The sequence below is a fragment of the Thalassotalea fonticola genome, assembly GCF_032911225.1.
GTDB classification, from domain to species: domain Bacteria; phylum Pseudomonadota; class Gammaproteobacteria; order Enterobacterales; family Alteromonadaceae; genus Thalassotalea_A; species Thalassotalea_A fonticola.
In genome coordinates, this window is sequence record NZ_CP136600.1 from 115343 (window position 1) to 173013 (window position 57671).

The 57671-nt window shown below is 39.8% G+C and carries 38 protein-coding genes and 1 tRNA gene (1 of these 39 cut by a window edge); 23 read left to right on the top strand and 16 right to left on the bottom strand.

The window, feature by feature from the left end; translation table 11 throughout:
* The first annotated feature begins 40 nt into the window (after positions 1-40).
* Positions 41-1348 carry an N-acetylglucosamine MFS transporter NagP gene (nagP, locus tag RI844_RS00575; protein WP_348396543.1) on the top strand — a complete coding sequence of 436 codons (1308 nt, stop codon included), beginning with the start codon at positions 41-43 and terminating at the stop codon, positions 1346-1348.
* Positions 1349-1595: 247 nt separating this feature from the next.
* Here nagP and RI844_RS00580 read toward each other — a convergent pair whose 3' ends face one another.
* The gene (locus tag RI844_RS00580; protein ID WP_348396544.1) at positions 1596-2660 is read right to left on the bottom strand and encodes an efflux RND transporter periplasmic adaptor subunit; all 1065 of its coding nucleotides are present in this window, start codon (positions 2658-2660) and stop codon (positions 1596-1598) included.
* 5 nt (positions 2661-2665) lie between these two features.
* A complete protein-coding gene (locus RI844_RS00585) occupies positions 2666-5797 on the bottom strand; it encodes an efflux RND transporter permease subunit (protein ID WP_348396545.1) in 3132 nt (1043 codons plus the stop codon).
* 311 nt (positions 5798-6108) lie between these two features.
* On the opposite strand from RI844_RS00585, the gene RI844_RS00590 reads away from it, so the two are divergent.
* Positions 6109-7263, top strand: a complete 1155-nt coding sequence (locus tag RI844_RS00590) for an efflux RND transporter periplasmic adaptor subunit (RefSeq protein ID WP_348396546.1) — start codon at positions 6109-6111, stop codon at positions 7261-7263.
* A 12-nt stretch (positions 7264-7275) separates the two neighbouring features.
* The gene (locus RI844_RS00595) at positions 7276-10386 is read left to right on the top strand and encodes an efflux RND transporter permease subunit (RefSeq protein WP_348396547.1); all 3111 of its coding nucleotides are present in this window, start codon (positions 7276-7278) and stop codon (positions 10384-10386) included.
* Positions 10387-10669: 283 nt separating this feature from the next.
* On the opposite strand, the gene RI844_RS00600 is transcribed toward RI844_RS00595, so the two are convergent.
* The gene (locus tag RI844_RS00600) at positions 10670-11110 is read right to left on the bottom strand and encodes a hypothetical protein (RefSeq protein ID WP_348396548.1); all 441 of its coding nucleotides are present in this window, start codon (positions 11108-11110) and stop codon (positions 10670-10672) included.
* Between the two features lie 464 nt (positions 11111-11574).
* On the opposite strand from RI844_RS00600, the gene RI844_RS00605 reads away from it, so the two are divergent.
* The 3 genes from RI844_RS00605 to RI844_RS00615 all read left to right on the top strand — a co-directional run bounded on the left by RI844_RS00605 (position 11575) and on the right by RI844_RS00615 (position 15160).
* Positions 11575-13104, top strand: a complete 1530-nt coding sequence (locus RI844_RS00605) for a Re/Si-specific NAD(P)(+) transhydrogenase subunit alpha (protein ID WP_348396549.1) — start codon at positions 11575-11577, stop codon at positions 13102-13104.
* Positions 13105-13115: 11 nt separating this feature from the next.
* Positions 13116-14492, top strand: coding sequence for a Re/Si-specific NAD(P)(+) transhydrogenase subunit beta (gene pntB / locus RI844_RS00610; protein ID WP_348396550.1), 1377 nt, complete (start codon positions 13116-13118; stop codon positions 14490-14492).
* A gap of 185 nt (positions 14493-14677) precedes the next feature.
* Positions 14678-15160: an FKBP-type peptidyl-prolyl cis-trans isomerase gene (locus tag RI844_RS00615; protein WP_348396551.1), complete on the top strand. Its 483-nt coding sequence runs from the start codon at positions 14678-14680 to the stop codon at positions 15158-15160.
* Positions 15161-15236: 76 nt separating this feature from the next.
* Here the strand turns inward: RI844_RS00615 and RI844_RS00620 are convergent, their stop codons facing one another.
* Positions 15237-15911: a porin family protein gene (locus RI844_RS00620; protein ID WP_348396552.1), complete on the bottom strand. Its 675-nt coding sequence runs from the start codon at positions 15909-15911 to the stop codon at positions 15237-15239.
* A gap of 145 nt (positions 15912-16056) precedes the next feature.
* Here RI844_RS00620 and RI844_RS00625 point away from each other — a divergent pair, with 145 nt between their 5' ends.
* On the top strand, positions 16057-17319 hold the full coding sequence (locus RI844_RS00625) for a metal-dependent hydrolase family protein (protein ID WP_348398293.1): 1263 nt from the start codon (positions 16057-16059) through the stop codon (positions 17317-17319).
* A gap of 30 nt (positions 17320-17349) precedes the next feature.
* The gene (locus tag RI844_RS00630; protein ID WP_348396553.1) at positions 17350-18507 is read left to right on the top strand and encodes a GNAT family N-acetyltransferase; all 1158 of its coding nucleotides are present in this window, start codon (positions 17350-17352) and stop codon (positions 18505-18507) included.
* Between the two features lie 9 nt (positions 18508-18516).
* On the opposite strand, the gene RI844_RS00635 is transcribed toward RI844_RS00630, so the two are convergent.
* Positions 18517-19401, bottom strand: coding sequence for a DMT family transporter (locus RI844_RS00635; RefSeq protein ID WP_348396554.1), 885 nt, complete (start codon positions 19399-19401; stop codon positions 18517-18519).
* Positions 19402-19546: 145 nt separating this feature from the next.
* On the opposite strand from RI844_RS00635, the gene RI844_RS00640 reads away from it, so the two are divergent.
* The 4 genes from RI844_RS00640 to RI844_RS00655 all read left to right on the top strand — a co-directional run bounded on the left by RI844_RS00640 (position 19547) and on the right by RI844_RS00655 (position 24167).
* On the top strand, positions 19547-20377 hold the full coding sequence (locus RI844_RS00640; protein ID WP_348396555.1) for an ion transporter: 831 nt from the start codon (positions 19547-19549) through the stop codon (positions 20375-20377).
* A gap of 123 nt (positions 20378-20500) precedes the next feature.
* Positions 20501-21922, top strand: coding sequence for an alanine/glycine:cation symporter family protein (locus tag RI844_RS00645; RefSeq protein WP_348396556.1), 1422 nt, complete (start codon positions 20501-20503; stop codon positions 21920-21922).
* A gap of 151 nt (positions 21923-22073) precedes the next feature.
* Complete coding sequence (locus tag RI844_RS00650; protein ID WP_348396557.1) at positions 22074-23375, top strand: DEAD/DEAH box helicase; 1302 nt, start codon at positions 22074-22076, stop codon at positions 23373-23375.
* 27 nt (positions 23376-23402) lie between these two features.
* Complete coding sequence (locus tag RI844_RS00655) at positions 23403-24167, top strand: hypothetical protein (protein WP_348396558.1); 765 nt, start codon at positions 23403-23405, stop codon at positions 24165-24167.
* Here the strand turns inward: RI844_RS00655 and RI844_RS00660 are convergent.
* A complete protein-coding gene (locus RI844_RS00660) occupies positions 24164-26404 on the bottom strand; it encodes a winged helix-turn-helix domain-containing protein (RefSeq protein ID WP_348396559.1) in 2241 nt (746 codons plus the stop codon). The two genes, RI844_RS00655 and RI844_RS00660, sit on opposite strands and share 4 nt — an antisense overlap.
* Before the next feature lie 208 nt (positions 26405-26612).
* Between RI844_RS00660 and RI844_RS00665 the strand changes: the two genes are divergently transcribed.
* Positions 26613-28580: a cation:proton antiporter domain-containing protein gene (locus RI844_RS00665; RefSeq protein WP_348396560.1), complete on the top strand. Its 1968-nt coding sequence runs from the start codon at positions 26613-26615 to the stop codon at positions 28578-28580.
* Between the two features lie 31 nt (positions 28581-28611).
* Here RI844_RS00665 and RI844_RS00670 read toward each other — a convergent pair whose 3' ends face one another.
* From RI844_RS00670 to RI844_RS00680, 3 genes are all read right to left on the bottom strand, one after another.
* Positions 28612-29763, bottom strand: coding sequence for a patatin-like phospholipase family protein (locus RI844_RS00670; protein WP_348396561.1), 1152 nt, complete (start codon positions 29761-29763; stop codon positions 28612-28614).
* Between the two features lie 462 nt (positions 29764-30225).
* On the bottom strand, positions 30226-31818 hold the full coding sequence (locus RI844_RS00675; RefSeq protein WP_348396562.1) for an ABC-F family ATPase: 1593 nt from the start codon (positions 31816-31818) through the stop codon (positions 30226-30228).
* Between the two features lie 158 nt (positions 31819-31976).
* The gene (locus tag RI844_RS00680; RefSeq protein WP_348396563.1) at positions 31977-34235 is read right to left on the bottom strand and encodes a YgiQ family radical SAM protein; all 2259 of its coding nucleotides are present in this window, start codon (positions 34233-34235) and stop codon (positions 31977-31979) included.
* A gap of 222 nt (positions 34236-34457) precedes the next feature.
* Between RI844_RS00680 and RI844_RS00685 the strand changes: the two genes are divergently transcribed.
* Complete coding sequence (locus RI844_RS00685) at positions 34458-36932, top strand: S9 family peptidase (protein ID WP_348396564.1); 2475 nt, start codon at positions 34458-34460, stop codon at positions 36930-36932.
* Between the two features lie 86 nt (positions 36933-37018).
* Here the strand turns inward: RI844_RS00685 and RI844_RS00690 are convergent, their stop codons facing one another.
* Positions 37019-40000: a TonB-dependent receptor domain-containing protein gene (locus RI844_RS00690; RefSeq protein WP_348396565.1), complete on the bottom strand. Its 2982-nt coding sequence runs from the start codon at positions 39998-40000 to the stop codon at positions 37019-37021.
* Positions 40001-40249: 249 nt separating this feature from the next.
* Here RI844_RS00690 and nadA point away from each other — a divergent pair, with 249 nt between their 5' ends.
* Positions 40250-41308, top strand: a complete 1059-nt coding sequence (gene nadA / locus RI844_RS00695) for a quinolinate synthase NadA (RefSeq protein WP_348396566.1) — start codon at positions 40250-40252, stop codon at positions 41306-41308.
* A gap of 178 nt (positions 41309-41486) precedes the next feature.
* A tRNA-Ser gene (locus tag RI844_RS00700) sits at positions 41487-41576 on the top strand.
* 489 nt (positions 41577-42065) lie between these two features.
* Here RI844_RS00700 and RI844_RS00705 read toward each other — a convergent pair.
* Positions 42066-42827, bottom strand: coding sequence for a class I SAM-dependent methyltransferase (locus RI844_RS00705; protein ID WP_348396567.1), 762 nt, complete (start codon positions 42825-42827; stop codon positions 42066-42068).
* 26 nt (positions 42828-42853) lie between these two features.
* The gene (locus RI844_RS00710; RefSeq protein ID WP_348396568.1) at positions 42854-44272 is read right to left on the bottom strand and encodes an MATE family efflux transporter; all 1419 of its coding nucleotides are present in this window, start codon (positions 44270-44272) and stop codon (positions 42854-42856) included.
* 779 nt (positions 44273-45051) lie between these two features.
* Between RI844_RS00710 and RI844_RS00715 the strand changes: the two genes are divergently transcribed.
* The 5 genes from RI844_RS00715 to RI844_RS00735 all read left to right on the top strand — a co-directional run bounded on the left by RI844_RS00715 (position 45052) and on the right by RI844_RS00735 (position 50713).
* Positions 45052-45441, top strand: a complete 390-nt coding sequence (locus RI844_RS00715) for a Spy/CpxP family protein refolding chaperone (RefSeq protein WP_348396569.1) — start codon at positions 45052-45054, stop codon at positions 45439-45441.
* 139 nt (positions 45442-45580) lie between these two features.
* Entirely contained in the window at positions 45581-46213 is a 633-nt protein-coding gene (locus RI844_RS00720; RefSeq protein WP_348396570.1) for a protocatechuate 3,4-dioxygenase, read from the top strand.
* A gap of 284 nt (positions 46214-46497) precedes the next feature.
* Positions 46498-47178, top strand: a complete 681-nt coding sequence (locus tag RI844_RS00725) for an ABC transporter ATP-binding protein (RefSeq protein WP_348396571.1) — start codon at positions 46498-46500, stop codon at positions 47176-47178.
* The gene (locus RI844_RS00730; RefSeq protein WP_348396572.1) at positions 47178-49640 is read left to right on the top strand and encodes an ABC transporter permease; all 2463 of its coding nucleotides are present in this window, start codon (positions 47178-47180) and stop codon (positions 49638-49640) included. Before RI844_RS00725 ends, RI844_RS00730 begins: the two co-directional genes overlap by 1 nt.
* Positions 49637-50713 (top strand): lipocalin-like domain-containing protein, encoded by a 1077-nt coding sequence (locus RI844_RS00735; RefSeq protein WP_348396573.1) that lies wholly within the window; start codon positions 49637-49639, stop codon positions 50711-50713. The genes RI844_RS00730 and RI844_RS00735 overlap by 4 nt, the downstream gene beginning before the upstream one ends.
* Here RI844_RS00735 and RI844_RS00740 read toward each other — a convergent pair.
* Both RI844_RS00740 and RI844_RS00745 read right to left on the bottom strand, forming a co-directional pair.
* Positions 50710-53175, bottom strand: coding sequence for a hypothetical protein (locus RI844_RS00740; protein ID WP_348396574.1), 2466 nt, complete (start codon positions 53173-53175; stop codon positions 50710-50712). The genes RI844_RS00735 and RI844_RS00740 overlap by 4 nt on opposite strands.
* Before the next feature lie 40 nt (positions 53176-53215).
* Positions 53216-53953 (bottom strand): protein-L-isoaspartate(D-aspartate) O-methyltransferase, encoded by a 738-nt coding sequence (locus RI844_RS00745; protein ID WP_348396575.1) that lies wholly within the window; start codon positions 53951-53953, stop codon positions 53216-53218.
* Between the two features lie 450 nt (positions 53954-54403).
* Here RI844_RS00745 and RI844_RS00750 point away from each other — a divergent pair, with 450 nt between their 5' ends.
* Entirely contained in the window at positions 54404-55411 is a 1008-nt protein-coding gene (locus tag RI844_RS00750) for an adenosine deaminase (RefSeq protein WP_348396576.1), read from the top strand.
* Between the two features lie 92 nt (positions 55412-55503).
* Here the strand turns inward: RI844_RS00750 and RI844_RS00755 are convergent, their stop codons facing one another.
* Both RI844_RS00755 and RI844_RS00760 read right to left on the bottom strand, forming a co-directional pair.
* Positions 55504-56181, bottom strand: a complete 678-nt coding sequence (locus tag RI844_RS00755) for a rhomboid family intramembrane serine protease (protein ID WP_348396577.1) — start codon at positions 56179-56181, stop codon at positions 55504-55506.
* Positions 56182-56247: 66 nt separating this feature from the next.
* On the bottom strand, positions 56248-57150 hold the full coding sequence (locus tag RI844_RS00760; RefSeq protein WP_348396578.1) for a LysR substrate-binding domain-containing protein: 903 nt from the start codon (positions 57148-57150) through the stop codon (positions 56248-56250).
* Positions 57151-57351: 201 nt separating this feature from the next.
* Between RI844_RS00760 and RI844_RS00765 the strand changes: the two genes are divergently transcribed.
* Positions 57352-57671, top strand: partial view of an isocitrate lyase/PEP mutase family protein gene (locus RI844_RS00765; RefSeq protein ID WP_348396579.1) — the beginning only. Its footprint extends 436 nt past the window's final position; the window shows 320 of its 756 coding nt (coding positions 1-320); it begins with the start codon at positions 57352-57354; the stop codon falls past the right edge of the window.

Below are 57671 nucleotides of genomic sequence, written 5' to 3' on the forward strand. Positions count from 1 at the left end.
TAATAAAAACTTTAATAAGCTGAAAACAAAAGGCAAAATTATGACAATATCGATTGAAACTCAATCTAATAAACAAAGCAGTATTATCCCAATGGCGATAGTCGCAGGGTTATTTTTCATTTTGGGCTTTGCGACCTGGCTTAATGGTTCTTTAATGCCTTATTTAAAACAAATATTGCAACTTTCACCATTCCAAGCCTCTCTCATTCTTTTCTCTTTTTACATTGCAGTAACGTTTACAGCGCTGCCTTCAGCATGGGTTATTCGCAGGGTTGGTTATAAAACCGGAATGGCGTTGGGTATGGGCGTTATGATGCTTGCCGGTCTTTTGTTTATACCAGCAGCAAAAAGCCAAATATTCGCTTTGTTCTTGCTTGCCCAATTGGTAATGGGAACGGGTCAAACATTGCTGCAAACGGCAGTTAATCCGTATGTTGTTCGAATTGGACCTGAAGAGTCTGCTGCCGCGCGCGTCAGTGTGATGGGGATTTTAAACAAGGGTGCAGGAGTTGTTGCACCAATTGTGTTTAGCGCATTAATTTTGGATAGCTTTAAAGATCGAGTTGGTACTGAACTCAGTCAAATACAAATAGATGAGATGGCTAATGGTCTGGTACTTCCTTATTTGGGAATGGCAATTTTCATCGGTATATTAGCTATTCTTGTTAAAAAATCACCTTTGCCGGAACTAGAAAGTGAAGGCGATACTAGCGAAAGTGGCAAAGGGCATTTAAAAGAGGCATTATCGCACCCAAATCTTGCTCTTGGTGTTGCCGCATTATTTTTCTATGTTGCCGTTGAAGTGATAGCCGGTGATACGATTGGTACATTTGCATTATCGCTTGGTGTTGAGAGCTACGGTGTAATGACATCATATACGATGGTTTGTATGGTTGTGGGCTATAGTATCGGGATTTTAACAATCCCAAGATTCATTTCTCAACCTACAGCGTTAACAATTTCGGCGGTATTAGGCTTAGTATTAACAGTATTAATTGTTACCGGTGATAATACCTCATACACAATCGCCAACACCCTGTTAGTACCATTTGGCGGTACCGCATTGCCAGATACCTTATTAATGATTGCTTTATTAGGCCTAGCAAACGCTATCGTTTGGCCAGCAGTATGGCCGTTAGCCTTATCGGGCATGGGTAAACTTACCAGCGTAGGCTCAGCATTACTGGTAATGGGAATATCTGGAGGTGCATTTGGGCCTCTATTTTGGGGCTTAACAAGTTCTGCTACTGACTTAGGTCAGCAAGGTGGTTATATGGTTATGTTTCCTTGTTACCTATTCATCTTATTTTATGCCGTGAAAGGCCATAAAATGCGTAGCTGGTCTTAATCTTATAAGCTAACTTAAAACCTTCTCTCTCCCTAGAGAATAAAAGCCCTGACTCTGCGGAGTCAGGGCTTTTATCTATTTAAGAAATGAGAAGCTAGAAACGAAAAGCGCAGTAAAGTGACCACTATTTAGCTTTAGTTATTCTACGGATAGCCCATAGCTAATACAAATAAGTTATCTCGTTATAAATACAAATTATATCTATCAAAGGCTTTTCGTTTCTCGTACCTCGCATCTCGTTTCTGTTTTAAGCTTTGTTTTGAACACTTACTTTCTGTCCATCTTGTAAACGCTCTGCACCGCGAACAGCAACATTATCACCAGCCTCTAAATCGCCTTTAATTGCCACCCAGTCACCTTGCCCATCGCCAACGGTAACCGTCATTTTATGAGCAGTATTGTCTTGGTCTATTTTCATTACATACGTTTCATTTCGTCGTAAAATAAGCGCATCTCGATGAATTGCCAAAGTTTGAATTTCGGCTTGCACCGGTATTTCTACTTTAACCAGTTCACCTGCAGTCCAATATTGTACGCTGTCATTATCTAAGGTAATACGCAATTCAAAGGTTTGTGAACGAGGATCTGCTGAAGGAATTATTGCATTTATTCGCGCTTTAGTTTGATAAGTATCACTAAACACAGTTAATGTTTTGTCTCTTTTAATAAAAGCCATATAACGAATTGGTACAAATAAACGAACCTGCAAGTTTTCAGTATCAATAAATCTTAATAGCACTTGCGAGCGATTTACATCGCTACCTTCGCGTTCTAGGCGTTCAGTTATAACGCCGGTAAAAGGGGCAACAATATGAGCACGTTCTAATTGATCATTAATTTGTTTTAATTTTAACTGGGCAATTTCCAAATCGGCGGCAGCTAATTCATACTTAGACCGAGTTTGATCGAGTTGGAATTCAGCGGTATTATTTTGCGCTTTTAATGTTTGTAAACGAGCTAATTCACGCTTTAAATAGGCTAAATTGATATTTTCTCGCTTGATTTGAGCCTGTTTTTCAAGTTGCAGTAATTCAAGTGGTAAGGTGTCCATTTTTACTAAAGTGTCACCCTCGTTGACATAACTTCCAGGTTCAATAATCCATTGCAACTGACCATTTACACCAGCGGTAATAGCGACATTAGAACTGCTATAAACAGTGCCTAATAAGTTAGCACTTGGCGATAAGTTGGTGTTTTTAACGACTTCAATTTTTACCGGACTCGACGGGTGTTCACCTTGAGCATAGGCAAAGTTACCTACACATAACAAGCTGCTAAGAAGTACGACTGATTTTATTGTAAACATATTCATAATTATTACCCATTCACCGCTTTGGATTGTAATTTCTCTAGATTTTCTATTTGTAAATCTTTAGCATTCATATTGTCAAAACTCCCCGAGTCTGTTTCTTCACCTAAGCGTAATAAACTGGGCAGTAGTATTAACGTAAATATGGCACTTATTGCCATTCCGCCAACAATGACTGTTGCTAAACCTCGATATATTTCAGCGCCAACTCCTGGCATTACCATTAACGGTAGCATGCCAAAAATACTGGTTAACGTACTCATATAAACAGGCCTAGCCCTTATCCTTACAGCTTGTGCTACTGCAACTCTACGATTCGCGCCTTCTCGTTCAGCTACCCTTGTTTGATCAACCAACAAAATTGCGTTATTTACCACTAAGCCTAATAAAATGATAAAACCAATCATGGTTAACAAATCCAATGACTGAAATGTCACAAGATTTAATATTGCCAGTGAAGCCACACCTCCGGCTACAGCCATTGGCATTACTAATAACACTAAAAGACTGTCTTTTGCTGATTTAAATAATGCTGTCATTAGTAAAAATAAAATAATTAATGCAAGTATAAAATTAGTGATCATGTCAGTGATCGCTCGCTTCATTTTATTCGCATTACCGCTTAATTTTATTGTTGCATTATTTGGTAATACTTGGTTCATTAATGGAATGACATTTTCGTTTAATGTGCTTATAGCTTCCTCAAGAGACATGTCTTCTGGTGGAGATACTCTTAAGCTTATGGTTCGTTTACCATCAACTCTACGTAATTGGGTTGGACCAACCGTACGCTTGATTTTAGTAAGTTCACCTAATGTTTGTACTCCAGCTAATGGGGTATAAATTGGTAAAGTCGCCAGCTCATCTGGATTAGACCAATCAGAGCCTCGTAGAATAATATTCATGCGGTTATTACCATCAAAATATTCACTGACAAATAAACCATCTGTAAATGCTCTAACGGCATTAGCCACATCATTTCTATTCAGACCTGCTTGCGCTATACGGCGATCATTAGGGATAAGTTGCAGTTCAGGCTCGGCCATAGATAAGCCAGGAATAGGTTGCGCACTTACGCCGGGCATGTGCTGATTAATGGCACTGATCCCCGTTTGAGCGGTTAGCATTAGTTCTTCAAGGTTAGGTCCTTGAATATCTAAATTAATAGAACGACCATTACCGCCGCCACTTACGTTTATCATTGAACCTCTAAACAAATAGACTTGTGTATCGGGTAAGTCCGCGAGAATATCGCTGCGCACAATAGTCATTAACTCTTCTACTTTGCTCGGATCGTCAGCATAAATAAAACCACCGCTAAAACTTGCGCCATAAGAATAGAAGTTATAGCTTTTAATTTTTGGTAACTGTTCGCCGGTTAAGTGGGGTTGAATTCGTGCTTTTACTAATTGTGCCATCTCTTTATCAATAAAGTTTAAGTTACCCCCTGGCGGTAAACTGATGTTAAAAAAGAAACCATCTATGGGAGTTCTTGGCATAAAGTCGGTTTTAGGAACAAGTAAAGCGCTTATTGCTAATGAACCACCGAGTAAAATACTTATCCAAGTATATCTTTTTGTTGAAGAGTTAGTTAAACGCATCACCAAAGAGGTAATTTTTTGCCAATAATGTTCGAAAGGATCTGCTTTAGGTAAATCTTTTAACCAGTACTTACTGGCAATGGGTAATACCGTAATTGCTGCAATTAAAGAAGCGACAACAGCAATTGAAAGCGTTAAAGCTAAGTCTGAAAACAGCTGTCCTTCAATGCCTTGCATGAATAGAATAGGCAGAAAAATAGCAACACTGGTTGCCGTTGAGGCAAATAATGCTCCTGTAACTTGAAATGCTCCTAGCAAAACCGCTTTATGATTTTTAAGACCATTAGCTCTGAGGCGGACAATATTTTCTTGTACAATAATTGCTGCATCAAGCACCAAACCAACCGCAAACGCTAAGCCTGCAAGTGATATAACATTCAAGCTTCGATCAAACAAACTCAACCCTAAAAATGCCACCATTAATGATATAGGAATAGTACTGGCAATAATTAATGTTGGTTTTAATCCGCGTAAAAATAACCACAAAACCCCTAAGGCTAGTAACACACCTAACCCTAAGTTGCTTTTAACTAGAGTAAGAGCATTTCTGATATGTACTGATGAGTCAAAACTTAAATCAATAGTAACGCCATGCTCTGCTAACACGCCAGTGTTGAGTTCGTTAATGGCAAGGTTTATATCATCTAATAACTTAACCGTATTGGCGTCATTATTACGGGTAACTGTGATGTAATACGCTGGGCTGCCATTTCGTAACGTTAAGCCAAAACGATCAACCAAAGTTTCTTCTATTGTAGCTATGTCTTTTAAAAATATAGGACGTTGACTTTGATAGCCTATGATCATGTCATTTAGGCTACTAACATCATACTGGCCAATAAAGCGAACAGTGTATTGGCGTCTTCCAACATCGGCAAAACCACCAGATATATCAGCAGAGCGAGCAATAGTAGAACTGATTTTACCTAATTCAATACCCATAGCTGCTGCTTGGTATGGGTCAAAACTAATGCGCAGTTCTTTCGGTCTTTTAGAGTTTAAATTTACTTGTCCAATACCGGGGATACGAGCGAGCCTTGGCTCGACAACATCTTCAATGAGTTTTTGATAACTTCCCATGTTTTTATTTGGATTAGTATCTAATATCTTTACCAATAGGGATGCCGCATTTGGTCCACCACGGCCTCCGCCAGCTGCAACAACTGGTTCAATAGCATCCAGCGGCAATGGAGGGGCTTGATTTAATTTATTAATAACATCAAGCATGGCTTGTTGCATATCACTGCCAACGGCAAAAGTAAGGGTGATATTACCGAAGCCACTATTAATACTGGTGGTTACATCAGTTACCCCTCTAGTATTTTTAACCACGTTCTCTTGCGGTTCTATAATCACTGACTCCATTTCTTGCGGAGAGGCACTGCGCCAGCCTGTTGAAATTGTAATTTGCGGCTGTTCAATATCTGGCGTTAACTGGATTGGCAATTTAGCAATACTGATCGCACCAAATACAAAAATAAGTGCGACTATTACTAAAATAGCAGCAGGATTGTTTAAGGAGCTACGGGTTAAATTCATCAAAAAATTCCAATCGAATAATACTTAATGTTATTGCCGAATATTATAATTAGTTAACATGGCATTAACATAAACAAAGTGTTTCTAATTATTTCACTCAGTGTAATCGTTTAATATAATTATGTGGTTATTTTAAGACCAACACCTGCTTGGTTACGATAAGTAACAATCCCTCCAATAATTGTTACAAAATATTTGAAACTTTATGATGAATATCAATGTCTTTAGGTCATAATGTAAATGATGACTATACTCAGTGTAAGTACTTGTAATTAAATTTATATCTCTATACCTATACCTTCGGAATTTCTATGAAACCAATGAATGTGATTAAAACCCCTTTAATAGCACTAACTTTGCTAAGTTTATTTGCTTGTGAACAGCAAAAGCGAGAAAAACCACAAGTTGAAGTGGTAGTAAAAACAGTTGAGCAATATCCTTATCAAAGTAGCAATACTTTTGTTGGCCATTTAACCGCTACTAGCGATGTTGCCATACAAGCTCGAGTGAAAGCGAAAATCACCGCCGTAAATTTTAAAGAAGGCTCCAAGGTGGTTGCCGGCGATGTGTTGTTTGAACTCAATGATGATGAATTGCAAGCACAATACAAGCAGGTGAAAGCTGAAGTCTCACGCTCCGTTTCGGCATTAAATGTTGCGCAAAAGAACTATAACCGCGGTCAAGAATTAGCACCCGATGGTTACATTTCTACATCAGAATTAGATAACTTAGAAGGCAAGCTGGCAGAAGCTAATTCGCAATTGGAAGCAGCAAAAGCGCAACTAGAAACCGCCAAAGTTAATCTCGCCTACAGTAAAATTGCTGCACCATTATCGGGAACAATAGATCGAAGTAAATTTAGTGTTGGCGATATTGTCAGTCCCGAGGTTGGTTCATTAACGACTATCGTTGCGGTGAATATGATGGAAGTACCATTTCAGTTGAGTGAAAAGGTATATTGGAAACTTGTTCGTCGTTTTCAAAAAGAAAAGATCAAAATGGGGGCGCGTAAGCCTATAGTGGAAATTGCTTTTGCTGCCGATGACATTTATGAGCATCAAGGTTCGATCGAGTTTATATCAAACCGGGTAAACCCTGAAACAGGCTCTATGGAAGTCAGAGCAACAGTACCAAATCCCGATGGTATTTTAAAGCCAGGGCAATACGTTCAGGTTATCCTCAAATCACCAACAGCAGTTGATACTATTATGATCCCGCAAAGTGCAGTGCAATCTGATCAACAAGGCGACTTTGTGATGACCATTGTTGATGATCATAAAGTCAAACGCAGCAACGTTACCTTAGGAAAACGGGTCGATACTTTAGTTATCGTTGAAGACGGGTTAGTGGTTGATCAAACCCTGGTGATTAGCGGCGTACAACAAATTCGTGTTGGTCAGCAAGTTAAAACCAAATTCGCTGTAGCACCAACGTCTGCCGCTGATAGCTCTGCAAATAATCATTAATAGGCGATAACAATGATCAGTAAAACCTTTATTACACGCCCAAAACTTGCGTTAGTTATTGCCATTATATTAACCCTGATTGGCATAATTTCGGGCATAAACCTGCCAATATCTGAATATCCAAGTGTGGCACCGCCGCAAGTAGTAGTGTCAGCCAACTATTCTGGTGCATCTTCTGATGTGGTTAAAGAAAGCGTCGGCTTGCCCATTGAAGAAGCGGTTAATGGTGTTGAAGGGATGATTTATATGTCTTCAAAAAGCGCGAACGATGGCAGCTATAAGCTTACAGTAACCTTTGCGGTAGGCACCGACCCTGATATGGCACTGGTACGGGTGCAAAACCTGGTGTCGATGGCTGAGCCGAAATTGCCCCAAGAAATTAAGCAAGCAGGATTAACCATCAAAAAGCAATCACCTGATATGTTGTTTTTAGTTAACCTGTTCGCCACCGATGCTGGTTTTGATCGGGCATTTATTTCCAATTATGTGAAAATTAACCTGCTTAATGCCTTGAAAAGGGTCGATGGTATTTCTGAAGCTAGCATTATGGGAGAAGCCGCTTATTCAATGCGAATTTGGTTAGACCCACAAGAAATGGCAGCATTGAGTGTCACCCCAAGCGATGTTCAATCGGTTTTACAAGAACAAAATATTCAAGTTGCTGCGGGTAAAGTTGGTGCCCCACCTTTTGATAATAACGTGCAAACGCAATATACCCTGCAAGCGCAAGGTAAACTTGCTACCGTTGAAGAGTTTGAAGATATAGTGATCCGTGCCGGCGCGGGCGGTGCTTTGGTGTTGCTAAAAGATGTTGCTGAAGTTGAACTTGGGCAAGCAGATTATTCGATAATCACGAAAGTGGATGGCAAAGATTCGAGTACGGTTGCGCTGTATTTATTACCCGGCGCGAACGCTTTGGATACGGGGGATAGAGTTAAGCAGTTATTGGCGGAGGTTGCCCCAAGTTTTCCCGAGGGTATTGATTACTCCATTGGTTATGATACCACGCGTTATGTCAGTACTTCGATTGCCAAAGTAGTGGTGTCTTTACTCCAGGCAATCGCCTTGGTTATTATTATCACCTTCGTCTTTCTTGGTAGTTGGCGCGCAGCATTAGTGCCATCTATTGCCATTCCCGTTTCACTTATTGCTTCCTTTTCTGTACTGTTGTTGGCCGGAATGTCGATCAATACCATAACCTTGTTTGGCTTAATTTTAGCCATAGGTATTGTCGTAGATGATGCTATTTTGGTAGTGGAGAATACGGAACGACATTTAGATGAAGACCCGAATATCAATCCAGAGCAAGCGGTAACCAAAACCATGGAAGAGGTGAGTGGCCCTATTATTGCCACTACTTTAGTCTTGTTGGCAGTATTTATTCCCGTTGCCATGCTGCCCGGCTTAACCGGTATTATGTATCGTCAGTTTGCGGTGACTATCTGTGTGGCAGTATTATTCAGTTCGTTAAATGCATTAACTTTGTCACCAGCATTATGTAAATTACTATTAAAACGCCAGGAAACTGAAGCTGGCTGGTTTAAAAAGTTCAATAGTGGCTTTAATTTTATTAAAGGTAAATATGGCGCCGTTGTCGCTACATTGATCCGAAAAACGCTGGTCATTGCCATCGCTTTAGCTGTGGTCTTTGCAATGCTTGGATATGGATTTATAAAAACGCCAACCGGTTTTGTCCCACCTGAAGATAAAGGTATATTCATCGTCAGTGTGCAGTTGCCTGATGCCAGTTCGCTAGTTCGTACCGAAGAGGTATTGACTAAACTCACTGAGCAATTGAATCAAGATAGTCGTATTGAAAGTATTACTGCCGTTTCGGGGTATAGTATTTTAAATAGCGCCGCGCAAAGTAATGCAGGGTCAATGTTTATTGTATTAAAGCATTGGGACGAGAGGGAAAGTCGCCAGGATATCGTATTTGCAATAACTCAGAAAGTGAATTATTTAGCGTTTATGCACGTACCTGAAGCGCAGGTATTTGCGATGTCGCCACCGGCCGTTCCCGGCATGGGGGCGGTAGGCGGATTAGAGTTTATTTTACAGGATAAAATGGCTCGTTCACCAACAGAAATGGCCAGTATTCTCAATGAGTTTGTGATTGAGGCGAATCAACACCCGGCATTAACCGGCGTTTACAGTACCTATCGAGCTAATGTGCCACAATACCTTGTGGATGTAGATCGTAAGAAAGCGAAAACACTAGGCTTAAACATTGCAGACGTTTATAGCACTTTACAGGCACAACTGGGCTCTGTTTATATCAATGATTTTAATAAATTTGGCCAAACCTATAAGGTGATCATGCAAGCCAAATCTGAATATCGACAAAATATCTCGGATTTACAGGCCTTATATGTACGTAATAGCAATGGGGATATGATCCCATTAACTACCATTGCTGAAATCGAAGCGATTCATGGCCCGGATATAAGTGACCGTTATAATTTATTTAACTCGATAAGTATTAGAGCATCCGCCAGCCCAGGGTTTAGTTCTGGTGAAGGTATAGCTGCAATGGAACAAATTGCCGCACAAGTGTTACCACAAAGTTTTCAATACGAATGGACTGGCATGACTTATCAAGAAATTGAAGCGGGTAACATGGCGATTTATGCTTATGCGCTGGCATTGGTTTTTGTGTATCTGTTTTTAGTCGGGCAATACGAGAGTTGGTCAATTCCTGCCGCCATTATTTTGGTTGTACCTATTGCCATGGGCGGGGCGATACTTTCTTTGAACTTGGTCGGTTTTTCGTTAAATCTTTTTGCCCAAGTAGGCCTTATTTTGTTAATTGGCATGGCGGCAAAAAATGCCATTTTGATTGTTGAGTTTGCTAAAAATCTACGTGAAGATGAAAATAAATCGATAATAGAAGCGGCTAGCATGGCGGCCGATTTACGTTTTCGTGCGGTTTGCATGACCGGGGTATCTTTTATTGTGGGCATAATCCCTTTGGTTTTGGCAACGGGGGCAGGGATGTTTAGCCAGAAATCGTTAGGTATCACAGTATTTGGTGGTATGTCAGTAGCTTTAGTGGTTGGTACGCTTATTATTCCTGTGTGTTATGTAATGGTCCAAAGCACAAGAGAAAAACTTAAAGGGTAATTGAGAGACTTTAATGATACAGGCTGGGAGGTTGAATTCCCGGCCTTTTTTATAACTTTAGTAACTAGTAACGAAGAGCGTTGAGGTTAATCTTGAAGCTAGGTTGATTCTGATTCATTAGACATTACTTTCCCTGCTCCATGATATCCAGAATAAAGGAACCACTTCCTGAACTTGTTTCAGGATCTGCTTTTATTCTTTGAAGTTGAGTTGTATTGCGGAATGTATAGACGTGGTATTTTGCTTTTCGTTTCTCGTATCTAAATTCTAGCTTTTTGTCGTTTTACGTATACTCTTCAAGTTGTGTAACCATAGCATCACCATCAACCAAACTAATAATGCCCTCCACCCAGACGTATTTATTCAGTTTTTTAGAGCGGTAACGCAAGATGATTTTTGCTTCTCGATTACCTAATAATTCAGCAGATATAAAAGATACGTCGGTGCCAATCCTTGAACGACTTTTATGGCTCTGCGTTAAATAAGCGATATATTCAGGTTTAGAGTAATTCAGCACAAAACCGTAGCCATTTGAACCTTGAGTGATCGTGACTGATAATTGTGGAGATAGCACAGTTTGCAGAAGGCTTTTCGCTTCTGTCTTATGAAAATCGATAAATTGTTGTGCAATATGATTTATTGACTCTTCAGACAGCACGTCTTCAGCCACAGCTGTAGCGCTAAAGTTAAGCCAAACCATAAGCAACAAAATTAATTTATTCATACCCTGCTTATCGCATCCGTTAGCACGAAGTGATTTTTAAAAAATAATATTTAACGGTTATTTAAATGTTATTTTGATCACTTCCCAAGTCACAATATGGCGTGTGCTGTTTTTATACCAAACCACTTAATCAATACCGTAGTTGGCAATAGGGATGTTTATTTTTGTTAACGGTTTACTTAAAGATACCTTATTTTAGCGACTTTTGTGCAATTTTTTTTAATTTCAATTCATTTAAATGATATTTACGACAATACATATAAAATTTACGCCAAAACATAGAGTAAAGGTTCTAAATTAACTTTAAAGATGATATTAATAATAGTAAGTTAAATACAGAATAGGTCATTTGAGTTTTATAAACGCTACTTATGAAATTATAAGACTGTACTAATATTTATACTCAACATGTTGAAATAACTTAGTAATTCAGCAATTTTAAAAATACTATGAAGGTAGATTCTATGCAAATCGGTATACCTAGAGAAAGTCTTTCCGGTGAAAATCGCGTATCGGCATCTCCAGCATCAATTCAAGCATTAATTAAGCTTGGGTTTGACGTGATTGTAGAGCAAGGCGCTGGCGATAAAGCCAGTTTTAACGACTCAGTTTATCAAGATGCTGGTGCAACTATTGTAACCAAAGAGCAAGCTTGGCAAGCTGATATTGTGATGAAGGTTAACCAACCTGAATCGACTGAAGTTGAGCTTTTAAAAGATGGCTCTAAATTAGTGAGCTTTATTGCTCCAGCCCAAGCTCCTGAGTTATTAGAGCAGTTGAGTGCTAAAAACGTAGACACTTTAGCGATGGAAATGGTACCTAGAATGACGCGTTCGCAATCGATGGATGCGCTTAGTTCAATGGCAAATATTGCTGGTTACCGTGCTGTTATTGAAGCAACTAATCACTTTGGTCGTTTTTTGACCGGGCAAATAACTGCAGCAGGTAAAATACCACCCGCGAAGGTAATGATTATCGGTGCAGGTGTTGCTGGTCTTGCCGCAATTGGTACTGCGGGTAGTTTAGGTGCGATTGTTCGTGCATTTGATACTCGCCCTGAAGTAAAAGAGCAAATCGAGAGTATGGGCGCCGAGTTCTTAGAACTTGATTATGAAGAAGAAGATACCGGTAGTGGTGATGGTTACGCGAAAGAAATGAGCCAGGCATTTATTGATGCTGAAATGGCCTTGTTTTTAGAGCAAGCGAAAGATGTTGATATTATTATTACCACTGCGATGATCCCTGGTCGTCCTGCACCGAAACTTATCACTGAAGAAATGGTCAATGCGATGAAGCCCGGTTCAATCGTTGTCGATTTAGCCGCACCAGGTGGCGGTAACTGTGAGTTAACGGTTCCTGGCGAAATTAACGAAGTTAATCAGGTTAAAATTATTGGTTATACTGATTTTGTTTCTCGCTTACCAAACCAATCAAGTCAATTATATGCAAATAACTTAGTTAACTTGATGAAGTTATTGTGTAAAGAAAAAGACGGCAACATCAATATCGACTTTGATGATGTGGTGCTGCGTAACATGACTGTTGTTAAAGATGGGGTAGTTACCTTCCCACCACCACCTATTCAAGTTTCAGCGGCCCCGGCTGCCCCTAAAGTTGAAGCGCCAGTTGAAGTGGCAGAAGAAGAGCCAAAATCAAACACCGGTAAATACATCGGCATGGCAGCTGCTGCCGTTGGTTTTACTTGGGTAGCAAGCGTTGCTCCGGCTGATTTCTTATCACACTTTACCGTATTTATTCTAGCTTGTGTTGTTGGTTATCACTTAGTTTGGAACGTGACTCATGCATTACATACCCCGCTTATGAGTGTAACAAATGCTATTTCTGGCATTATTGTTGTCGGTGCCTTACTGCAGGTCGGCAGTGATTCACTTGCCGTACAGGTTCTCGCGGGGATTGCTATCCTCATAGCCTCAATTAATATTGCTGGTGGCTTCTTTGTCACTAAACGTATGCTTAAAATGTTTCGGAAATAGGAGTCGTTAGTATGTCTGAAGGAATTATTACAGCTGCGTATATTATTGCGGCACTATTATTTATTATGAGTCTTGCTGGTTTGAGTAAGCAAGAAACTGCCGAAGCAGGTAACTGGTACGGTATTATTGGTATGTCAATTGCGTTAATTGCTACGGTTGTAAACCCGGCGGTTACCGGAGTACCATTAATTGTTGTTTGTATGGTTGTTGGTGGCCTAATTGGTTTACGTCTAGCCAAAAAAGTTGAAATGACTGAAATGCCGGAGCTAGTTGCTGTGTTGCATAGTTTTGTCGGTTTAGCTGCGGTTTTTGTTGGTTATAACAGCTTTTTAGATCACAGTGTACTAATGGTTGGCTCGGCGCTAACCATACATAATGTAGAAGTATTTTTGGGTGTGTTCATTGGCGCGGTAACTTTTACCGGTTCAATTGTCGCTTTCGCTAAATTGAAAGGTATTATTAATACCTCGGCGCTAATGTTGCCACAACGTCATAAACTGAATTTAATTGCCGGTATAGTTTGTATATACCTGATGGTTGAATTTGTACAAGCTGGCGGTGCGTTAACGCCATTAATTATAATGACGGCTATTGCTTTCTTATTTGGTTGGCACTTAGTTGCATCAATTGGCGGTGCAGATATGCCAGTCGTTGTTTCGATGCTTAACTCATACTCTGGTTGGGCAGCCGCTGCCGCTGGTTTTATGTTAGGTAATGACTTGCTTATCATCACTGGCGCTTTAGTTGGTTCATCAGGTGCAATCCTTTCTTATATTATGTGTAAAGCGATGAATCGTTCATTCATCAGCGTTATTGCTGGTGGCTTTGGCACAGACGTGCAGGTAGCGAAAGATGTCGATTACGGAGAGCATCAAGAAATAACCGCAGAAGCAACTGCCGATTTACTTACCGAAGCAAAGTCTGTGATCATTACTCCAGGTTACGGCATGGCTGTTGCACAAGCACAATACCCGGTGTATGAAATTACCCGTGCATTACAAGAACGTGGTATTGACGTACGTTTTGCTATTCATCCTGTAGCGGGGCGCTTACCAGGGCATATGAACGTATTATTAGCTGAAGCTAAAGTTCCTTATGACATTGTACTAGGCATGGATGAAATTAATGATGATTTCCCTGAAACTGATGTTGTACTTGTTATCGGAGCGAATGATACAGTTAACCCAGCAGCCGCTGAAGATCCAACAAGTCCTATTGCCGGTATGCCGGTTTGTGAAGTTTGGAATGCCAAACAAGTCATTGTCTTTAAGCGTTCAATGAACACCGGTTACGCAGGTGTACAAAACCCATTATTCTTTAAAGACAATACCGCTATGCTATTTGGTGATGCGAAAGACTCGGTAGAGAAAATATTTAAAGCATTATAAAGATAAATCTGCTGCGCATTTTTATATAGACCACTTCGTGGCATTAGTTTAATTAATCAGCCCGCAATTGCGGGCTGTTTTTTTTTACATGGAATTGTACATCAAGGATAATGCCTTTTTTGGAATTTGTAAGATATAATGGTTTTCATATCAATTTAAAAACTACCCCATTTTCAGGAACCAATATGAAAGTAAGCAAAAATACTATCGTTCAATTTCACTATGTACTTAAAACCGAACAAGGCGATGTGATTGAAGATTCAACTGGTGGCGATCCAGTAGCCATTTTATGCGGCCATAAAAATATGATCATCGGCGTAGAAAATGCTTTGGAAGGCAAAGAGAAAGGCGATAAGTTCGATGTTACAGTAAGTCCTGAAGATGGTTACGGCGAATACATCGAAGAAGCAATACAACGCGTACCGGCTAAGCACTTACAAGGCGCTGAAAAATGGGCACCTGGTATGGTGGCCGTTGTTCACACTGAGCAAGGCGAGCGCCAAGTAACTGTTCTTAAAGTTGGTAAGTTTATGGTCACGGTTGATACTAACCATCCATTAGCAGGTCAAACATTAAACTTTAATATTGAAATTATTGATGTACGTGAAGCACAAGAGAGTGAAATTTCGCATGGCCATGCCCACGGTGTTGGCGGACATCACCATTAAGGTTCGTTAAGTTTTAATCGCATTCTGCATAAGTATAAAGTCAACTCAGTACTTATGCAGGACGGTATAATGTTCTTTAAAAAGAATACAGTAAGGCAAGCTGCAAGGTGAATGGACTGTATTGCAAATTATCTAGACGCTGATCTGCAGAGTTTTGTTCTAGATCAGTTAGCTCTATATTAGTGTATTTTAACTCGGTTAACAGGGCCATTTGCCGAGTTAGCTCGAAATCAAAGCCAAACATTAGTTGAAAAACTAAATCACCATCACTTTCTAATGATGCATCTTCAATGTTCGCTTCTACATTAACCTCTGCATTTGTTGTTATCCCAGCCCCTATACCTAAATAAGGACGTAAATTACCTTTTCGCTGTACATGCCAATAACTATTAATGGCTAAATAGCTAACTGTTAAGTCTGCTTTAGCGTCTTCATTTGTGTCAATGCCAACACTGCTAAAAGTCATATCTGCATCATTTTCATGTTGATTGAGACTTAATTCTAACGAGATATTATCGGTAAAAAAATATCCTAATCCGAGAGCAAACGTTAAGCCAGGATCGAGCTCTAGTTCGATTTTTTCACTGCTGCCGGTTATTGAATTCAATTCTGCATCGGTATCATCAAAGGCTGAAACACCAATACTGGGTTTTAAGTACCAAGCACCTTGATTGGCTAAGACATTGAAACTAACTACTATTAGCAACACCAAAATCAATATTTTAATTGATATGCTATTTAATAATTTCATCAATTACACCTCAATAATAAATAGAATTTTTAAACGTATATGTTAATAATAGGTTAAATAGCTTGATTTCGTACAATTCAAACACAAAAAGTAATAATAAAAATTAGGGTACATAATGAATAAGAAAACTAAACTTGCATTGGTAATGATGTCTGTATTGCCGTTATCCATACAAGCTGCTGATATTAAAGTTATTCATGCGGGAGAGTTATTGACTGTTCCTGGTAAAACGGTACTTAAAAATCAAACCATTACCATCACTGATAATAAAATTAGCAATATTCAGCAAGGTTTTATTCGTGCCAAAGAAATTGATGAAAACGCTACTTTTATTGATTTAAAAGATAGTTTTGTGATGCCGGGCTTAATGGATATGCATGTGCACTTGCAATTCGAATATGGTGCTAACAATGCCAGTAGCAAGTTAAAAATGTCGGACGAAGAAATGGCGATGCAAAGTGTAAGCTTTGCAAAGAAAACATTAATGGCAGGTTTTACTACCGTCCGCGATTTAGGCGGCAACCCACAACCTTTATACGCATTGCGTGAAGGCATTAATAAAGAGTGGATAGATGGACCAAGGATCATAGCCGCAGGTCGTGTTTCAGTAACAGGTGGACATTTAGATGTTGATGGTATGCGCCATGATTTAATTGAAAAGTATTCACCTGATACTCTATGTGATGGTGCTAGTGATTGTAGAAAAGCAACAAGAAAAGCGGTGAAGTATGGCGCCGATGTGATAAAAATAGCTTCTACAGGTGGTGTTTTATCCGATACTAATACCGGTACAGGGCAACAAATGGCTGACGATGAAATTAAGGAAATTGTCGATACAGCTCATGCGCTAGGGCGTAAAGTTGCTAGCCATGCCCATGCGGCAAGTGGTATTAATGCTGCACTAAGAGCTGGCGTAGACAGTATTGAACACGGTAGTTACGCAGATGAAGACTCTATCACTTTGTTTAAATATTCAGGTGCGTATCTTGTACCAACGTTATTAGCCGGAGATACAGTGGTTAAAATGGCAAACACCAGTGAATTTATGTCTGAGGCAGTAAAGAGTAAGGCAATAAGAGTAGGCAGCGATATGTTAAAAAACTTTGCTCGAGCCTATCAGGCAGGAGTTAAAATAGCTTTTGGTACTGACTCTGGTGTTTCACGTCACGGTACGAACGCTCATGAGGCAGTTTTAATGTTCAATGCTGGGATGGCGCCGATGGATATTTTAAAATCCGCCACTGTTAATGCCGCCGATCTAATCGATAAAACAGCTACCTTGGGTACCTTAGAAAAAGGTAAATTTGCCGATATTATTGCCATGGATGAAAATCCACTACAAGATATTAGCCAACTTGAAAAGGTTGAATTTGTGATGAAAAATGGCACTGTTTTTAAAAATTTGTAATTAGCTTAGTATTAAATAAAGTGGCCTGTGATGACTGAATTTACTGCAACATTTGCGAAGCAAATTTCATGTGTGAATAAACAGCAATGGCAGGCCATATTCAATGATAGTTATCCTTTTTATCAATATTCATTTTTACATGCGTTAGAAAAAAGCCAGGCTGTTTCCTCTAGTACTGGCTGGCAACCCCAACATTTATTAATTCATGCAGAAAATACTCTTATTGCCGCTATGCCGTGTTATTTAAAACAACACTCGTATGGTGAATATATGTTTGATTGGAATTGGGCGAATGCCTATCAGGCTAATAACATTGAATATTACCCTAAACTGCTCAGCGCTATTCCATTTACTCCTGCAACGGGCAAGCGTATTGCAATTCATCCTGAATTTGAACAGTTTCGACATTCAATATTAGCATTAATAGTCGATGTGCTTGGCCAAACAATGGAGCAGTTACAAGCGTCTAATTTTCAATGTTTATTTTTAGATAAAGCAACAAGTGATAGTCTGCATGAAATTGGATTGTTACAACGCACTGATGTTCAATACCATTGGTTTAACAGAAGTTATTCATCATTTTCTGATTTTCTTGGGTGTATGACTGCACGTAAAAGAAAAATGATCAAAAAAGAACGCCAACAAGTGCTGCAACACGAATTAAGCTTTATTTGGTGTCATGGTAATGAAATCACAGAGCAAGACTGGATAAATTTTTATAACTGTTATCAACAAACGTATCAAAAACGCTCCGGTCACCAAGGTTATTTAAACCTTAGCTTTTTTATTGAGTTATCCCAAGAGTGTACAGACAGTATTTTATTGTTGAAGGCAATCAACAGCAAAGAGAACGTTGTCGCAAGCTCGTTGTTTTTTACCTCTGATACTCATTTATATGGGCGCTATTGGGGGAGCTTGCAAGAGTACGATTTTTTGCATTTTGAAACTTGTTATTATCAAGGCATAGAGCATTGTATCAAACATAATTTACAATGTTTTGATGCAGGCGCTCAGGGTGAACATAAAATTTCCCGGGGTTTTGAGCCAGTTAAACTCTATGGTAATTATTTAATTAGACACTCGGGTTTTAAACGAGCGATCGCTGAGTTTCTCGCTAAAGAGCAACGTTATCACAATGAGTATATTCAATCAGCGAGCTCTTATCTGCCGTTTAAATCGGATAATTGAATTTAACTTTCAATCCTTAACTCGAACAGGTTTCACTTTTAACATTCCGGTAGTCATGCTCACTCCGAATAATATTAACGCCGCGCCCATTAACATTGACAGTGTAACCAGCTCTTGTAAAAACAGAACCCCCCAGATGATACCAAACACTGGGATCAAATAAGCAACGGTGATTGCTTTTTCAGGCCCTAATGAAGCAATTAAACGAAAATATAATATGTAGGCCAGTGCTGTACATACTGCCCCTAAAGTGAGAGTTGAGTACATTGCTAAGTCACTTATTGGCGCTGAAGGCCAAGTAGCGGGTAAGAAAGGGATATATACGACAGCAGCAAAAAATTGGCTACCTGTTGCTATTGCTAAAGAACTGACACCGGTTAGTTTTTTCTTGGTATAACACGCGGCAAAACCGTAATTAAGAGCCGCAATAAGGCCGGCAATAATCGCGATAGCAGTATCATCAAAGCTTAAATCACCTTTACCAACAAATAATACTAATACTCCACTAAAACCAACGATTAAGCCTGCTGTTTTAATAAAGGTTAAGCGCTCCTTTAACCAAATAAAAGCAACCAGGCCTGCAAATATTGGTGCGGTTGCATTTAAAATAGACGTTAATCCTGCACTTAACGTTAATGTTGCATACGCGAGTAATAGAAAAGGTATAGCAGTGTTCGTTATACCAACAATAAATATACCTAGCCAGTTGTTGACCACATCTCTTACTCCTTTGTACATCAATAAGAACGGTAACAAGGCGATAAAGCCTATGGCGGCGCGCATAGCGATTAATGCAACAGGTCCTATTTCAGGCGCAGCAATGCGCATAAACATGAAAGATGCTCCCCAAATGGCAGCAAGTGATATAAGTTGAATTAATTGTGAAAGGTTCATCGTTTAAAAGCGGTAAAGATTAACATGAGGTTAATATACTCGTGTTAAATGTAAAAGGTAATGACTTATTTGTTGTTACGTCTTGAATTTACTCTATTATGCCTTATATAAACGCCTATCTAAGCTTAAATTATCTACCTATAAAATGACAATAAGTATTTCTTTATTCCAAAATCAACTTAAACGAATTGACTCAAGTAAAATATTTCAGGGTTTAGTGATTTCGGTAATTATTATCTCAGCGTTACTCATTGGTGCGAAAACTCATGATTTACCCTCTCAGGTGATCACCGTTTTAGCTTTGTTCGATATGGGCATAACGATATTTTTTGCCATAGAAATTGTCATTCGTTATTTAGCTACAGACAGTAAATCAAAGTTTTTTAAAAATGGCTGGAACATATTCGATAGTTTGATTGTTATTGGTAGCTTGATCCCTGCAGGTGGCTCTGGAGTTTTATTAGCACGCTTGTTGAGAGTGTTTAGAGTATTACGTTTAGTATCTATGGTACCAGAGCTAAGGTTACTCATAAATGCACTGTTAAAAGCCATACCTCGAATGGGCTATATAGCCTTATTAATGTTTGTTATTTTTTATATCTATGCGGCTATTGGTAGTATCTTGTTTCATCAAATTAATGATTTTCTCTGGGGCGATGTTTCAGTCTCGTTGCTTACTTTGTTTCGTGTAGCAACGTTCGAAGATTGGACTGACGTGATGTATGAAACAATGACGGTATATCCGATGAGTTGGGTATATTACATCACCTTTATATTTTTTACTGCTTTCATCTTTTTGAACATGATGGTAGGCACGGTATTAGAAGTCATGGCCGATGAGCATGAAATTGAACGGGCGAAAGCACATGGTGAATCAGCAGATGGCGGCGAGCCAGCAAGTCGAGCACAAATAGACCAGTTACAAGCGCAAGTTATTGAATTAAAAGCGTTGATAACAGAAAAATACAAAACTTAAATATCAATTCAGGCTCAGCAATATTATCATATCTAGCATTAATTCATTTTGTGGTAGTTACACTATACTTACTATCACTTAAAATGATGCTTAGCTAGTAAGCATCAATAATAGGATCACATTTTGATAAATGACGTTGTTGGTTGGTTGAATGGGCTGCTTTGGGGTTATGCCCTGGTGCCTTTACTACTTGTTGCCGGTATTTGGTTTACCGTGCGCTTAAAAGCAATTCAGTTTCGTCATTTCACTCATATGTTCTCAGTAATGAGGCATAGCCGCAGTGGTGATGGTCACGGTATCACTTCTTTTCAAGCATTATGTACTTCCTTAGCTGCACGAGTGGGTACTGGTAACCTTATGGGGGTTGCAATTGCCATTTCTATTGGTGGTCCAGGCGCAATGTTTTGGATGTGGGTGATAGCTATCATCGGCATGGCAACCGCCTTTGCTGAAAGCACTTTAGGTCAGCTATATAAAGAAGAAAATAGTGCCGGGGTTTATCGTGGAGGTCCAGCATTTTACATGCTTAAAGGTTTAAAAAGCCCTGCGTTAGCTCTTATTTTCTCTGTTTGTTTATTTATTGGCTACGGCATCATATTTTCTGCTCCTCAAGCCAACTCTATCGCGGAAGCGTTTAATTATTCCTACAATATTTCCCCGTGGATCACAGGTACATTTTTAACAATTTTTTCAGGAATAATTGTTTTGGGTGGGATGAAGAAAATCGCACGGTTTTCTGAACTCGTAGTACCATTTATGGGGATTGCTTATTTTCTCGTCGCATTATGGGTTATTGGCGCAAATATTAGTGAAATTCCAGCTATATTATCAAATATAGTCAGTTCAGCTTTAGGTTTGCGAGAAGCTGGTGGTGGCATGATTGGTGCGGCGATTATGCAAGGCATTAAACGCGGTTTATATTCTAATGAAGCAGGCATGGGGAGCGTACCCCACGCGGCTGCTGCGGCAACACCTTATCCGCCACATCCTGCCTCGCAAGGTTATGTGCAAATGCTAGGCGTATTTTTTGATACTATTGTACTGTGTACGTGTACTGCAATGATTATACTGTTAAGTGGCATTGAACTAGGTCAAGAGTTCGGCATTCAACTAACTCAACAGGCACTTGAAAATGAAGTTGGTTTTTGGGGCAGCGACTTTATTGCTTTAGCGATATTCTTCTTTGGTTTTACCTCCATGGTTGCAAATTACGCTTATGCTGAAAACTCTTTACCATTTATTAAAATGAACAACAAAATAGGTCGATTAATATTTTTAAGCGTTTTCCTAGGTATGATTTTTTACGGTTCAATTGCAACCTTAGGTGAAGTCATTGCCTTAGCTGACTTGGCAGTAGCGCTAATGACAGTAGTAAACGTAGTTGCCATTATGTTGTTAACCAAAACATTGGTCACACTTGCTAAAGATTACAACAGCCATATTGATAAAGGTGATATTCCACGCTTTATTGCTACCCCAGATCAAGAGCAGGAAATGAATTTAACTAGGGGCATTTGGAGCGAAGAGAATACTCGCATTAAATAGTCTTTATATCTGACTATGTTGAACAGGCCGGTTTTTATTCGCTTGTTCAACGTTTATTCTATGGATGATAAGTCGGCAGTTTTTTGCTATGCTTGCGCCATTATTACCCAATACCAATTGGTATTACCTACCTAAATAAACAGGACACTTCATGAGCTTCGATACTATTGGCTTACCAGATGATTTATTAAATGCGGTAAAAGCATGTGGTTACAAAAGCATGACGCCAATTCAGCAGCGTGCTATTCCTGCGGTTCGAGCAGGTCAAGATGTGTTAGCAAGCGCGCAAACCGGCACAGGTAAAACTGCTGCGTTTGCATTACCCATTATTGAACAACTGCTAAAACATAAAGCATCGACTGTGCCTGTTGTGCGAGCGTTAATTTTAACGCCTACTCGAGAGCTTGCTAAGCAAGTTGCGATGAATATCCGTGAATACACGCAGTTTACGGGGTTAAAAACTGCAGTAGTGTTTGGCGGTGTAGATTCTGCTGGGCAAATCAAAAACTTAAAAGCTGGCGCCGATATTTTGGTGGCAACACCAGGTCGTTTACAAGAACACCTAGAAGCAAGAAACGTTAGTCTTACACAAGTAAAGTTTGCTGTACTTGATGAAGCTGACCGTATGTTAGATATGGGGTTTGTGAAAGATATCGAAACAATCTTGCAATCAATTAAACACCAACATCAAACGCTATTATTTTCAGCCACATTTTCAAATAAAGTAAAATTGCTGACTAAGCAGTTTTTAACTAATCCGCGAATTTTAGAAACGGCAAAGCAAAATGCTACCGCATCCAAAGTTCGCCATTTTGTATATCCTGTGGTTGAAGAGCGTAAGAGTGAAATGCTGGCAGAGTTAATCGGCGTCAATAACTGGCAGCAGGTTATGGTATTTGCTGGCACTAAAGAAAGTGCCAATCAAATTGCCAAAGAGCTAAAACTTGACGGCATAAAAGCGGCTCTTTGTCATGGTGATAGATCACAAGGCTCGCGAAATAAAGCGTTGGAGGATTTTGCTGAGGGTAAAGTTAGAGTACTAGTAGCAACCGATGTTGCTGCCCGCGGCATTGATATAGAAGATTTACAGTATGTGGTAAATTACCACTTACCATTTTTACCGGAAGATTATATTCACCGCATTGGCCGTACAGGTCGAGCAGGTAAGTCGGGAACTGCGATCTCTTTTGTATCACCTAAAGATAATAAATTTTTAGGAAATATAGAAGAAGTTGTCGGTTATAACATTGAGCAGGTAAAACTCAAGGGCTATGAGTTTGATCCACTTGATTATGCATCTAAAGCAGAAAAAAAAGCTGCTGCAAGCAATGCTAGCAGTAGAAATAGATACCAGGCACAGCAAGATAAGAATCGCAGTGTCGCTAAAAAGCGTACGGATATAGGCCGACCTAAAGCCAAGCCGAAACGTAAAGGTCGTTATTCATCAAAATAAAAGCATTAGCGCTGAAAAATACAGATAATGAGTAATAATTCTAACAAAGCTGTTCCACACGCCAAAAGAATAGCAAATGCTGATACGGATCAGTATTATCAAAGTGAGCAAAGCTTGCATCAACACGTTGATCATAGTCTTGCTCACCAAGAAATTGAAACGCCATTTAATTTTCGACACTGCTGTTGGTTTTGCCAAGAGCCAAGTCAATTACGACTGTTATTTCCAAGCACTAAACAGCGCTTAATAGATTGCACTCATCAGGCTATTTCTGTACCTATTTGTGGTGAATGCAAGTCGCTTGCGAAAACGTCGCAGGCAAGTGATATTTACAGATGTAGAGAACAAATTAAAAAAGCACTAGCCAAACGCTATCAGAAAGATTTAGCCATAGGAAAAAACTGGACAAAAGAAGAGCTTGCCAATGCAGGGTTCGAAGGTGGTAGTTTTGAAGGCTTTGCCAGAAGTGGCTGGATGATGTTTGAAATAGCAAGGGATAGAGTTAATTTTTCTGGTTGGCCTTTATGGTGTAATGGTGAGCAAATAGAGGATACAACGCTTGGCAAGCAGTTTATCTTTGATGGCGTTGCTTATTCAGATCTTAGCCAAGCCGTAGACTTTTATGTTAAAACCTTTGGTTTGCATAAAGACTTCTTCGTTGAGTGCATAAAAATTATTGGTGTTAAACGTTTTGGCCATGCAATACGCTTTGCACGTCTTTATATTGGCTATTCGTCAAAAGAACGCCGCGAAATATTAAACGATCTTGCCATCACAGAACAGTCTCATTAATTATTAAACAGTTTGCTAAGTTGTTCTTTATAGACTAAAAATTGTGGGTCTACTAATAACAGCTCTTTTGGATAGCCAAGTGTTATAGCATTTTCGATCATATTCTCTGCTTCTAAAATTCGCTTACAGTTTAAAAATACCAGGGCTAAGCTATAAAAAATATAGGGATCGGCAGGGGATTTTTTAAGAACCGTTTGCACATATGAGTCGGCTACTGAACATTGTTTAAGCTCTGAATAATAACGCGCGATTTGCGACTGATTTGTTTCATCGTTAGGGTTAATCAGCTCTTTTTTTAAAGCTAATTGCAACGCTTTATTATAAGCCGCTGGTGCATGCTCATTCTGGATGGTTGAGTATTTATATGAATCCCCTAAATTTGCCCATATTGTATTGTCATTAGGCGTTAATTTTGTTCCTTGTAAATATATTTCAGCGGCGTTATCAAATTGTTTTAAGAAAAATAAACTGGTAGCTAAATTTGAGTAAGTAAGAGCTGTCGGCTCTATAGCTAATGCTTTTGACCAGGCTATACTGGCGTTTTCCCAATCCATCAGTAAATAATAAGCACCGCCCAAAGCATTGTAAGAATTAGCGACATTATTATTAAGTGAATTAACCTTGTTAAACTGTAAAATAGCGCGTTCATACTGACCGATATAATATAAAAAAACACCAAATTGATAATAATTTCTCCAGTAGGTAGGCTCTAATTCAATGGCTTGAGTATACAGTTCTTCAGCTTTGTTATTATCTTCGAGATCAAAATATACTTCTGCTAAAGTGGTTATAACTACAGTGGCTTGGTTATCAATAACTAACGCTTGTTCTAAGTATTTAATTGCTTCTTGCTGTTTGCCGCGGATCATACTCAACTTTCCTAAGGATAAATATGATTCAACACTTTGAGACTGGTAACTTGCTGTTAAGTCACAAACCTCAACACCTTTTATGTAATGGGCCGGATCTTTTCCTAATTGATAAAGCTCTAAATAAGTGAAACAAAGTGCTGCTAAAGCATTGATAAATTCTGGATCTAGTTTTAATGCCATGTTGAACAGATTTTCAGCAGTAATTAATGAGTTGATACTTTTAGTTTTACGGTACTCGTTTTTACCTTGCAGGTAGGCATCATAAGCTTCAAAGTTATTTGTTGGCATAGAGCTTTGATTATTGCTATATGACTCATCAACGCCGGGTATCAACAAATGCAATGCATTTGCAACTTTTCTCGAAAGCTCAGCATATAAGCTTAAAACTTGAGTCAATTGGGCACTTGTTTCAACCCCCCATACTTGAAAGCCAGTGACTGAATCAATTAGGCTGGTATTAACAATGATAATGCTTTGTTCTTGTCTGGCTTTACCCTCAAGAATATACCTGACTCCTAAACGAGCTTGAATCTCATCTATGCTGGCATCTTTACTTAGATCATTAGTCGCTCTCATTGATGTCACTTTAAAGCTTGATTTTTGAGCTAAATAATTAATTAATTCTTCTTGCAATCCAGACACTGCATACACAGGTAATTTATGTTCACTTAACGTTGAATTTTGCGCGGTAAAACTAAGTACTGCCACCGCATTATCTATAACAACTTGATTTTGTGGTGTATTTTCACTGTTTTTATGTTGTTCAGTCTCTACTTCCATATAAGTGGTTAGGTGATTAGATAAGTAGTAAACAACTACTAAAGCAATTACAGCAAAAATCAAATAAATTAAAAATTGCTGACCAAAAAACTTGTTATTATTGGCGTTATTAAATAACCGCCAGCGAGTGTTTTTTAAGGATTGACTCTTATTGTTGTCGCTAAAGTTAAACAACCCAGAACTTGGCTTCGCTAACGTAGGAAGCATCATTCGATAACCTTTTCTCGGGATAGTTTGAATAAATCGAGGGCATTCTTTATGGTCGTCGAGGGCGTGTCTAATTTCACTAATAATATGAGTAATATTTGTTTTTGATGCGCTTTCATCTCCCCAGCCAAACGCTAATATTTGCTCTCTAGAAACTATTTCACAATTACTTGCCGCTAAAAATAATAATATTTCCATTGCCTTCGGGGCTAAGTGATAAGGTTGTGAGTTTCTTATTATTAAACCAAGATCTGGTTCAACAATAATATCAGCTAGACTGAAACCACTATGCAATTCTTTAGGCACAGTGAACTTTTCAACAGTTGAGGTTCTCCCTGTCGTAGATGTGCTTTTGTTTAAAATAGTTTTGTCTGGCACGATTAAAGCAGCCTAAGGCATTCAAGAATTTTCGAATAGACCTCTGTTCCTAAAGTAATTAATATAAAATAATATATGAATTTATATTATGGTTGGAGAAGCTCTAATTAGCGAATCACTTTGATAAGTTTGTACATTGGGCGGGGAAAAATGATAAAGTAAATTTTTTGTAAAAAAAACCTATACAAATAATCAAATAAGGATATCTGTGGGCCATTTCTTTGAAATTATCGCTATTTTAGTTGCAGCCGTTTTCACTGTTTGGCTTTTTCGTAGGCTAAATTTACCCGCTATTTTGGCTTATTTGGTTGCCGGTACGATCGTCGGGGAACATGGCTTATCGCTGGCTGGGCATAGTTTAAATTACGAACACTTTGCCGAACTGGGTATTGTATTCTTATTATTTACTTTGGGTTTAGAGTTTTCATTACCCAAATTAATGGCAATGCGTCATTTGGTAATGGGCGTTGGCTCTAAGCAAGTTGGTATTAGTTTACTGATTTTTTTAATCATAGGTTTATTTTTCGGATTTGAAATTGAAAGCGCACTAGTGATTGGTGGTGTACTCGCACTTTCTTCAACAGCAATTGTTATCCGACAATTAAATGAAAGTGGTTCAATCAAGCGAAAGTCCGGCCAAATTTCTGTCGCGGTACTTTTATTTCAAGACATAGCGGTAGTTCCGCTGTTAATTATTATCCCATTTCTATCAGGCACTGGTGACAGCTCTATGCTGGTGGCATTGCTATTTGCTTTACTAAAAGGCGTATTCGTAGTTGGCTTGTTGTTGTCTGCAGGTAAGTGGGTATTACCTACAATATTTAATCAAGTGGCCTTAGTCAGAACCGATGAATTATTTGTACTAACTACCTTATTTGTAACTTTATTTGCTGCCGGGTTAACGCAATTCTTTGGTTTATCAATGGCTTTAGGTGCATTTTTAGCTGGCATGATGCTAGGCGAATCACAATACAAGTATCAACTTGAAGCTGATATTCGACCATTTAGAGATATACTTTTAGGTCTGTTTTTTGTCACCGTTGGGATGAAACTTGATCCGGTTTTATTGTTTACTCAACCGGGAAAAATTGTTCTGTTAGTCGTCAGTTTTATGCTGATCAAAATTTTAATAATCAGGTTCCTTGCGGTTAAGGCAGGGGAATCGAAAAAAGATGCCTGGGCATCGGCATTTATGCTTGCGCAAATGGGGGAATTTGGCTTTGTACTCATCTCATTGGCAGCTACTGTGGGAGTATTATCGCCGAAAGTCACGTCAATTCTATTAGGGGTTGGCATAATTTCTATGGCCATTACTCCATATATGATAAAAAATTCACGTAAATGGTCGGTAGCTTTAGCTTATGATAGTAAGCAAGATGACAGTGACGAGCAGATAAATATTAGCAGTAAGAAGTTATCTAATCATGTTGTTATCTGTGGATTTGGCCGAGTAGGGCAGACGGTAAGCCGATTTCTAAAACAAGAAAAAATAGATTTCGTTGCTATTGATATTGATCCTATCAGGGTAAATGAATCACGTGAAGCGGGTGAAAATATATTGTTTGGCTCAGCTAGACAAACTGAGGTTTTAGCGGCTGCAAATTTAAGTCAGGCAAAGCTAGTCGTCATTTCATATGGCGCGGCAGAGCAATCTTTAGATGTTGTACAAAAGGTTCGTTCTATCTCTAAAAATGTGCAAATTTTAGTTAGAACACGTAATGATGACTCTTTGGTGACATTAAAAGAAGCCGGGGCTAATGAAGTTGTGCCTGAATCTTTAGAAGGTAGCTTAATGCTGGTTTCACAGGTATTAAACTTATCTGGTGTACCGTTTTCTAGAATTGTGCGCAGAGTTCAAGCTGAGCGAAAAAACCATTATCACCGTTTGCATGGTTTCTATCCCGGTGTTGATACCAATATGAGTGCTGAAGCAATTGAACGCCTTGAGTTTGTTCACCCAACGTTATTACCTGATGATGCATGGGCAAATGGCAAAACAATAGCAGAGCTTGATTTAGAGCGTCGTCGAGTTGAGATTTTAGCTGTACGTCGAGATCAAGAGGAGTTTTCTGATTTAAATAGTGACTTTGTTTTACATGCTCAAGATACTATTGTTTTACAAGGCAAACCGCGCCGAGTTGAGCGAGTAGAACGTTACCTGCAAGAAGGTGAGTAACGGGTTATACCATTCCTTATGAAGAATGGTATTAAATATTTAAAAACTCTCTGATCTGAGCTTCTTGCGCCATTGCATCATTAAAACCAACTTGGATAAGGCGTTTGCAATAGTTTTGTTCAAACATAATGTAAGAGGTCAGTGAAGAATCAGAGTCTTTGCCGCTGCCCATCAATCGTAATATAAACTTTAATGCCCACTTTAATTCGTCATAGTGCTCATGAGCTAGTACATGAAAGTTCTGGCTCGGATTGATCAAAAAACTCTCTACTTGTTTTAAATCAGATTGGAAATTTCGCTTAGCTTCAGGAATGAGGCTTACGGTTTTATTAACTCGATGCATACGTTCTAAATCACTGTTTAATGCCTCTGAAAATACCGTATCCATTAAATGACCGGCAATCTCAGCATTAGTTGGCGGTCGATGAAAATCGACCGCATGATGAATAGTTTGTTGTGGTTGCTCTACACCAATAATAAATATTTTTTCGGCGCCTAGATGAATTGGCGTGCTTAATGGTGATAACTGGCTGACTGAGCCGTCACCAAAATGCTCTTTTTTAATTTTTATTGACGGAAATATTAACGGGATAGAGGAAGATGCTAATAAATGGTCGGTATGTAAGGTTGTCTGCACACCTCTACGTTTTGATCTCTGCCAAGGCGTAATGGATTTATCGGCTTGATAAAAGCTAATTGAATCGCCACTAGTGTAACTTGAAGCCGTAATTGCAATTGATGATAAATAACCATTATTTATATTGCCATCGATTCGTTTAAAATCGACTACTTGATTTAACAATACTCGCAAAGGCTCATTGTTTAACAAGCTCATCGCTTTTTTCGGCGCATAGCCTGCCCGATAAGAGCTTAATAAACCATAGAGAATATGGCCAAACACTTTTCTCGCTTTCGAGTGATAAATACTGCTGGTATGCAGGTGATTCCAAACATACTCTAAGCGGCGAATGCCTAAATGATAACAGGATGCATAACACGCTATAGTCGTTGCGTTTATTGCTCCGGCTGATGTGCCTGATATGATCGGAAAGGGAATACCATGATTGCGCGGCATAAACTTGGAAATGGCTTTTAATACGCCAACTTGATACGCCGCACTTGCGCCACCACCAGTAAGTAATAGAGCTGTTTTACATCCTTTGTAACTTTTTTTAGGGCTCATCAATAATACAACTTATTAGACTTTATATGAGATATGTTGGAGCTTATACCATTCTGCACAAAGAATGAGTCACGCAGCATAAAACTATTTCAGCATCGCTCTTGGGGGATTATCAAACCCACGATAACGGCCAAAAATTTAAAGAAGATATAATAACTATCTGCTTCAAATTTAGATTGTTCTATTGCGTTTGATAAGCACTGAGTTGACGATATACTTATGCAAATTTGTATTACGTAACAATTTAATAATGATTTAAATATTTGTCTTTGTAAAGTTATTAGACGGAAAATACAAATGAAAATATTGAAGCTTGCAAAGGGTTTAAAAATGAGCCAACTCTATAAATATCCCTGTTCAGTGGCATTCCTTCATCCCTTAAATTAAAAACGCTGTGCTTAAAGAAGCACAGCGTTTTAGTTATTACTGCCTGTAACCACTATCCGTAGAAGGCGATTATATTTACCCTTGGGTTTTTAAGTAATCTTCATACGAGCCAGAAAAATCGATGTAACCATCATTGGTTAATTCGATAATGCGAGTCGCAAGAGTAGAAACAAACTCACGGTCATGAGAAACAAATACTAACGTACCTTCGTATTTTTCTAAAGCCATGTTTAATGCTTCAATTGATTCCATATCCATGTGGTTGGTTGGCTCATCCATCACTAAAATGTTTGGCTTTTGCATCATCATTTTACCAAACAACATGCGACCTTGCTCACCACCAGACAAAACTTTAACTGATTTGTAAATATCATCAGCAGAGAACAATAAACGACCTAAGTAGCCACGGATCACTTGTTCATCATCACCTTCGCTGCGCCATTGACTCATCCAGTCGAATAAGGTCATGTCGTTTTCAAAGTCAGTGGCATGGTCTTGCGCATAATAAGCAATTTGAGCATTTTCAGACCATTTCGCTGAGCCCGTTTCTGGCATATATTCAACTTCACCCATTAAGGTACGTAAAAGTGTTGTTTTACCAATACCGTTTTCACCAATAACCGCAATTTTTTCACCAACTTCAGCCATCAAGTTGAGGTTTTTCAGTACGTGATTATCACCGAAGCTTTTGCTCATGTTTTCTATTACTAATGAGTTACGGAATAATTTCTTTTCTTGATCAAAACGGATGAACGGCGTTACTCGGCTTGATACTTTAACTTCATCAAGTTTAATTTTATCTAATTGCTTGGCACGAGAGGTTGCTTGTTTCGCTTTAGAAGCGTTAGCAGAGAAACGACGTACAAAGTCTTGTAACTCGCTAATTTGCGCTTTCTTCTTTTCGTTGCCGGCCATTAACGTAGCGCGGGCTTGTGTTGCTGCCAGCATGTATTGATCATAGTTACCTGGGTAAATGCGTAATTCGCCAAAATCTAGATCGGCCATATGGGTACATACACTGTTTAAGAAGTGTCTATCATGCGAGATGATGATCATGGTTGATTCACGTTCATTTAGAATGTCTTCTAACCATTGAATCGTGTGTATATCCAAGTTGTTGGTAGGCTCATCTAAAAGTAAGATATCTGGATCTGAAAACAAAGCTTGCGCAAGAAGTACACGAAGCTTCCAACCTGGGGCTACATCGCTCATTGGGCCAAAGTGCTGACTAACTGGAATACCTAAGCCTAATAACAATTCACCGGCACGGCTTTCTGCAGTATAGCCGTCCATTTCAGCAAATTCAGTTTCAAGATCGGCTACCTTCATACCGTCTTCTTCACTCATCTCAGCTAACGAATAAATACGATCACGTTCTTCTTTAATTGCCCATAACTCGGCGTGGCCCATAATTACCGTATCTACTACCGAGTATTCTTCATAGGCGAATTGATCTTGACGTAATTTACCAACACGTTGGTTAACGTCGACTGAAACAGTTCCGCCAGATTGCTCTAAATCACCACCTAAAATTTTCATGAAGGTTGATTTACCACAACCGTTAGCACCAATTAAACCAAAGCGGTTACCACCACCAAATTTAACTGAAATGTTTTCAAATAAAGGTTTAGCACCAAATTGCATGGTGATGTTAGCTGTTGAGATCAATGGTTATTCCTAAGGTATAAATTTTGTGCGCATTATACGCGAGAAAGCGTGCTAGAGGTAATTTATTTTATTGCTAATTTGTTAAAGAATATAAAATAAAAAAGGGATTAATTATCATCATTAATCCCTCGTCAATTTTGGCCAATATTGTTAATAATTTAACGTGTTGGTTTCTTTTTCGGCTTTTTAAACTGGTCATTGCTAAAACGAGTTAGGCCTTTTTGTGCTGGTTTTTTGCCGTAAGAATTAGCTTTCTTGCGCTGTTGGCCAGGGGACGTCTTATTGCCTGCAGCATTGTTTTTGCCTCGGCGTTGACTGTTTTGTTGTTCACCACGAGTTTCTCTTGGCACTAAACATTCTGGGCCGCTGCCAATTAACTTTTTAGCTAAACCCATTTTAGTAAGAGCATCACGAATAATTGGCCAGTTGACTGGATCGTGATAACGCAATATCGCTTTGTGCAAGCGACGTTGTATTGTACCTTTGGGTACGGGTACTGGCGCATTGTCTTTACGAATTTTATTCAAAGAATCCACTTCGGTATGATAAATAGTCGTAGCATTTGCCAAAGGAGAAGGATAAAAATTTTGTACTTGATCGAGCTTGAAGTTATTACTTTTTAGCCAAAGCGCCAAGTTCACCATATCTTTATTGGTTGTGCCAGGGTGAGCCGAGATAAAGTACGGGATCAAATATTGCTTTTTACCGGCAAGCTTAGAGTAATGATCAAACATTTCTTTAAATTTGTCGTATGAGCCCATGCCTGGTTTCATCATTTTTGCTAATGGTCCATCTTCGGTGTGCTCCGGAGCTATTTTTAAATAGCCACCAACATGATGCGTAGCAAGCTCTTTAACATATTCAGGGTCTTGAATCGCTAAATCATAACGAACACCTGAGGCAATAAGAACTTTCTTAATACCCGGTACTTTGCGAGCTTTACGATACAGTTCAACAGTTGGTGTTTGATCTGTATCCATATGACCACAAATATCAGGCCACACACAAGAAGGGCGGCGACAAGTTGCTTCTGCTTTCGGGCTTTTACAACGCAATTGATACATGTTGGCCGTAGGGCCTCCTAAATCAGAGATAACACCGGTAAAACCCGGTACTTTGTCTTGAATATCTTTTATTTCGTTGATAATTGACTCTTGTGAACGCGATTGAATAATGCGGCCTTCATGTTCGGTAATTGAACAGAATGAACACCCGCCAAAACATCCTCTCATAATGTTAATCGATGTTTTGATCATATCGTAAGCAGGAATTTTGGCATCACCATAACTTGGGTGTGGGATACGCGCATACGGTAGGGCAAATACGCCATCCATTTCTTGTTCATTTAACGGCAATGCAGGAGGATTTAACCAAATAATTCTATCGCCATGACTTTGTACTAAGGCACGTGCGCTGGCCGGATTTACTTCTTGATGAAAAATACGTGACGCATGGGCATACAACATTTTGTTGTTCACTACTTGCTCATAACTAGGCAATTTAACGTAGGTTTTTTCCCACGGCTTATATTTTTTATCCCAGGTTTTGTTTTGATAGTCACTAATTTGAATTGGTACTGCATCTTTCGTCACGTCAACAACTGAAGCGCCACTCGCATTGCTCGTGCCTTCATTTTTATCACAATTACTTGGCGTCATATCTTGATATGGGCTGATAATAGGATCAATTTTACCTGGTCGATCAATGTCACGGGAGTCAATGCCGCGCCATTCTTCAAGTGGTGTTTTACGAATAAAAGCAGTACCGCGAACGTCAGTAATGGTACTTACATTTTCACCGCGCGATATACGGTGGGCAACTTCCACCAGTGGACGTTCTGCATTTCCGTAAATAAGAATATCGGCTTTAGCATCAAATATAACACTACGGCGTACTTTATCTGACCAATAATCATAATGAGCAATGCGGCGTAAGCTGGCTTCAATACCACCAATAACTACCGGAACACCTTTATAGGCTTCCTTGCAGCGCTGGGTATATACCATTACCGCTCTGTCAGGGCGCTTACCACCTTCATTGTTTGGAGTATAGGCATCATCATGGCGCATACGACGCTCAGCGGTATAGCGGTTGATCATTGAGTCCATATTACCGCCAGTAACACCAAAGAATAAGTTTGGTTTACCTAACGTCATGAACGCATCTTTTGAATGCCAATCAGGCTGAGAGATCATGCCAACACGAAACCCCTGTGCTTCCAGCATCCGGCCAATAATAGCCATACCAAAAGAAGGATGATCAACATAGGCATCGCCGGTTACCAAAATAATGTCACAGCTATCCCACCCCAAGTCATCCATTTCTTTTCTAGACATAGGAAAAAATGGCGTTGAGCCGTAGCATTCAGCCCAGTATTTAGGGTATTCAAATAACTCTGTTTTTGGTAATGGGATCATGTAATAGCGTGACCTTTAAAAGCGTTTACGATGGTTTTGATTGCAACCGGAAAATAATCGGGCGGATTATAGCAGACTTCATATTGATTGTGTGGTTAAAAATTGTACAGGCGTTACAAAGCATTACATAAAATGTAAATTTTTGTCTGTTAGGGTGATTGATTTGTACTCTTGTTTTTTGCTTTAATGGCAGCACAAAAAAATTTAAATGAATTTTAAACTATGAAATATCCATTACTTGTTGCTTCAATTAGCGTATTTTTAACGGCTTGTGCGGCAAACGACAGTGCACCAGAAGACGCTGGTAGCACCACTATAAATACTGCAATGACTGCTCCGGTTAAAGGTGAAGCGGTACAAACTGCAGATCAAGACCTACAAATTACTCTTGAAAAAGTAATGTCTGATCCTGATTGGTTCGCACGTTCACCATCATCTTGGTATTGGGGGGATGACAACCAAACGGTATTCTACAAACAAAAACGCTTAGGTAACCCAATAAAAGATTTGTTCAAAAAGTCTTTAACTGTTGAAGGTAATGGCAATAAAGTTGCCTATAGCAATATGCACATTGCCGCCGACGATGGCGCGATTGTTAGCAATGATGGTAAGCAAGAATTATATACCTTTAAGGGCAATGTATTTTTAAAAGACATTGCTACGCAAACCGTTTACCAACTGACGTATACTTCAGCGGTTGAAAGTCAGGCTATGTTTTTAGCCGATGACCGTGTTAGCTATCGTGTCGGCAATGTTTTTTATGCGCATGATGTTAAAAATAATCAGATTCGTGAACTAGCGAACTTGCAAATGATTAACACTCCAGACAGTAAAAAAGATGAACAAACTTATATCGCTAAAGAGCAAGAAAAGCTTATAAACTATGTTGCGTTGCAAAAACGCAATAAGGGCTTAAAAGCGGATGAAAAAAGTAAACTACGTAGCGAAAATGACACCATTACCACGTCGGTATTTTATTTCGGCGCTGGGAAAAAAGTAGTGCAAGCGCAACTCTCACCAAATGGTGAAATGATGGTTGTCAGTGTGGCTAAATCTGAGTCGTGGAGTAATGCTGGCGATATCATGCCAAATTACATCACTGATGAAGCAACTATTGATCCACAAAAAGTTCGCCGCCGTGTATCTGATAACCGTAAATATCAAGAAGATGTGTATTTACTAGATTTAGTAAATGATGCGCAATACTTGTTAGGGTATGATGCTCTACCTGGCTATGATGACGATGTATTAGCATCTGTTAAAGCTGAAAACTACAAACGCGAAGGTAAAGAATACATATCTGAGAAGTCTCCTCGTAATATTCACCTAATGAACAACAGCATTCAATGGCATAAAAGCTCAAACCAAGTGGCCATCATGATGGAAGCTTGGGATAACAAAGACCGTTGGATTGCCACAATCGACTTTGACAACAAGAAATTTGTTAGCCAACACCGTTTACATGATGATGCCTGGATAAATTGGGAATTTAACGATTATGGCTGGTTTGATGAAAGTGAAACGCTTTACTACCAATCAGAAGAGTCTGGTTTTGGTCATCTTTATATAAAACCTGTAGATGGCAAAGCGAAAGCATTAACATCTGGCAACTATGAAGTTCGTGACTTAACTAAAACAGCAGATGAAGACAGCTTTTATTTTCAAGCAAATAAAACTCACCCAGGTATTTATGAAATTTATAACGTAACCGTTGATAGTGCAAAAATTACCGCTATTACAGAATTAGGTGGCAACAATAGTTATTCCTTATCGCCAGATGAAACAAAGTTATTGATTGAGCATTCAACGACAACAATGCCTCCAGAGCTTTATGTACAAGATGTAACTGCTGGCGCAACTGCTAAGCGTTTAACTCATACGGTAACTGAAGAATTCTTAAACATGCCGTGGACAGCGCCAACAATTGTAGAAGTGCCTTCTTCAAATACCAAGCAAGGTGTATTCTCTCGAGTTTATCAACCAACGCCAACAGATGGAGCAAGTGCAACCGTACAAGGTAAAGCAGTAATGTTTGTACATGGCGCAGGTTACTTACAAAATTCTCATTTAGGTTGGTCGGGATATTTCCGAGAATTTATGTTCCACTCGATGTTGGTGCAGCAAGGCTATACCGTTATCGATATGGATTACCGTGCATCGAAAGGTTACGGCCGCGACTGGCGTACAGCTATTTATCGTCATATGGGGAAACCTGAAGTAGAAGATATGCTTGATGGCGTTAATTGGTTAGTTGAAAATGCCAACATCGATAAAGAAAGAGTTGGTGTTTACGGCGGCTCTTACGGTGGTTTTTTAACGTTAATGAGTATGTTCACAGAACCTGAAGTATTCCAGGCGGGTTCGGCATTACGCTTGGTATCTGATTGGACATCATATAATCACGGTTATACGTCAAACATTTTAAATACGCCTGAAGATGATAAAATAGCTTTCGAGCGTAGCTCGCCAATTTATTTTGCCGAAGGCTTAGAAAAACCGTTGTTAATTAATGCGCCAATGGTTGATGACAATGTGTTTTTCCAAGACACCGTTCGTTTAGTACAGCGTTTAATTGAACTTGAAAAACAAAACTTTGAAACCGCTATTTACCCAGTTGAACCGCACGGCTTTGTCCAACCAAGCAGTTGGTTAGATGAATATAGACGTATTTATAAGTTGTTTGAGAACAATTTATAATCAGTAGTTTATGATGATGTGTTCCTAACGGTCTGCATCAGAGTGATAAAAAATCAGGACGCGAAGTCCTGATTTTTTATAAGTAGTTAAAATTCCAACTTAACTCCGAATTTATAAATTCGTCCCAAGACATCATAGGTACTAGGGAAAGTGTTACCATTGTTAAAAGTAGTATCACCGGCCTCGCCACCGACAACTGGAGGATCTTCTTCAAATACGTTGTCTACGCCTAACGTAAATTTAAGATTATCTCCCCAGTAATAGCTGGCAACTAGGTCGATATAATCGACACTGTCCATGGTTCTAAACGCAGAAAATGTGTCATCATATACGGTGGCGTCGATATCAACACTGTCAAGATGACGCCATAACGCCGACACCGTCAGGTCATTCCAAATCCAGGTGGTGCGCTGGGTCCAGTTTAATTCCGGCGCCGGATCACATTGGGTACCAAAGGTGCCCAAACAATCAATTACCGGAGCTAAATCTGAGGCTTTCGATTCCTGGGTCAGGTACTTGTTGACGATAGCAGAAAATTGGAGTTCGCCCCAATCGTTTAAACCAACGCCAAAATTCACACCAATTTCAACGCCTTCTACCCGTTGATAATTTAAATTAGTGGTAAACTGATCGATACCAGAGCCTGAGACTGTCAAGTCGCCGCCGATGCGGTTGATTTTTGCACACTCACTGGCAACACCACCATCGTAACAAGAATCGAGTATTTGTTGTAAAGTGAATTCGCCAATGACATCTTCAATATCGATATCATAGTAATCGACCGAGATAGACCAATCTTTAACCCAATCTGAGGTCCAGACCACGCCAAAAGTAAAGGTGTCGGCCTCTTCTGCGCCTGGCAGGTTATCCGGATCACTGCCTTCAATAGTATTTGCCTGTCCGGAGATAAAATCTTGCACTTGACCTACTTGCGCATCCGTCATACCGGTAGAAATACAAAGGTCGCGTAATCGTTGATCGATATTTGCGGCATTGGCAACCGAGCAGGGATCCAATGCAGCATTATCCAGGCCGGTAACCACCGGGGATGCAATCTCGCCGACGTTTGGTGCACGGGTTGCAGATTGTTGCATTACCCGAATCAATATATCCTCGATTGGGCGCCAGGTTACACCGAACTTCCAGGTATCTACCGAGCCGACAGAATCATAATCCGCTGCCCGATAACCAAACTCGACGTCAAGAGATTCGGCCAAAAATTGACCGTTAAATACCGGCAGGATCCCTTCGAAAAAGTACTCATCGGCTTTATAGCCGCCGCTGATCGGCTGCAAGTTACCACCGGCGCCGCCTTGACAACTCGAAGGCGCTAACTTCAGACATTCATCTGGAGTTAGCGAGCCCGTTTCCTGGCGATGCTCATAACCAATACTCAATGACAGTGGTTCGTCTGCCCATGGGATTTCAATAAAATCAACCGGACCATTAATAATCATCTGAATGACTTCTTGATCATATTTTTGAGTTTGTAGTGCTACAGCCCTGGCATAGCCAGCCATTTCAGGGGTGATGGTACCAAAACCGCCAAACAGGTCGATTGGTACACAGGTCGCATCGCCATTGGCACAAGTTTCCCCATCGGTACTGTCGAGAGCATTTTGAATATTGGTTAAATTGGTATAGCCGTCGCGAATGGTTACCCGGTTCGCTTCACCATACATAAATGAAACATCATATTCCCAATCTTCGTATAATACTCCTTCAACGCCAACTACCAACTGGAACTGATCATTGTCGAAGCGCTCGGTTCGAGCTCCCAACTCTAGCGTACGTCTGCGCAATTGCACTAGCAGGTAATCTTCACTATCCACGACACCATTGCCATTAATATCTTGCCAGTTCGCTCCCGCTCCTTCGGTGGTTAGCAAGTCATTGGCTAAGGCATTGTTACCGGCGTCAATCATAAACTGCTGTGCTTGGTCGCCAATAAATGGATTAGCCAATGGCAGATCAAATGCTTGTCCAAATGTTCCTGAAGGCGCAACCTGTTGATCTACGGTGACATTGGTAAATGTTGCTGAAGTGTATACCTTTGTCTCGTCATTAATATAGTAATGGGCAAGCGCGGTAGCACTATAACGCTCTTGTGGAGTCTGATAATAATTAAACGGGTTAAAATTAAACTGACTACACTCAGTGCCTAAAGTTCTGTCTTCTCTGAACTGTCCGGCAGCAGCAGCACCACCACCCACAATGGCAAAACGAGTAGGCATAGATGTGGTTGAACCACCAGATTCGACAACATTAGGGCCACGACAACCTTCGACCGGAAGTACCGGTGGTTCGCCCGCTAAAAATTGTTCGTAATTCGCCCCAGATTCCGTCTCTATGCCTAGCTGGCCCAGTGCTCGGTCTCCCAAAAGTATCGGTTTTCTTTCCATCCAGCTTAACGACACCGCCACATTGCCGCGATCGTCATCTAGGCTTGAACCTAAGGTTAACGACAGGTTGTCTTTGTCACCATCACTGTCACCAGTTTGCGAGTGAGTATATTCCAGCGCCACGCCCTGAAAATCTTCCTTCATAATAAAGTTCACCGCACCTGCTATGGCGTCAGAGCCATATACGGCAGAAGCACCACCGGTAACCACATCGATGCGATCAATTAGAGCAGTAGGTACGGTTGCGGTATCTACCTGACCATCATAGTTAAATGGCACCATGCGGCGGCCATCCATTAATACTAAAGTCCTTTCTGGCCCTAAGCCGCGTAAATCAACTGTTGCAGCACCGGCAGAGCCGTTATTGACATTTGAGCCATCGCCAGGTGCTGTACTTGGCAAATAGCGCAGTATCTTCTCAACCTCAGGTTCTTGTAAGTAAGCTATTTCTTCCGCATCCATTGATAAGATTGGGCTGGTAGATATGGCCCCTGGTCGACGGATACGGCTACCGGTTACGGCAATGCGCTCAATCTCTTGATCTTCGTCTGCGGCAGGTTGCTCTTCTGCCGAGTGAACCGCGGGGTGAAACAATGAAAAAAATGGTACAACATAAACCATCAGAGTAAGTCGAAACGACGTTGTTAACGTAATTTTAGTTGACATAATATTTCCCTGTGTTGCTTATCGTTATGTTTTACATCGATATTCATCAATAAAATTAGACTAATAATCAATAAAATCAAGCTTGGAGTAGTTATTGCGTACAACGACAGATTTACTTAAGCTCATTTTAGCTACCGCAGAGTGATCATTATTTATGTCGCTTTGTATAAAGACAAACTACACATTTAAGCCATGATCTTTTATAATGCACGAAATATTGATTAATTACCCAATCCGAGTTCTAGATAAATGTTAGAAACTACACTAGCCGTTGATTTTGATTACACTTTTCCTGCAAAGCCTGCTCCGTTAAACGATGCTGAAAAGATCGATTACAAAGGTAAAATCAAACAGTTACTTATCGACAAAAATGCCGTGCTTGTTGCTCATTATTATACCGATCCTGAAATTCAAGCATTGGCTGAAGAAACGGGTGGTTGCGTAGCTGACTCTCTAGAAATGGCTCGATTTGGTAAAGAGCACCCTGCGACTACATTAATTGTTGCGGGCGTTAAGTTTATGGGCGAAACGGCAAAAGTGTTAACACCACATAAAACCGTATTAATGCCAACCTTAGAAGCAACATGTTCTTTAGATTTAGGTTGCCCGATTGAAGAGTTCAATAAGTTTTGCGATCAACACCCTGAGCGCACCGTAGTCGTTTACGCTAATACCTCAACAGCGGTTAAGGCCCGAGCTGATTGGATAGTAACATCATCTTGCGCCCTAGAAATTGTAGAGCACCTTGATGAGCAGGGCGAAACGATCTTATGGGGTCCAGACAAGCATCTGGGTGCTTACATCGAAAAGCAAACCGATGCCGATATGATCATGTGGGACGGCGCCTGTATTGTTCATGATGAGTTTAAAACCAAAGCGCTTAACGACATGAAAGCATTACACCCAGACGCTGCGGTATTAGTTCACCCTGAATCACCACTAGATGTAGTAGCACTTGCTGATGCTGTAGGCTCAACGAGCCAGCTGATTAAAGCGGCGCAAGATATGCCAAATCAAAAGTTTATTGTCGCAACAGATCGCGGTATCTTTTACAAGATGCAACAACTTTGCCCTGATAAAGAGTTTTTTGAAGCGCCAACTGCTGGCGAAGGCGCAACTTGTAGAAGCTGTGCACACTGTCCTTGGATGGCAATGAACGGTTTAAAAGCAATTCATGACTCATTAATTGATGGTGAAGGTAGAGAAATCTTTGTTGATAACGACTTGCGAGAAGGTGCATTAAAATCACTTGGCCGTATGCTAGATTTCTCGGCTAGTTTAAAACTTGCCCAAACAAATAATACATAAATATTCATATTGCTGATAAAAAGTACAAATAGTAAAACAAACAACTAATTGTACTTGCGTATGTGCGGATAATTCCCTAACATACGCGCTGCTTAGCAACTAGCAACTAGCAACTAGCAACTAGCAACTAGCAACTAGCAACTAGCAACTAGCAACTAGCAACTAGCAACAAAATTTAGGTGAGTTGGCTGAGCGGCTGAAGGCGCTCGCTTGGAAAGCGAGTTTAGGTTTATCCCTAACATGAGTTCGAATCTCATACTCACCGCCATTTTTGGCATCCATGCCATGACGGATATACATGACATCCGTGTCATAAACCGCCATATATAAGAAAACGCTTTACTCGCAGAGTAAGGCGTTTTTTTATGGGGTGAGTATGAGATGAGAACGTATGAATTCGAAAAATTTGTCTGGAACAAATTTTCACGCGCTGGCGTGCCCGAAGGGGGAAATATATGGATGTATTTTCTACATATCATAATCCATGTTTTTATCATCCCGGTGATGTCGGCATTCGCAACATCCGTGTTGTTTACCGTTTTTTTTCACATCCCTGTGATGTCGGCATTTGCAACATCCGTGTTTTTTACCGCCATATTCCAAAACCGTTAGGAAAGTAACGTTTTTTGCCCTCAGGTAATTTAATCAAGTAAATAGATTTGTATTTCAATACCTGCTTTGAAATACGCCGTTTTTCTTAAAATACCGCATAGTTAATCCCCACATCATTAGGGATGGGGAGTATAAAAATTACCTTTTAGCCTTTAAACCGGAAAACAAAACGGTCTGTTTTCCCTCTTACCGATGATTCAAATACCATTTTACTGTAATCGTCATTAGCATTTTTAAGAAAATCAGCCTCTGCTTCTAATACAAATCCTGCTTCATTAAATTCATCGCGTACAATTTGATGATGAATACGATGTAGATCTTTATTATGTATACTCGTTCCCGATTCCATATCAATTACTCCTAAAACACCGCCGGGTTTCAATGTCGCTTTTAAGTCTTTTAATATATTTATGCGTTTTTCTTTTGATATATTGGAATAAAAATCGTGATAGTTTAATACAATAGTAACAACATCAATTTGCTTTTTAAGGCCAATTTCATTGAATTCATTTTGGTAATGTATAACGTTATTTAAACGATTATTAGCCGTACGGGCAGCAAACTCTTTAGCAAAACGTCCGTTCATTACTTCTAATATGAACTTATTATTTTGTGCGTATACCTTGCCCGTATCTCCTACTCGGTGAGACAATACTTCGGTGTAATAGCCGCCGCTTGCCAATATTTCCAATACTGTCATTCCTGGCTCTATTCCAAAAAAGTTCATAACTTTATCGGGTTTTCTATTTTCATCTCTCGCTTTATCAGCTTCAGCGCGATCGCTTGATTGCATTGCCGACATAAACTGCTTATCGCTTAAAGTATTAGCTTGTACGAACGAAGTAGCTAATAGACTTACTAATCCTAGTGTTACTATAGATGTGGATAGTGTTTTTTTAGTCATCATTTTTTCTCTCTTGTTGAAGTTCATTATTAGGTTGGTTTGCTTTTAAAATTTAGAATATCTACTTGAGTTAGAGTATTTGGGCGGTTAGAAGCTGATGGATTTAAGGTTTTATTTCTAGATAGGAACATCAAGAGCAATACGCCACTGGCAATATGTCCACTCAAAATGCCTTGGTAAAAATGATCATTGATGGTAATGGCTGCATTGATCACATGCCCAAACTGCATTCCTTGATAATAGTCCTCCTGTAAGGCGTATATCGATCCTATATAGGAAAATAACAACAAGAATACTATTCTGTGAAATATACCTAAAATCAAGGCCTGTGTGGTTTTCCCTTTTGCATTTAGACAAGACTGATACACCATGATACAGCCCATTGAAAGGTAGCCCCAAGATACCCAGATGAAATATCGACTGATGTAATTTGCTACAGTGTCTTGTGAACACAACATTGTTGACAGCAATGGACTATAGAAAAATAGTACCACCGCGATAATTAACTGGATCAGAATAATAGTCGAAAAAGTGATAAAATATGCATGTTGAACTCGCTGCTTATTACCTACCCAAAAATTACTACCGATAATTGCTGGCATTGAAGTTGTTAATACCATGGGAATTAATAGGAATAGTGACTCCATTCTCAAAATAAAGGCGAAAGCGGCAACGTAGGAATAATCAATGTTAGCGGCAATAATTGTCAACAACGCCATACTAATCGGCGTAATTAATTGTTGCAATATAACAATTACCGCATCTTTTTTTGGCGAAGTTAACTGAAATTTTAATTCTGGCAAGCTTGGAAAGGATAATTTCAATTTCTTAATTAAAATGACAAGAGATATTAATGCCAACAGAAGATCGCTAACAACATGCACATAGGCTAACCCTGACAAAGCACTAAAGAAAAAGTCACTTGATGGTAATAGTAATAACAAAGCTAATATACTTTTAACGGTCAACCAGCTAAACATTAAATTACTTGCTAACACCCCATGACCTAAGGCCCTGAATATGGCGTTTACTTGCCAAATTAATGCTAAAAATACCCAGCTAATATATCGAGCTGCCATATAATTCTTTTGTTGATTAACGAGACTTACTTTTTCATTGGTTAAGCTTATTTCTGCCCAATGTTCATTACCCAACAAAGATAATAATTGTTGATTGCTAGCGTAAGCGCATAATGCAAAAAAACTGACTATTAACACTGACATTAATAGTGAAGTCGAAATGACACTAGCAAGATTTGATTTATCCAGACAGTCTGATTTAACTATTTTATTGTTGCTTCTAATACTAAGCCCAATGGCCATTGCTGTCATAGCGGTGGTCAAGGGTAAGGTAAAACCAATGGCCGCAAGCGTATTAACCCCACTAAGAGCGAGTAAGCTCGATTCTAAAAGGTCATACAACAATAACGCTAAGATCGCTCCAAACATTGGTAAGCTTGTTTTCCATATCAAATGTCCAAGCTTATTATTGATAAAACAAAAATTTTCAGGTTTTTCCATCTATATTTATTGGCCACTACTTTTGACATATTATTAATAGAGCGCCCATAAACATTATTTATTTCAAAACAGAATGTAACATTTTATGTCCCTAAGAGCCGTGAACGAGTGGTCCGAAAACAATGTCGATAATTCCTGGTGTAGCTAGGGGGGAGATGCCCAATTGATGGAAGTCCCAGCCAAATATCGTTTCACACAACTTCAACTACCATAGTAATATAACGAAAAGGGTTGTGATAACAATGCTGTTTTTTAGAGAAGGGTTTTGATCCGTTATTCAATTAATATTGGGTTAATTTATAGGTTTTCAATGGTACAAAAATAGTGACTACTAACAAATGTAATTGACTGATGAGTATGCTGAATTGATACTTAGTTAGATAACATATAAGGCTCCATATTAAGGCATTTAAAATGCCAATAAGCAGCGATAAATTGGAACCGAATTTTTATAGTGTGACAGGCAGTTTGTGCCAAGAATAGTCATTTAAACTTAAATAGAGCCATACTTTTTTTGTTTGAGTTATGTGCTCTTTATAAAGACTATTGTGCGTTTAACACTGACTTCTCTGATGGCCATTCTACCAAAGGTGCAGAACGTCTAAAATCAGTGTTTAAGAGTTTGCAGAAAGTTTAAGATGGGTTGAACGTAAAGATAATATGTAAAATGTGGTCTAATATGTATATAAATTCAAAGGGAGAAACTCATGAGTTTATACAAAAACAGGCCTGTATCCAGGTTATTTCCACTCGTCATTATGTTCAGCCTTATCAGTACGTCTCTTTTAGCCGATCAAATTCCGGATCCTGATGTATCCCAAAAAGCCGCAATTGATAAAATGCATCACAAACTGCATATAGATCAGGCCCCCTTTAAAGCACAAGAAGTGCAGGCACTTAAAGAACTCAATGAAATGACCATCCTTGATGATGCTAAACTTGAAAAAGTTCATGTCAAGATTGATGAACTCATGGCGGCAAAAACACAGATCATGCGCTTGAGATACGAACACCTGATCGAAATGCGTGCGATTCTTTCTGATGCACAAAAAGTTCCATACGACAAGAACGTATTAAAGCGATCGGCTGTTAAGTAATAAATAATCAGCCCTTGGAGTGAAAATTATCAATGAAAGGAGAAAGTCTTTTCCATTTAACTGGGAATTTTATGTCAAATTCGCCTCATTTATTTTCATCTACTAAACTTAGGTTTTGCTTTATTTATTGAGGTCCAAAATGGCTAAGCACAATATTTCACGCCGATATTTCTTAAGCGCATCAGCAGCTTTGGCATCATTGTTTTCCACATCCCTAATTGCTAAAGAAATTAATCCTACAGCTAAACAACAAGAGGGACCTTACTACCCAAAGCATAAACAAGCTGATAAAAATGCAAATATGAATCAAGTTGATGGCAATAACGGGCATGCCAATGGAGAAGTAATAACTATACATGGACGAGTCATTGATACTGACGGTTCACCAGTTGGCGGTGCTCTAATTGACATTTGGCAAGCGGATAAAAATGGCAGATACTTACATGATGACGCACCCAAGTCGTCACCGATTGATGCCAATTTTCAGTATTGGGCTCAATTAAAAACCGACTCGAATGGAACGTATAGTGTAAAAACAATTAAACCAGGTAAATACCCAGCAATGGGGGATTGGGTGAGACCACCACATATTCATTTTAAAATTGCTCGAAGGGGGTTAAGAGAACTTACAACACAAATGTATTTTGCCAATGAACCTCTCAATGAAATTGACAAGCTCTATCTAGAAACTCCCGAAAAACACCGAGCCTCTATTGTTGTTGATTTTAAAGAAGGCCAAGGATCATTTAATATCGTTTTGGAAAAAGTATAAAGTTATTTTCTAGTATACGTATTTAGTATTAATAGCTGATGAAAATGTTTACAGCTAGGGTTTATGTTTTAGTATCAATCTTTATTTCCAATAAAATAAAAGGCTAAGGTCTCAGCTTATTAGCAAATTCAATTCTACTGCGGATACCACAGTTGAATCGATATTCTGCTAATTCTATTGTTCTAAAGCAGCTCTACATTCGCAATTGTTATGCTTATCGGCCGGCAGCGTTAGTCGTAGCTTTTCAGCTATACTGATAGTTTCAATGTTTAAAAGGAACGGCTTTGCTGGTAACTATTAGTGATCTAACTCATTGGGTGAGTGATGGCACAAATAAACGCCGGGTGCTGTCAAATTTGTCCATGCAACTTGAGCAGAATGAATGCATCGCGCTAATGGGAGATAGTGGCTGCGGTAAAACGACGTTGCTTAATTTAATCGCCGGACTTGAGCCAATTCAACAGGGCGAAATAAAAGTAGCAGAACTTGAACTGCACCAAGCGAATGAAAGAGAATTAAGTAAATTGCGTAAACAACAACTTGGCATTATTTTTCAGCAATTTAATTTACTCTCCAGTTTGAAAGTTAGCGATAATGTCGAGTTTTCAGCTCGCTTAGCAAATAGGTTGGAACCAAGCTTAAGCAAAAGGCTGATCAGAGAATTAGGTATTTACCATTTACTCGATAAATATCCTAACACCTTATCTGGTGGGGAAATGCAACGAGTTGCTATTGCCCGTGCATTAACTGCTCAACCGCAATTACTATTAGCTGATGAGCCCACTGGCGATCTCGATGAACGAAATAGTGATCTTGTGATTGCGCAATTAATCAAATTGGTAAAGTCTCAGCATACTGCTTTGTTGATGGTTACTCATAGCGAGCATGTTGCGCGGAAAATGGACAAAGTGTACCGCCTTAGTGACGGTAAACTCGAGCTGCTTGTTCACTTGTCGGCAGGTTAATGACTAGTATTTTACCCATCAAAAATAGTGAACTTGGCTTAGTCATTAAAACCCTGTTAGCTGAATATTGGCAAAAGCCGCTGCTTAATCTCGGATTTATCATCAGTCTTGCTATTGCGACCAGTACCTTGCTCGCGGTGCTGTTATTAAATCATGCTAGTAAACAGCAATATCAGCAAGCGGATAGTCGTTTAGGAAGCCCCGTGGCTTTTCATATAATGCCGATTGAAGGCAGGGCGGTTAGCAAACAAGATTTTGTCCAGCTAAGACGACAAGGATTTAGCGAAGTTAGCCCGATCATTTCTTTTCGTAAAAAATTTGGCGATGGTAAATGGCTTACGTTCAAAGCAATGGATTTATTAGCGTTAAGTCTAAGAAACCCTGAAAGGTTTGACAGTACCAATGTGTTAATACCGAAAGCATATGCCAGTAGGCTTGGTCTGAAGTTTAACCATGAGTCGTATCTGGCGAAACTTAATTTAGCCAATAAACAATCGTTACCCATACGACAAATTGACGTTGCCGATTGGGGCATGACGGCGCTGGTTGATATCGCCCTTGCGTGGCAACTTTTCCCCGAGATCAAAGGCTTTAGTTATCTGCTAGTTAGCCAATTAACCGAGAAGAGAAGGGCAAAGCTTGAAAGTAGTCTGCCTGAACATTTGATTTTACAACCAAGTTGGTCATTGCAACAGCGTGAAGGCTTTGCCGAAGCCTTGCACCTGAACCTTAGCGCGTTGGCAATGTTAAGCTTTGTAGTTAGTCTTTTCATTGCTTTTCAGGCAGCAGAGCAAGCGTGGCAAAATCGTAGCTGGCTAAGCGCGCAACTGCGGTTGTTTGGTATTGGTTTATCCGCCGTTAGACAGGCAATGTTGCTTGAAGCTTTGCTGTTAATTCTCTTAGCCAGTATCTTGGGCACCATAATCGCCATAACCATAGTCAGCGTACTCTTGCCGGTGCTTGGTTTAACGCTGAATCAGCTATATCAGCTTAAAGTCAGTGGTCATTTTGACTGGCATTGGCAATACGTTGGCTGGTCTTTATTGATTTCATCTTTTGCTGTACTGATGTCGCTGCTTAAACAAATTATATTGATGAATCGTCGCGATATTGCCTTTTTGAGTAAATCAAATCGCCTTAGTTTCTCTTATTCGGCTATTGGCATTACTGGGGGGGTATTGCTGTTGGCATTTGCCTTTTGGCCAGAAAATAATTGGCAACAGATCATGATGAAATTTGGCATATTATTAATCGCCACAGTCGCTTTATTGCCTTTGATGCTTAAGGTGTTGATTCATTTATTGCTGTTGTTATATAAAGTGAAAATCGACCTGAATTATCGCCTTAGTTATGTCCTGCAAGACACTGGAAAACAAATTGCTCGTCGCTTTTTACCGCTGGCGGCCTTTTATTTGGCATTAACAGCAAGTATCGCTGCTGCATTGATGGTGAACAGCTTCGAAATAGCATTTATTAAATACCTAGATAAACAGCTAAATGAAGACCTTTATATCCGTTTTAATCGAGGAGAACAACAACGCATAGAGATGTGGTTAAAACAACAACCGCAAATAAAAGAGTACTTATTATACCAACATGGCATCGTTAATGTTGGAAACGATAGCGTGGCAATTACTACCTATCAATCGCCGCTGCAGCTTGCCTCTGTCGTGATGAAAACTACCGATATGCCAAGGAGTAAATTTGCCAGTAAAATAAATCCTTCAACAGCTTTTACTGATGAAGATAATGTGTGTTTGATCAACGAACAACTGGCACTAGCACACCAACTTGAGATCGGTGACATACTTGTCATTGACCAAGGTGCCAGGCACCTAAACTGCCAGATCAGAGCAATATATTTTGATTATGGAAATCCAGCTTTTGAAATTACCCTACCACTACAATTAGCACAAGAAAACTTATCCGGACTAATTGCGAAAAGCTTTGGCGTGTTTTTCTATCATTATACTGCTGAATCAAAACAAAAGTTGAGCAACGAATTAGCTTTGGATGAAAGTCAATTAATTGAACCCGCAGAGATCAAATCTATGGCCATGACTATCTTTAGTCAAACCTTTGTATTGACCAAGGCGATAGCATTTGTGTTGCTCACTATAGCTTGCTTTGGTTTATTCTTATCGGCTAAAACGGTTGAATTAGCCCGAAAGGGTGATTTGTTCATGCTTGCCAGCCTAGGTTACAGCAGAGTCGAATTGTTTATCCATATGCTTGGCCAATGGTTGCTACTGGTTATTGGTTGCATTTTACTTAGTTGGCCAATGGCAATTGTGTTAGCCAAGGTGTTGGTTGGTAAAGTTTTACCGGTCTCTTTTGGTTGGTCAATGCCCTTAGTGGTTGCGGCTAGCCCTTTTGTGAATGGCAGTTTGATTGCTTTGCTATGTTTATTACCCGCGTTAGTTATTCCACTTTATCAACTTAGAGAAAGCGTACAGAGATGAAACGACTATTAGTAATTTTATTCTCGTTAATTTACTTAACTGCTTGTGAGCAATCAACAATGTCTAACCGTCATGTTCTCACTCGTTTGGCAGAACAAGATGATCGTTATGAACGGCCAAAACCTGAAAATTTGCTTCTTTTTCCTGATGCTCATAGCCCACAAAAAAACTATCGTCATGAGTGGTGGTATTTAACTGCAAATTTGCAAACTGAGGATGGTCAGCGTTTGGCGGCGCAATGGACACTATTTCGGACCTCTGTAGCAAAGCGTCATTGGTATTTCGCCCATGGCGCAATGGCCGATACAAAACAGCATATGAACGCTTTTCGAAGTGGCCGTGAAGAGTTTGGTAATGTTACTTTCACCGTTAATCCATTTAGTGCTCAAATTGATGATTGGGCATGGCGCTCATTATCTGGTTTACTACCGGCAACGTTGAAGTTTGGCGATGTTCAGTCTCCTGAAGTTAACTGGCAGGCCGAACTTTCATTAACAAGCTCTATGTTAAAGCTGCCAAGCATAACGCCAAAGTTGCCCTTCTTCCTGCAAGGGCAACAAGGGTTTAACCGTAAACATGCAAGCCGTAATATCGCTTCCCATTATTACTCACAACCCTTTATCGATGTTAGCGGTCGAGTTTTCTGGCAGGGAAAATGGCAAAGTGTTTCAGGTGATGCTTGGTTCGATCGGGAATGGGGTAGCCAGTTTTTAGCACCAGATCAACAAGGATGGGACTGGTTTTCACTGCGCCTCGATCCAAATACAGCGCTGATGGCGTATCGTATTCGCTCGCATAGAGAGGATTATATTTATGGTAACCTGATGTATCGTAACGGCCGTAGTCGAATTCTGAGTGGTGATGACATTAAACTGATCAGCATAACCAATGCAGATGATACTTATCCGAGTACTTTCAAGTTGATAATCGCAGCTGATGATGTTGATATTGAGATCAAAATAGTTAATAAAAAACAAATTAACCAGTTTGGTATCGAGTACTTTGAAGGGATGGCTACCTTTACCGGCAGCCATCAGGGTGAAGGTTTTGTTGAAATGACGGGCTATCGTTAATCAAAATTATGACTGTGCCACATAGGTTCCTTGCTACTCATATTGACTAGTCCAGCGATAAGGTAACAGCATATAGCCAGACTCAGCAAACCGCTAATACCAAGAGCCATAGCAACAATGGGGGCTAGCAGTACGCCCATAACTGAGGCAAACCCGTTAATTCCCCAGCACCATGCCACCTGTGAAGGATGCTGACCGGCAAGTCGGTTAAGACCATAGGGCAGAAACAGCCCCAAGGGAAAGGCCAAACAACAAATCAGCACTGAAACTACAACAATATGGCTTAAAGGTGACCAGTTTAGTGTCGCTTGAAAGAAACTATCAATCATTGCAAATGACCCAAATAGACATATTGCGTAGGCAAAGATAACCACTAATAGGCTTTTCGCCGAAAATGCTTTTGAGCCGAGCGTCAAGCTACCTAGGCCACTACCAAGCAACATTGCACTCAACACAATAGCGAATGCACTGGTTGGAGAATTAAGCAGCAAAGTAACTTGTTGCAACAGGGCAATTTCAATAGCCATAAAGCCTATGCCCAGACTACTGAAATATACAAGTGGCGTTACGCTCGACATTGCTCGCCTTGCTTTTTGACGCTGAAAACACAGTGGTAGTATGATAAAAAACAATGCCACTACTGATAGCAGTAACAATGAAGCTAGGCTTAATAAAAAACCCCAGCCAACCAATCGTGGCCAATCTTGGTTTAGCGTTTGCTTTAACTGGTCAATTTTTTGCCAGCGAAAGCTATGATACAGGTAAGGTTTATCATCATTGGTTGGAGTAATATCAAATAGATATTCTTCGATGAATTTGTCTCTATCTTCACCCATAAGCGCTATGATGCTGTCAAAATACGATGTGCGAGAGTTGATATGATAAAGGTTGCTTTGATTTCTCTTTAGTCCAGGTAAGGTGACCAGATCAAATCGCCAGCGCTGGCTCCAACTTACAATTTTTTCAATCTGCGCTGTGTTGAACGGACGGGGACTGATCATCAGCACTATGGTGCGCCAATCACGAATAACCACCAGGTTACTCCTGACAGAAAGTTGTTTTTCTGTGAGTAGCTCAATGAGCGTATTGATGACCCGCAAATTGTCTTTGGGCACGGGGGCCATGAAATTGCTGATGGTCAAAATGCCATGCTCGCTTAGTTGTTCAAACATGGACCTTAAACCTTGTCGGGTCATGATAAAATTAGTTTTTGTTGCGGCAGTCCCTACTCGGTTGCTGCCCACAGAGGCGACAATCAGATCAAATTTTTTATTGGTTGCGGCAATATAGCGACGGGGAGCAACTGTTTTTATCTTAACCTGTTGGGGAAGTATTTCAGGCGTTTTTCTGTCGGCTCCAGTTATGTTCATTGCCTTTAAAGCATCGAGTAATGTTGAAATGTTTTTATTGCGATCGAGTAAAGTGATAGATTTCGCTTCGTGCCAATAGGCGGTCCAGCTATTCCAACTGGCATTTGTTCCCAGTAATAATACCGCCGGCGTTGTGTTGAGGAGTTGATAAGGGGCTGCGTAGGCAGATTGCATAAATAGTTCTCGGCTTGTTTCCCTTTCAGCATCCAGCAATAATGCTGTCGCATTATCACCATCAACAAATAACTGCCATTGTGGCAAAGTTGTTAGCGTCGAGTTTATGCTCAGCCCTGGAGATGCATGTTGCGCAGATGTGGTTAATAGCGATAGTCTTGAATGAGCCGAATCTTGCTGCCATAGCAGCCTGGCATCTGCCTCATTTTGACGAACACTGAATTCCTTAAATGAATTAGCCTGAGTGCCCCATTGCAATTGTTTCTGTGGGAACAGTAATAGCAGCACTATGGGCAATGCCAGCACTACTTTAGCCCTGTTGCTGCTGGTAGTTAGCAATAATGCCAGAATAACCAATAACGGGCTGAGCAATAAAGCAAAAGAAAAATAATCAAACTCCAGTATTACCAGCGCTAATATAGCCCCCAGTGCCGCACCAAAAAGATCTGCGCCATAGAGTTTGGCTATTGATCCTGGCCAGCGCATAAACGTGATGGCGATATAAAAGGAGGTCAGCAAAAAAGGCGGCAGCCACGAGCAGGCATAAAGCAACAAATACAAATACTGAGTTGGATACCAGGGTAATGCAAGCATATTTAGTGGCACAAAACTGGCCAACATTTGACTTACCGGAAAACTAGCCACAATAGCCAGGGTAGTGAACAATTTTATTCGTAAGTAATGATAACTAATAATTTTGGCAAATACGGCGGCCAAACTACCGGCAATACCAAAGCCAAGCAGGGCGATGCCGATAATCACGGCAATTAGATGATGCCAATGTGCAATAGCTATATGGCGGCTTAACAGTATTTCAAAATTCAATAGGGCTGCGCTGACCAAGCCTAACGCGATGATGGTTGTGTATTCGGTGTGCCTATTAACGTTATTACCACCTGTTTCACTCAATGTGTTCATTAAATTGTAGATATTACTAATAGCTTGCTTGATGATTTTGTCATTTAAAGACCCTGCCAGTTAAAGGGACAAAACGTACCGGCAGGATCGAGCGGGTTGTACTCTTGCCATGCAGATCTTTTTCTATCAGTAATAACTGCTGGTTTCCCCAAACGGGCCCTACAGGTATCACCATACGTCCGTTAGGCTTTAATTGTTTTAGCAAGGGGGGAGGTATATGGGCTGCGGCCGCAGTGACCATAATGCGGTCAAATTTTAGTTCGCCCGGCCAACCATAGTAACCATCACCGTGCTGGTGTTTAATTTTCAGCAGCCCTAACGTCTGGAACGTTTCTTGAGTACGTTTTGCCAAAGGACTGATAATTTCCATAGTGTATACCTGTGAAGTCAATTCAAACAAAATTGCGGCTTGATAACCGGATCCTGTACCTATTTCAAGTACGCTCATGCCTGATTCTACCTCGGCTAGTTGCGACATTAATGCCACAATATATGGTTGAGAAATCGTTTGCCCGTATCCGATTTTCACCGGCGAATCTCGATAGGCATTTTTATGCTGATCTTTTGGCATAAAACGATGTCTAGGTACCTTACGCATTGCATTAAGCACACGCATATCCTCAACCGCTAAACCGAGGCCGCGATATTTTTGGCTAAGGGTGTCCACCATTGCGTTTCTTTGTTGTTGAAACTGAGTTGCTTCAGGGTATTGATGATTAGCAAAGACGGACGCTGGAAAACTGACTACAATCATTGCCAAAACACACAATGGGTTCATTATTTTCATCGACTTTTGCTCTTAAATATATTGCAGGTACCAGTTAAGTGTAGCAAAAGAAATAATTATCATTGCTGATCATTGGTTAGTTTAATCTTTAACTCAGCCCAAATAAAATATGAGCCAAAGTGAAAACTAGACATTAACACCGCATAAATCCATTCAATAATATTTCACGTTCGAGGCTGTTGGTACGTGAGTAGGAAAAAGATAAACTGATAAAGCCTAATGCGAGTATGGAAACAACAACGACAAGTTAATTGGCTATCGCCATATTAGTCTGTTTATTGCCAGATTAGCGAGCCAATTCAATTCCGCCAATGGATGCTTTAAAACAATAATTGTTGGTAATGAAGAGTTTGGTGCCGATAGGCTAAACTGTTTGTATATCTAACGTATTTACGCAGAATAAAACTGTTAGGTAAATTTCAGTTTATTAGGAGGGGAGTCATGAAAGAATTTATCCAGTCCTTGCCTAAGGTGGAACTTCATCTTCACCTTGAAGGCACGCTTGAGCCAGAACTGATGTTTGAACTGGCAAAGCGTAACCATATTGATATCCCGTTCAATTCAATTGCCGAAGTTAGGGGGGCATACAGTTTCCATAATCTTCAGTCATTTCTCGACATTTATTTTCAAGGCGCAAACGTACTTATCAATGAACAAGACTTCTTTGATCTGACCTGGGCCTATTTGCTGCGCTGTCAAGACGATAACGTGTTACATACGGAAGTGTTCTTTGACCCTCAAACACATACCGAACGAGGGATCAGCTTTGAAACCGTTATAAATGGTATTCATCGGGCACTTGTACAAGGCACAACTGAGCTTGGGATCAGTAGCAAGTTAATTATGTGTTTTTTACGCCATCTGGATGAAGAGTCAGCCTTTAAAACATTGCAGCAAGCGCAGCGGCATCAAGATAAAATTGTCGCTGTTGGTTTGGACTCAAGCGAAATTGGCCACCCCCCGGCTAAATTTGAGAGAGTATTTAAACAAGCCATAAACCTAGGTTTCTTAACTGTTGCCCATGCTGGTGAAGAAGGTGAAGCAAGTAATATCAGTGAGGCATTGAACTTGTTGAAAATCTCGCGTATCGATCATGGCGTTCGCTGCTCAGAAGATGAAGAACTCGTTAAACAATTGGTCAGAGAACGCATACCTCTAACCGTTTGTCCGTTATCCAATATCAAACTCAAAGTATTTGACAGCATGGAACAACACAACATTGTCGATCTGCTACGAAGAGGGGTATGCGTCACAATTAACTCTGACGATCCCGCCTACTTTGGTGGTTATATGGTGAATAACTTTTTAGCTGTGGTTAATGCCCACCCGATCAATAAAGCTGAAATTGCTCAATTTACGTTTAATGCCATTGAGGCAAGTTTTGTTAATAAACATGAAAAAGAGCGCTTACGAAAAGTGACACAAAGGTATTTAAATTTATATCAATAACCTTTATTTTATTTTTTGTAGTGGCTCAATTATTTGGATACCGAAGTGGAGACGTTATTTTAAATCCTGTCAGGTTTGTTCTTTACTACATATCATTTTGTTAACCGTGAATTTTGTTGATCAACTTGTTCATGGTTGAATTCACCATCACCATCACCATCACCATCTTCATCTGATTGCTGCTCCCAAGAGTATACTTTGCGTTTCGGTTTGGGATCCCAATGACGAAAGGCTAGCGCACAACATACCCCGCTGATTGCACCAAATAAATGGTATTCAAAGGAAATCCACTGTTCACGGGGGAATATCGAAAGCAACATGCCACCATACATATAAAAGGCAATCATCATCAGTGCGCTAGAGCGTTTGTCCCTGCGAAAGATGCCGCTGATAAACAGATAGAAGAACATGCCATGGGCTAAGCCGCTTGCGCCGAGGTGGTAACTTTCTCGGCCAAACAACCAAACACCAAGGCCAGAGACAATCCAGATAATGGCCAGTGTCCACCAACGTGACTTCGGGTAGCCATAGATTAGAAAACTACCCAATAGCAATATTGGCAGTGTATTACTAATAACATGTTGCCAAGAGCCGTGTATCAGTGGTCCGGTTACAATGCCGATAGTTCCTGACGCAGTAAGAGGGTAAACTCCCAGTTGCTGGAAGTTTAGATCAAACATCATCTCACACAGTTTTAACCACCAGATGATTAAAACGAAAATGGTGGCGATAACAATGCTGTTTTGTACTGAAGGGGTTTGATGGTCCATGTAATTGATATTGGGATAATTTAGTGCTTTTCAATGGCTACAATTTTGGACCATTTAGTAATGCTTTTACTTGCCCATTTCTTCTTTTAGCCAAGCCATAAAAATATCTAAACGAGCTTTTTTCGCTGAATTGGCATCAAACACCAAATATCGCTTTACCGTTAACGGATGTTTGACATTAATTGGAATAACCAAAGTGCCAGCATCAAGGTACTGTGAATATAAAAATTTTGCTGCTAAGGTGAAACCATGACCACCCAACACCGCACTCAGGGCGATGTCGGTGCTAACCACCTCAGTCCACTGCTGATGATTTTGATAGTTTTTCACTTCCGCATGTTTGAACCAGGCGTCCCAACCAAACGGACCTGGTTTTTCTAAATTTACCAGCCAAGTCTTTAAGATATCTTGCGGCGTGTTGAAACTCACTTCTTGCGCCAGTTTAGCTGAACAAACCGGATAAACATCATCTTCGCCAAAATATTCGCATTGTAAATCGTCACTGGTTTCTTTTTCGGCGCTAATACCAAAGCGAACCGCAAGGTCGATATGGTTTTGTTTAAGGTTTTCAAAACGATTGGAAGAGACAACACGAATTTTTATTTGTGGATACTGTTGCGAAAATTTATGCAGTTTTGGCATTAACCACATCGATGAAAATGATGGCGTAGAAGTAATGGTTAAATTTCCTGCAATGCCCTCACTTTGAATATTATTGAATGCACTGGTTAAGATATTAAACGCTTGCTGAGTTGCATGATACAACTTAACCCCATTATCAGTTAACACCATTTTTCGGCCTTGGCGAGAGAATAACTTGGTGCCTAAGGCAATTTCCAATTGACGCATTTGTTGACTTACGGCCGCCTGAGAGAGAAATAGCTCTGCTGCAGCCTTGCTATAACTTTGATGGCGAGCAGCACTGTCAAAAGTGCGCAAGTTATTTAAGTGCCTTAATTTATTATCCATAGATGAAATCCAGAAAATATTGATGGCAGCAATTATAGCTCAATTAGTAATAGTAATATAAGCCCAGCTTATATTACTGTTTAATAACTATTGTTGGTTTTGTGAGTCAGTTCAAAGCAATAATACCTCAACTAGGCGGCGAGAAAACAGATAACAAACAATTCATCTGCCTATATCAATAAATTCTAATCAGGAATAAACATGAACTTTAAAAACTTACACAAACAAAATACGCCATTGATCATATGCAATGTTTGGGATGCTGCCAGTGCCAAGACGGCAGAAAAACTGAATTTCAAAGCTATTGGTACCTCAAGTGCGGCGATAGCGAATATGCTAGGCTATGTAGACGGTGAACAAATGAACTTTGCCGAATTAGTATACATAGTGAAAAGAATTCTTGCTTCTACATCACTGCCGCTAACCGTTGACATTGAAGCTGGCTTTAGTCGAAACCCTACAGAAATTGCCGCTCACATTAAAACGTTAGCCGATTTAGGTGTGGTAGGTATTAACATCGA

What these genes read in the sequence shown, in the direction of transcription:
- nagP (WP_348396543.1), top strand. Translation starts at nt 41, where the DNA reads ATGACAATATCGATTGAAACTCAATCTAATAAACAAAGCAGTATTATC.
- RI844_RS00580 (WP_348396544.1), bottom strand. Translation starts at nt 2,660, where the DNA reads ATGAATATGTTTACAATAAAATCAGTCGTACTTCTTAGCAGCTTGTTA.
- RI844_RS00585 (WP_348396545.1), bottom strand. Translation starts at nt 5,797, where the DNA reads ATGAATTTAACCCGTAGCTCCTTAAACAATCCTGCTGCTATTTTAGTA.
- RI844_RS00590 (WP_348396546.1), top strand. Translation starts at nt 6,109, where the DNA reads ATGAAACCAATGAATGTGATTAAAACCCCTTTAATAGCACTAACTTTG.
- RI844_RS00595 (WP_348396547.1), top strand. Translation starts at nt 7,276, where the DNA reads ATGATCAGTAAAACCTTTATTACACGCCCAAAACTTGCGTTAGTTATT.
- RI844_RS00600 (WP_348396548.1), bottom strand. Translation starts at nt 11,110, where the DNA reads ATGAATAAATTAATTTTGTTGCTTATGGTTTGGCTTAACTTTAGCGCT.
- RI844_RS00605 (WP_348396549.1), top strand. Translation starts at nt 11,575, where the DNA reads ATGCAAATCGGTATACCTAGAGAAAGTCTTTCCGGTGAAAATCGCGTA.
- pntB (WP_348396550.1), top strand. Translation starts at nt 13,116, where the DNA reads ATGTCTGAAGGAATTATTACAGCTGCGTATATTATTGCGGCACTATTA.
- RI844_RS00615 (WP_348396551.1), top strand. Translation starts at nt 14,678, where the DNA reads ATGAAAGTAAGCAAAAATACTATCGTTCAATTTCACTATGTACTTAAA.
- RI844_RS00620 (WP_348396552.1), bottom strand. Translation starts at nt 15,911, where the DNA reads ATGAAATTATTAAATAGCATATCAATTAAAATATTGATTTTGGTGTTG.
- RI844_RS00625 (WP_348398293.1), top strand. Translation starts at nt 16,057, where the DNA reads ATGATGTCTGTATTGCCGTTATCCATACAAGCTGCTGATATTAAAGTT.
- RI844_RS00630 (WP_348396553.1), top strand. Translation starts at nt 17,350, where the DNA reads ATGACTGAATTTACTGCAACATTTGCGAAGCAAATTTCATGTGTGAAT.
- RI844_RS00635 (WP_348396554.1), bottom strand. Translation starts at nt 19,401, where the DNA reads ATGAACCTTTCACAATTAATTCAACTTATATCACTTGCTGCCATTTGG.
- RI844_RS00640 (WP_348396555.1), top strand. Translation starts at nt 19,547, where the DNA reads ATGACAATAAGTATTTCTTTATTCCAAAATCAACTTAAACGAATTGAC.
- RI844_RS00650 (WP_348396557.1), top strand. Translation starts at nt 22,074, where the DNA reads ATGAGCTTCGATACTATTGGCTTACCAGATGATTTATTAAATGCGGTA.
- RI844_RS00655 (WP_348396558.1), top strand. Translation starts at nt 23,403, where the DNA reads ATGAGTAATAATTCTAACAAAGCTGTTCCACACGCCAAAAGAATAGCA.
- RI844_RS00670 (WP_348396561.1), bottom strand. Translation starts at nt 29,763, where the DNA reads ATGAGCCCTAAAAAAAGTTACAAAGGATGTAAAACAGCTCTATTACTT.
- RI844_RS00680 (WP_348396563.1), bottom strand. Translation starts at nt 34,235, where the DNA reads ATGATCCCATTACCAAAAACAGAGTTATTTGAATACCCTAAATACTGG.
- RI844_RS00685 (WP_348396564.1), top strand. Translation starts at nt 34,458, where the DNA reads ATGAAATATCCATTACTTGTTGCTTCAATTAGCGTATTTTTAACGGCT.
- RI844_RS00690 (WP_348396565.1), bottom strand. Translation starts at nt 40,000, where the DNA reads ATGTCAACTAAAATTACGTTAACAACGTCGTTTCGACTTACTCTGATG.
- nadA (WP_348396566.1), top strand. Translation starts at nt 40,250, where the DNA reads ATGTTAGAAACTACACTAGCCGTTGATTTTGATTACACTTTTCCTGCA.
- RI844_RS00705 (WP_348396567.1), bottom strand. Translation starts at nt 42,827, where the DNA reads ATGATGACTAAAAAAACACTATCCACATCTATAGTAACACTAGGATTA.
- RI844_RS00710 (WP_348396568.1), bottom strand. Translation starts at nt 44,272, where the DNA reads ATGTTTGGAGCGATCTTAGCGTTATTGTTGTATGACCTTTTAGAATCG.
- RI844_RS00715 (WP_348396569.1), top strand. Translation starts at nt 45,052, where the DNA reads ATGAGTTTATACAAAAACAGGCCTGTATCCAGGTTATTTCCACTCGTC.
- RI844_RS00720 (WP_348396570.1), top strand. Translation starts at nt 45,581, where the DNA reads ATGGCTAAGCACAATATTTCACGCCGATATTTCTTAAGCGCATCAGCA.
- RI844_RS00730 (WP_348396572.1), top strand. Translation starts at nt 47,178, where the DNA reads ATGACTAGTATTTTACCCATCAAAAATAGTGAACTTGGCTTAGTCATT.
- RI844_RS00735 (WP_348396573.1), top strand. Translation starts at nt 49,637, where the DNA reads ATGAAACGACTATTAGTAATTTTATTCTCGTTAATTTACTTAACTGCT.
- RI844_RS00740 (WP_348396574.1), bottom strand. Translation starts at nt 53,175, where the DNA reads ATGAACACATTGAGTGAAACAGGTGGTAATAACGTTAATAGGCACACC.
- RI844_RS00745 (WP_348396575.1), bottom strand. Translation starts at nt 53,953, where the DNA reads ATGAACCCATTGTGTGTTTTGGCAATGATTGTAGTCAGTTTTCCAGCG.
- RI844_RS00750 (WP_348396576.1), top strand. Translation starts at nt 54,404, where the DNA reads ATGAAAGAATTTATCCAGTCCTTGCCTAAGGTGGAACTTCATCTTCAC.
- RI844_RS00755 (WP_348396577.1), bottom strand. Translation starts at nt 56,181, where the DNA reads ATGGACCATCAAACCCCTTCAGTACAAAACAGCATTGTTATCGCCACC.
- RI844_RS00760 (WP_348396578.1), bottom strand. Translation starts at nt 57,150, where the DNA reads ATGGATAATAAATTAAGGCACTTAAATAACTTGCGCACTTTTGACAGT.